Source organism: Halosimplex marinum (genome assembly GCF_051414075.1).
Lineage (GTDB): Archaea > Halobacteriota > Halobacteria > Halobacteriales > Haloarculaceae > Halosimplex > Halosimplex marinum.
In genome coordinates this window covers 109,776-163,356 of record NZ_JBLKNY010000007.1, presented here as the reverse complement: position 1 = coordinate 163,356, position 53,581 = coordinate 109,776, and the positions used below count along the sequence as shown (strand labels likewise).

At 69.6% G+C, this 53,581-nt stretch carries 62 protein-coding genes and 2 tRNA genes; 51 read left to right on the top strand and 13 right to left on the bottom strand.

Going from position 1 to position 53,581, the window contains the following annotated elements; all coding sequences use genetic code 11:
- Window positions 1-414: 414 nt before the first annotated feature.
- The 3 genes from ACMGFI_RS19375 to ACMGFI_RS19365 all read left to right on the top strand — a co-directional run bounded on the left by ACMGFI_RS19375 (window position 415) and on the right by ACMGFI_RS19365 (window position 2,375).
- Window positions 415-660 (top strand): hypothetical protein, encoded by a 246-nt coding sequence (locus ACMGFI_RS19375; RefSeq protein ID WP_436911812.1) that lies wholly within the window; start codon window positions 415-417, stop codon window positions 658-660.
- Window positions 657-1,499, top strand: coding sequence for a beta-keto acid cleavage family enzyme (locus ACMGFI_RS19370; RefSeq protein WP_436911811.1), 843 nt, complete (start codon window positions 657-659; stop codon window positions 1,497-1,499). Before ACMGFI_RS19375 ends, ACMGFI_RS19370 begins: the two co-directional genes overlap by 4 nt.
- 228 nt (window positions 1,500-1,727) lie before the next feature.
- Window positions 1,728-2,375, top strand: a complete 648-nt coding sequence (locus ACMGFI_RS19365) for an alpha/beta hydrolase (RefSeq protein ID WP_436911809.1) — start codon at window positions 1,728-1,730, stop codon at window positions 2,373-2,375.
- 30 nt (window positions 2,376-2,405) lie between these two features.
- On the opposite strand, the gene ACMGFI_RS19360 is transcribed toward ACMGFI_RS19365, so the two are convergent.
- The 4 genes from ACMGFI_RS19360 to ACMGFI_RS19345 form a co-directional block, all read right to left on the bottom strand.
- The gene (locus ACMGFI_RS19360) at window positions 2,406-3,125 is read right to left on the bottom strand and encodes a helix-turn-helix domain-containing protein (RefSeq protein ID WP_436911808.1); all 720 of its coding nucleotides are present in this window, start codon (window positions 3,123-3,125) and stop codon (window positions 2,406-2,408) included.
- Window positions 3,126-3,301: 176 nt separating this feature from the next.
- Complete coding sequence (locus tag ACMGFI_RS19355) at window positions 3,302-3,787, bottom strand: double winged helix-containing putative transcriptional regulator (protein ID WP_436911806.1); 486 nt, start codon at window positions 3,785-3,787, stop codon at window positions 3,302-3,304.
- Window position 3,788: 1 nt separating this feature from the next.
- A complete protein-coding gene (mch, locus tag ACMGFI_RS19350) occupies window positions 3,789-4,721 on the bottom strand; it encodes a methenyltetrahydromethanopterin cyclohydrolase (protein WP_436911805.1) in 933 nt (310 codons plus the stop codon).
- Window positions 4,722-4,826: 105 nt separating this feature from the next.
- Window positions 4,827-5,144 carry an MTH1187 family thiamine-binding protein gene (locus ACMGFI_RS19345; protein ID WP_436911803.1) on the bottom strand — a complete coding sequence of 106 codons (318 nt, stop codon included), beginning with the start codon at window positions 5,142-5,144 and terminating at the stop codon, window positions 4,827-4,829.
- A 170-nt stretch (window positions 5,145-5,314) separates the two neighbouring features.
- Between ACMGFI_RS19345 and ACMGFI_RS19340 the strand changes: the two genes are divergently transcribed.
- Window positions 5,315-5,488 carry a hypothetical protein gene (locus ACMGFI_RS19340; protein ID WP_436911801.1) on the top strand — a complete coding sequence of 58 codons (174 nt, stop codon included), beginning with the start codon at window positions 5,315-5,317 and terminating at the stop codon, window positions 5,486-5,488.
- A 312-nt stretch (window positions 5,489-5,800) separates the two neighbouring features.
- Here ACMGFI_RS19340 and ACMGFI_RS19335 read toward each other — a convergent pair.
- Window positions 5,801-5,871: transfer RNA gene (locus ACMGFI_RS19335), tRNA-Gly, on the bottom strand.
- 203 nt (window positions 5,872-6,074) lie between these two features.
- Here ACMGFI_RS19335 and ACMGFI_RS19330 point away from each other — a divergent pair.
- From ACMGFI_RS19330 to ACMGFI_RS19170, 33 genes are all read left to right on the top strand, one after another.
- Window positions 6,075-6,197, top strand: coding sequence for a hypothetical protein (locus ACMGFI_RS19330; RefSeq protein ID WP_436911798.1), 123 nt, complete (start codon window positions 6,075-6,077; stop codon window positions 6,195-6,197).
- A gap of 279 nt (window positions 6,198-6,476) precedes the next feature.
- On the top strand, window positions 6,477-7,388 hold the full coding sequence (locus tag ACMGFI_RS19325; protein ID WP_436911797.1) for a putative RNA uridine N3 methyltransferase: 912 nt from the start codon (window positions 6,477-6,479) through the stop codon (window positions 7,386-7,388).
- Window positions 7,389-7,393: 5 nt separating this feature from the next.
- A complete protein-coding gene (rpl3p, locus tag ACMGFI_RS19320) occupies window positions 7,394-8,443 on the top strand; it encodes a 50S ribosomal protein L3 (protein WP_436911795.1) in 1,050 nt (349 codons plus the stop codon).
- 3 nt (window positions 8,444-8,446) lie between these two features.
- Entirely contained in the window at window positions 8,447-9,190 is a 744-nt protein-coding gene (gene rpl4p / locus ACMGFI_RS19315) for a 50S ribosomal protein L4 (protein WP_436911792.1), read from the top strand.
- Between the two features lie 58 nt (window positions 9,191-9,248).
- Entirely contained in the window at window positions 9,249-9,503 is a 255-nt protein-coding gene (locus ACMGFI_RS19310) for a 50S ribosomal protein L23 (protein WP_436911791.1), read from the top strand.
- Window positions 9,504-9,505: 2 nt separating this feature from the next.
- Window positions 9,506-10,225 carry a 50S ribosomal protein L2 gene (locus ACMGFI_RS19305; RefSeq protein WP_436911789.1) on the top strand — a complete coding sequence of 240 codons (720 nt, stop codon included), beginning with the start codon at window positions 9,506-9,508 and terminating at the stop codon, window positions 10,223-10,225.
- A complete protein-coding gene (locus tag ACMGFI_RS19300; RefSeq protein WP_436911788.1) occupies window positions 10,225-10,647 on the top strand; it encodes a 30S ribosomal protein S19 in 423 nt (140 codons plus the stop codon). Before ACMGFI_RS19305 ends, ACMGFI_RS19300 begins: the two co-directional genes overlap by 1 nt.
- A gap of 1 nt (window position 10,648) precedes the next feature.
- Complete coding sequence (locus tag ACMGFI_RS19295; protein WP_436911786.1) at window positions 10,649-11,116, top strand: 50S ribosomal protein L22; 468 nt, start codon at window positions 10,649-10,651, stop codon at window positions 11,114-11,116.
- Complete coding sequence (locus ACMGFI_RS19290) at window positions 11,116-12,102, top strand: 30S ribosomal protein S3 (RefSeq protein WP_436911784.1); 987 nt, start codon at window positions 11,116-11,118, stop codon at window positions 12,100-12,102. Before ACMGFI_RS19295 ends, ACMGFI_RS19290 begins: the two co-directional genes overlap by 1 nt.
- Entirely contained in the window at window positions 12,099-12,314 is a 216-nt protein-coding gene (rpmC, locus tag ACMGFI_RS19285; RefSeq protein ID WP_436911782.1) for a 50S ribosomal protein L29, read from the top strand. The genes ACMGFI_RS19290 and rpmC overlap by 4 nt, the downstream gene beginning before the upstream one ends.
- A complete protein-coding gene (locus ACMGFI_RS19280) occupies window positions 12,314-12,664 on the top strand; it encodes a ribonuclease P protein component 1 (RefSeq protein ID WP_436911780.1) in 351 nt (116 codons plus the stop codon). The genes rpmC and ACMGFI_RS19280 overlap by 1 nt, the downstream gene beginning before the upstream one ends.
- A complete protein-coding gene (locus ACMGFI_RS19275; protein WP_436911778.1) occupies window positions 12,655-12,981 on the top strand; it encodes a 30S ribosomal protein S17 in 327 nt (108 codons plus the stop codon). The genes ACMGFI_RS19280 and ACMGFI_RS19275 overlap by 10 nt, the downstream gene beginning before the upstream one ends.
- Entirely contained in the window at window positions 12,981-13,379 is a 399-nt protein-coding gene (locus ACMGFI_RS19270) for a 50S ribosomal protein L14 (protein ID WP_436911776.1), read from the top strand. Before ACMGFI_RS19275 ends, ACMGFI_RS19270 begins: the two co-directional genes overlap by 1 nt.
- Entirely contained in the window at window positions 13,376-13,738 is a 363-nt protein-coding gene (gene rplX, locus ACMGFI_RS19265; RefSeq protein ID WP_436911774.1) for a 50S ribosomal protein L24, read from the top strand. The genes ACMGFI_RS19270 and rplX overlap by 4 nt, the downstream gene beginning before the upstream one ends.
- Complete coding sequence (locus tag ACMGFI_RS19260) at window positions 13,735-14,502, top strand: 30S ribosomal protein S4e (protein ID WP_436911772.1); 768 nt, start codon at window positions 13,735-13,737, stop codon at window positions 14,500-14,502. The genes rplX and ACMGFI_RS19260 overlap by 4 nt, the downstream gene beginning before the upstream one ends.
- The gene (locus ACMGFI_RS19255) at window positions 14,499-15,032 is read left to right on the top strand and encodes a 50S ribosomal protein L5 (RefSeq protein WP_436911770.1); all 534 of its coding nucleotides are present in this window, start codon (window positions 14,499-14,501) and stop codon (window positions 15,030-15,032) included. The genes ACMGFI_RS19260 and ACMGFI_RS19255 overlap by 4 nt, the downstream gene beginning before the upstream one ends.
- Window positions 15,029-15,217, top strand: coding sequence for a 30S ribosomal protein S14 (locus tag ACMGFI_RS19250; RefSeq protein WP_436911768.1), 189 nt, complete (start codon window positions 15,029-15,031; stop codon window positions 15,215-15,217). Before ACMGFI_RS19255 ends, ACMGFI_RS19250 begins: the two co-directional genes overlap by 4 nt.
- A complete protein-coding gene (locus ACMGFI_RS19245) occupies window positions 15,214-15,606 on the top strand; it encodes a 30S ribosomal protein S8 (protein ID WP_436911766.1) in 393 nt (130 codons plus the stop codon). Before ACMGFI_RS19250 ends, ACMGFI_RS19245 begins: the two co-directional genes overlap by 4 nt.
- A complete protein-coding gene (locus tag ACMGFI_RS19240; protein ID WP_436911765.1) occupies window positions 15,606-16,142 on the top strand; it encodes a 50S ribosomal protein L6 in 537 nt (178 codons plus the stop codon). The genes ACMGFI_RS19245 and ACMGFI_RS19240 overlap by 1 nt, the downstream gene beginning before the upstream one ends.
- Complete coding sequence (locus tag ACMGFI_RS19235; RefSeq protein WP_436911764.1) at window positions 16,142-16,990, top strand: 50S ribosomal protein L32e; 849 nt, start codon at window positions 16,142-16,144, stop codon at window positions 16,988-16,990. Before ACMGFI_RS19240 ends, ACMGFI_RS19235 begins: the two co-directional genes overlap by 1 nt.
- Window positions 16,983-17,420 (top strand): 50S ribosomal protein L19e, encoded by a 438-nt coding sequence (locus ACMGFI_RS19230; RefSeq protein ID WP_436911762.1) that lies wholly within the window; start codon window positions 16,983-16,985, stop codon window positions 17,418-17,420. The genes ACMGFI_RS19235 and ACMGFI_RS19230 overlap by 8 nt, the downstream gene beginning before the upstream one ends.
- Window positions 17,420-17,980: a 50S ribosomal protein L18 gene (locus tag ACMGFI_RS19225; RefSeq protein ID WP_436911759.1), complete on the top strand. Its 561-nt coding sequence runs from the start codon at window positions 17,420-17,422 to the stop codon at window positions 17,978-17,980. Before ACMGFI_RS19230 ends, ACMGFI_RS19225 begins: the two co-directional genes overlap by 1 nt.
- Window positions 17,977-18,609, top strand: a complete 633-nt coding sequence (locus ACMGFI_RS19220) for a 30S ribosomal protein S5 (protein WP_135363708.1) — start codon at window positions 17,977-17,979, stop codon at window positions 18,607-18,609. The genes ACMGFI_RS19225 and ACMGFI_RS19220 overlap by 4 nt, the downstream gene beginning before the upstream one ends.
- Entirely contained in the window at window positions 18,609-19,073 is a 465-nt protein-coding gene (rpmD, locus tag ACMGFI_RS19215; RefSeq protein ID WP_436911757.1) for a 50S ribosomal protein L30, read from the top strand. The genes ACMGFI_RS19220 and rpmD overlap by 1 nt, the downstream gene beginning before the upstream one ends.
- On the top strand, window positions 19,070-19,567 hold the full coding sequence (locus ACMGFI_RS19210; protein ID WP_436911755.1) for an uL15m family ribosomal protein: 498 nt from the start codon (window positions 19,070-19,072) through the stop codon (window positions 19,565-19,567). Before rpmD ends, ACMGFI_RS19210 begins: the two co-directional genes overlap by 4 nt.
- Window positions 19,568-19,569: 2 nt before the next feature.
- Window positions 19,570-21,054, top strand: coding sequence for a preprotein translocase subunit SecY (gene secY / locus ACMGFI_RS19205; RefSeq protein WP_436911754.1), 1,485 nt, complete (start codon window positions 19,570-19,572; stop codon window positions 21,052-21,054).
- Between the two features lie 182 nt (window positions 21,055-21,236).
- Window positions 21,237-22,904, top strand: coding sequence for an ABC transporter substrate-binding protein (locus ACMGFI_RS19200; RefSeq protein ID WP_436911752.1), 1,668 nt, complete (start codon window positions 21,237-21,239; stop codon window positions 22,902-22,904).
- A gap of 52 nt (window positions 22,905-22,956) precedes the next feature.
- Window positions 22,957-23,979, top strand: a complete 1,023-nt coding sequence (locus tag ACMGFI_RS19195) for an ABC transporter permease (RefSeq protein ID WP_436911749.1) — start codon at window positions 22,957-22,959, stop codon at window positions 23,977-23,979.
- Window positions 23,979-25,109, top strand: coding sequence for an ABC transporter permease (locus tag ACMGFI_RS19190; protein ID WP_436911747.1), 1,131 nt, complete (start codon window positions 23,979-23,981; stop codon window positions 25,107-25,109). The genes ACMGFI_RS19195 and ACMGFI_RS19190 overlap by 1 nt, the downstream gene beginning before the upstream one ends.
- Window positions 25,109-26,434, top strand: a complete 1,326-nt coding sequence (locus tag ACMGFI_RS19185) for an ABC transporter ATP-binding protein (RefSeq protein WP_436911746.1) — start codon at window positions 25,109-25,111, stop codon at window positions 26,432-26,434. The genes ACMGFI_RS19190 and ACMGFI_RS19185 overlap by 1 nt, the downstream gene beginning before the upstream one ends.
- Window positions 26,427-27,797 (top strand): ABC transporter ATP-binding protein, encoded by a 1,371-nt coding sequence (locus ACMGFI_RS19180; protein WP_436911744.1) that lies wholly within the window; start codon window positions 26,427-26,429, stop codon window positions 27,795-27,797. Before ACMGFI_RS19185 ends, ACMGFI_RS19180 begins: the two co-directional genes overlap by 8 nt.
- Window positions 27,798-27,871: 74 nt before the next feature.
- Window positions 27,872-28,372: a DUF7529 family protein gene (locus ACMGFI_RS19175; RefSeq protein ID WP_436911742.1), complete on the top strand. Its 501-nt coding sequence runs from the start codon at window positions 27,872-27,874 to the stop codon at window positions 28,370-28,372.
- A 110-nt stretch (window positions 28,373-28,482) separates the two neighbouring features.
- Window positions 28,483-29,418 (top strand): DNA adenine methylase, encoded by a 936-nt coding sequence (locus ACMGFI_RS19170; RefSeq protein WP_436911741.1) that lies wholly within the window; start codon window positions 28,483-28,485, stop codon window positions 29,416-29,418.
- Here the strand turns inward: ACMGFI_RS19170 and ACMGFI_RS19165 are convergent.
- The 4 genes from ACMGFI_RS19165 to ACMGFI_RS19150 all read right to left on the bottom strand — a co-directional run bounded on the left by ACMGFI_RS19165 (window position 29,412) and on the right by ACMGFI_RS19150 (window position 35,156).
- Window positions 29,412-31,661, bottom strand: coding sequence for an amino acid permease (locus ACMGFI_RS19165; protein WP_436911739.1), 2,250 nt, complete (start codon window positions 31,659-31,661; stop codon window positions 29,412-29,414). The two genes, ACMGFI_RS19170 and ACMGFI_RS19165, sit on opposite strands and share 7 nt — an antisense overlap.
- Window positions 31,658-32,176 (bottom strand): universal stress protein, encoded by a 519-nt coding sequence (locus ACMGFI_RS19160; RefSeq protein ID WP_436911737.1) that lies wholly within the window; start codon window positions 32,174-32,176, stop codon window positions 31,658-31,660. The genes ACMGFI_RS19165 and ACMGFI_RS19160 overlap by 4 nt, the downstream gene beginning before the upstream one ends.
- A 171-nt stretch (window positions 32,177-32,347) precedes the next feature.
- Entirely contained in the window at window positions 32,348-34,678 is a 2,331-nt protein-coding gene (locus tag ACMGFI_RS19155; RefSeq protein WP_436911734.1) for an amino acid permease, read from the bottom strand.
- Window positions 34,671-35,156, bottom strand: coding sequence for a universal stress protein (locus ACMGFI_RS19150; protein ID WP_436911732.1), 486 nt, complete (start codon window positions 35,154-35,156; stop codon window positions 34,671-34,673). The genes ACMGFI_RS19155 and ACMGFI_RS19150 overlap by 8 nt, the downstream gene beginning before the upstream one ends.
- 250 nt (window positions 35,157-35,406) lie before the next feature.
- Between ACMGFI_RS19150 and ACMGFI_RS19145 the strand changes: the two genes are divergently transcribed.
- From ACMGFI_RS19145 to ACMGFI_RS19130, 4 genes are all read left to right on the top strand, one after another.
- Window positions 35,407-36,954, top strand: a complete 1,548-nt coding sequence (locus ACMGFI_RS19145; protein ID WP_436911731.1) for a TrkH family potassium uptake protein — start codon at window positions 35,407-35,409, stop codon at window positions 36,952-36,954.
- A 130-nt stretch (window positions 36,955-37,084) separates the two neighbouring features.
- Window positions 37,085-38,416 carry a Trk system potassium transporter TrkA gene (trkA, locus tag ACMGFI_RS19140; protein WP_436911729.1) on the top strand — a complete coding sequence of 444 codons (1,332 nt, stop codon included), beginning with the start codon at window positions 37,085-37,087 and terminating at the stop codon, window positions 38,414-38,416.
- 7 nt (window positions 38,417-38,423) lie between these two features.
- Window positions 38,424-39,926, top strand: a complete 1,503-nt coding sequence (locus ACMGFI_RS19135) for a TrkH family potassium uptake protein (RefSeq protein WP_436911728.1) — start codon at window positions 38,424-38,426, stop codon at window positions 39,924-39,926.
- Between the two features lie 110 nt (window positions 39,927-40,036).
- The gene (locus ACMGFI_RS19130) at window positions 40,037-41,551 is read left to right on the top strand and encodes a hypothetical protein (RefSeq protein ID WP_436911726.1); all 1,515 of its coding nucleotides are present in this window, start codon (window positions 40,037-40,039) and stop codon (window positions 41,549-41,551) included.
- Between the two features lie 104 nt (window positions 41,552-41,655).
- On the opposite strand, the gene ACMGFI_RS19125 is transcribed toward ACMGFI_RS19130, so the two are convergent.
- Window positions 41,656-42,414 carry a class I SAM-dependent methyltransferase gene (locus ACMGFI_RS19125; protein ID WP_436911723.1) on the bottom strand — a complete coding sequence of 253 codons (759 nt, stop codon included), beginning with the start codon at window positions 42,412-42,414 and terminating at the stop codon, window positions 41,656-41,658.
- Between the two features lie 212 nt (window positions 42,415-42,626).
- Between ACMGFI_RS19125 and ACMGFI_RS19120 the strand changes: the two genes are divergently transcribed.
- Together ACMGFI_RS19120 and ACMGFI_RS19115 are read left to right on the top strand one after the other, a co-directional pair.
- Window positions 42,627-43,271 carry an adenylate kinase gene (locus ACMGFI_RS19120; RefSeq protein WP_436911722.1) on the top strand — a complete coding sequence of 215 codons (645 nt, stop codon included), beginning with the start codon at window positions 42,627-42,629 and terminating at the stop codon, window positions 43,269-43,271.
- A gap of 65 nt (window positions 43,272-43,336) precedes the next feature.
- Window positions 43,337-44,311 (top strand): DUF106 domain-containing protein, encoded by a 975-nt coding sequence (locus ACMGFI_RS19115; RefSeq protein WP_436911720.1) that lies wholly within the window; start codon window positions 43,337-43,339, stop codon window positions 44,309-44,311.
- 60 nt (window positions 44,312-44,371) lie between these two features.
- On the opposite strand, the gene ACMGFI_RS19110 is transcribed toward ACMGFI_RS19115, so the two are convergent.
- Window positions 44,372-45,622 carry an orc1/cdc6 family replication initiation protein gene (locus ACMGFI_RS19110; protein ID WP_436911718.1) on the bottom strand — a complete coding sequence of 417 codons (1,251 nt, stop codon included), beginning with the start codon at window positions 45,620-45,622 and terminating at the stop codon, window positions 44,372-44,374.
- Between the two features lie 892 nt (window positions 45,623-46,514).
- Here ACMGFI_RS19110 and cmk point away from each other — a divergent pair.
- The 3 genes from cmk (at window position 46,515) to ACMGFI_RS19095 (ending at window position 48,083) form a co-directional block, all read left to right on the top strand.
- Window positions 46,515-47,093, top strand: coding sequence for a (d)CMP kinase (gene cmk, locus ACMGFI_RS19105; RefSeq protein WP_436911717.1), 579 nt, complete (start codon window positions 46,515-46,517; stop codon window positions 47,091-47,093).
- Between the two features lie 2 nt (window positions 47,094-47,095).
- A complete protein-coding gene (locus tag ACMGFI_RS19100; RefSeq protein WP_436911964.1) occupies window positions 47,096-47,962 on the top strand; it encodes an RNA-guided pseudouridylation complex pseudouridine synthase subunit Cbf5 in 867 nt (288 codons plus the stop codon).
- 50 nt (window positions 47,963-48,012) lie between these two features.
- Window positions 48,013-48,083 (top strand) — tRNA-Pro (locus ACMGFI_RS19095).
- A gap of 98 nt (window positions 48,084-48,181) precedes the next feature.
- Here ACMGFI_RS19095 and ACMGFI_RS19090 read toward each other — a convergent pair.
- A complete protein-coding gene (locus tag ACMGFI_RS19090) occupies window positions 48,182-49,102 on the bottom strand; it encodes a metallophosphoesterase (RefSeq protein WP_436911715.1) in 921 nt (306 codons plus the stop codon).
- 126 nt (window positions 49,103-49,228) lie between these two features.
- On the opposite strand from ACMGFI_RS19090, the gene uppS reads away from it, so the two are divergent.
- Window positions 49,229-50,155: a polyprenyl diphosphate synthase gene (gene uppS, locus ACMGFI_RS19085; RefSeq protein WP_436911714.1), complete on the top strand. Its 927-nt coding sequence runs from the start codon at window positions 49,229-49,231 to the stop codon at window positions 50,153-50,155.
- A 115-nt stretch (window positions 50,156-50,270) separates the two neighbouring features.
- The gene (locus tag ACMGFI_RS19080; protein ID WP_436911712.1) at window positions 50,271-50,588 is read left to right on the top strand and encodes a hypothetical protein; all 318 of its coding nucleotides are present in this window, start codon (window positions 50,271-50,273) and stop codon (window positions 50,586-50,588) included.
- Window positions 50,589-50,635: 47 nt separating this feature from the next.
- Here the strand turns inward: ACMGFI_RS19080 and ACMGFI_RS19075 are convergent, their stop codons facing one another.
- Window positions 50,636-51,793, bottom strand: coding sequence for a mechanosensitive ion channel family protein (locus ACMGFI_RS19075; RefSeq protein WP_436911711.1), 1,158 nt, complete (start codon window positions 51,791-51,793; stop codon window positions 50,636-50,638).
- 246 nt (window positions 51,794-52,039) lie between these two features.
- Here ACMGFI_RS19075 and ACMGFI_RS19070 point away from each other — a divergent pair, with 246 nt between their 5' ends.
- From ACMGFI_RS19070 to ACMGFI_RS19060, 3 genes are all read left to right on the top strand, one after another.
- Complete coding sequence (locus ACMGFI_RS19070; protein WP_436911709.1) at window positions 52,040-52,582, top strand: hypothetical protein; 543 nt, start codon at window positions 52,040-52,042, stop codon at window positions 52,580-52,582.
- 117 nt (window positions 52,583-52,699) lie between these two features.
- Window positions 52,700-52,867, top strand: a complete 168-nt coding sequence (locus ACMGFI_RS19065) for a hypothetical protein (RefSeq protein WP_436911707.1) — start codon at window positions 52,700-52,702, stop codon at window positions 52,865-52,867.
- Between the two features lie 5 nt (window positions 52,868-52,872).
- Window positions 52,873-53,568, top strand: coding sequence for a metallophosphoesterase family protein (locus ACMGFI_RS19060; protein ID WP_436911706.1), 696 nt, complete (start codon window positions 52,873-52,875; stop codon window positions 53,566-53,568).
- Window positions 53,569-53,581: the final 13 nt, after the last annotated feature.

Sequence of the window (53,581 nt, the reverse complement as noted above, 5' to 3'; positions counted from 1 at the left end):
GGCGTATCAGTCGGTGTCGCCGTCGGCGTATCTGTGGGCGTCGGCGAGTCGGTCGGCCGGGCTGTCGGCTCCGGGGTTGCGGTCGGCGTTCGACTCGCCGTCGGAGTGGCGCTCTGCGTGTCGGTCTCCGTTCGAGCGGGCCCTGACTCGTCGGTACCGTCCGGCGTATCGCCGGATCCCGACGAGCTACAGCCCGCGACTATCGTCGACAGTCCCAGCGCAGCGACCGAAACGAAGTCCCTTCTGTTCACGGGGTTACGATTCAGGCTCGGTCAGATAAGAATACTGGAATAACGTCTCCGGTTGAATCCGCGGGGAACTGTGATCGCTGTGCCGGCCCGCCTGCCGACAGTTTCAGCCGTCTATCGCGGACCTGTGGTCGAGCTTTTTGAGTCTGTGAGTCTAACGTCGGCCATGGCCTGTCCGTTCCTCTCGTACCGGGAGTCGGCCGACGGCGCGAGCTTCGACGAGGCCCGTGCCTACTGCGAGGCCGCCGAGCGGTTCGTCCAGCCGATGCGCGCGGACATCTGCAACGACCGGTTCGACCTCGACCACGCCGAGGACTGCGAAATCTATCTCGACCACGCCGACGACGCCGGTAGCGGACCGACCGGCGAGAGCGGCCACGAGAGCGACGACGACGGAGGCGACGCCTCGTGAGCTACGAGCGGTTCCTCGCGGACGAGCCGGTCGTCGTCACAGCGGCGCTGACCGGGGGGATCCACGGCAAGGAGGCCAACCCGAACCTGCCCGAGACGCCCGAGGAGATCGGGGAGGCGGCGGGGGAAGTCGAGGCGTCCGGCGCGTCGGTCGTCCACGTCCACGCACGCGAGGACAACGGCGAGCGGGCGTTCTCGACCGAGCGGTTCCAGGCCATCGACGAGGCGATCCGCCGCCACACCGACGACGTGATCATCCAGCACACGACGGGTGCGACGGGGGCGCCCACGGAGAAACGCCACCTCTCGCTGCGGACCGACCCGCCGCCGGAGATGGCGTCGCTGGACATGGGGCCGCTGAACCGCTACGACCGGCTCACCAGCGAGAACACGCTGGCGACCGTCGACGCGCTGTACGACGAGATGGCCGACCGCGGGATCAAGCCCGAACTGGAGGTGTTCAACGACGGCCATCTCAACGAAGTCCACGGCCTGCTGGACCGTCGCGAGCTGGCCGACCCGGTCTACGCGACGCTCATCTTCGGCCCGGGGACGCTCACCCGGCCGCGACCCCGGAACTTCCTGAACGCCGTCGACAACCTCCCCGAGGGCGCGCTGTTCAACACGCTCGGGTTCGGCCGCCACCAGTTGCCGTTCGCCACGATGGGGGTCCTCTTCGGCGGCAACGTCCGGGTCGGGCTGGAGGACAACGTCTACTACCGGAAGGGTGAACTCGCGGAGAGCAACGCTCAGCTCGTCGAACGCGTGGTCCGGGTCGCCGGAGAACTCGGCCGCGAGGTCGCCGACACCTCGCAGGCCCGGGATATCCTGGGACTCTGACACCGAGCGACTGCACGAGGACCCGAGGTCCCGGGTGACCGCATGGGGATCAGGGAGCCCGGGGCGACCGCGGACGGGGTCGGTAACCCCGATGTCATCGGGTGGCGACGATGTCGGCGAGCGCCTTTGTAGGGCGACACCGTAGGGAAGCCCATGATCGCCCAGCGAGAGAGGTTCGACACGACACTGGCGGACGAACACACGACGCCCGCCGGGGAGGTGGCCTGAATGGACGGCCCCCACCAGGGACAGCAACTCGCCACCGGCGGGACGCCGCTGGAGGAAGCCGAGGCCGCCATGATCCTGGTTCACGGCCGCGGCGCGACCGCCGAGAGCATCCTCCAGATGGGGCGGCAACTCCACGAGGACGGCGTCGCCCTGCTCGCGCCCCAGGCCGCGCGCAACACCTGGTACCCCAACTCCTTCCTCGAACCCGTCGAGTCCAACGAGCCCGGCCGCTCGTCGGGCCTGCGGGCCGTCGAGGACGCCCTCGACGAGGCGAACGACGCGGGGATCCCCACCGAAAAGGTCATCATACTCGGATTCTCGCAGGGCGCGTGTCTCGGAACAGAGTTCGTGGCGCGCAACCCCCGGCGGTACGGCGGCCACATCGCCTTCTCCGGCGGGCTCATCGGCGAGACGATCGACCCCGACGAGTTCGAGGGATCGCTGGAGGCAACTCCCTCGTTCGTCGGCTGTAGCGACGTGGACCCCCACATCCCCGAGGAGCGCGTCCACGTGACGACCAAGGTGCTGGAGAAACTGGAAGCAGACGTGGAGGAGCGCATCTACCCCGGCATGGGCCACGGGGTCAACGACGACGAGGTCGAGTACGTGAGTGGGATGGTCGCGGACCTCGTCGCGAGCGAGGACTGAGCTCCCGGACGATACCGCGCTGAGGACCCCTCAGAGCGTCTCGGAGGCGAAGCGGCTGACGATCTTCTCCTCGGCGCGCTGGAGGCGGTACTGGACCGTCGAGTGGGGAGTGTCCAGTTCGTCGGCCAGGTCCGCGACGGTCGCGTCCCGCGGGGTGCCGTAGTAGCCGGCGCGGACGGCGGCGGCGACGGTCTCCCGCTCCTCGGGCGTCAGCAGGCCCGCGGTGCCGAACCCGCCGTTCCAGTTCTGCGGGTCGGAGACGTGGCCGAGTTCCAGCGAGATGCCGTCGCGCAGGCGCTCGTCGATCCGGTCGTACAGCTCGCCCACGGCGCAGTCGTCGGGAATGAGCAGCCGCCAGACGTACTCGTCGTCGCACCGTTCGGCCTCGATCAGCAGGCCGTCGCCGACGTGGTCGACGGCGAGGTAGGGGATCGAGTGGCAGTGCTGGATCTCCTCGCGGCGCGTGAAGTAGACGCGGTGCTCGGGTTCGGAGCTGATGACCTGGTACTCCCGCGTGGAGTCACAGCCAACCACGTCCAGACACTCGTTGCACGTCGTCTCGTCGAGGAAGTGCTCCTCTACGGCGTCGAGCGCCTCGGGCGACCCCAGCACGTGGTCGACGCGCCACATCGACCGATCGTTGGCGAAACACGCAGCCGTCTGGGCGCGCAGGCCCGGCCGCTCGCGAAACACGTCCATCAACACGTCGGCGCCCTCCCGATAGGTGAGGACGAACTCGAACTCGCGCATACGAGACAGTACGTTGTACATAGCTAAGGAGTTTCGATCCTGGTTCTGGTATCATACCCACCAGTATCAGAATATCCTCCCCCGAAACAGCGAAATGTTGGGTATGAACAATCCCCGAGGCGGCGGTATCGGCGTCACCGTCGACGAGCGGACGGCGACTGACGGGCGGCGTTCCGCTACCTGTCCATCGACCGGTATCGGTCGCCGTCGCGGGCGGCCAGGCCGAACGCGACGCTCCATTCGAGCAGCCGCTCGGTCCGCTCGAGCCACTCCGCCTCCCAGTCGGTGTGGCGGTCGCGCTCCCACCGGGGGACGTGCTCGCGCATCCCGTCGAAGGCCTCGTCGACGGTCAGCGACCCGGACTCCCGGAGCGCGTCGAGGAGTTCGCTCGCGCCGAACACGCGGCGCTCGAAGGCGTCGGCGAGGTCGGCCTCGTCGGCGTCGACGCGCCGGCGCCTGAACCCCCGCGGCGTCTCCTCGGCGAGTTCGAGCGCCTGGAGGAAGGTGAGGTACTCGCGGGCGGCGTCCCGGGAGGGCGCGGCCGTCTCGTCGACGATCCGGAGACAGCAGTCCTCGACCGTCCCCGGGACCAGCGGCAGGGCCCGCTGGGCGGCCGCGAGGAAGGCCCGATCGCGGACCGGCGGGACGACCTTGTAGCGCACGCTAGAGCCCGAAGCTCTCGGCGAGTCGCTCCTCGTTCACGTCGCCGAGGACGTGCGTGTCGCCGCCGACCACGTCGATCGTGACCTGGGCGGGCGCGAACACGGACTCGGGCACCTCGTAGAAGTCCCAGTCGGCGTCGGCGAAGATCTCGGCGAACGGCGTGTCGTACTCGTCGGTCGCGGTCGAGGGCACCTCGTCGAAGCGGTCGAACGGCTCGTCGACGACGAGGTGGGCCTGCCCGCCGTAGGCCAGCGCGTCGTTGGTCCGCGCGATGGCCGTCTCCTCGTCGTCGGCGACCGGCGCCACGGGCGCCGACCCCGTCACCGAGAGGATGTCCAGCGGGTCGTAGCCCAGCTCCGAGAGCCGGAACGTCGCGAGCTCGGCCGCGCGGGCGGCCATCGCGACGCTGCCGGTGAGGCTGGCCGTCGAGAACGCCTGGAGGAACACCCCGCTCTCGGCGACGCCCGCCCGCTCGGCGACGTGCTCGACGACGGCCTCGTCGGGGACCTCCTCGGTCTCTATCGCGAGGACGGCGAACTCGAAGTCGTCCTTGTAGCCGACGCGCTGAAACTCGTCCTCCTCGGCCACGAGCGCGCGGGCGGGGCCGCTGCCCAGCCCCTCGAAGCCGTCGACGCTCAGCTCCCAGCCGGCCTTCTGCGAGCACAGCAGCGCCAGCGCCGGGTGGTCGGTCGACAGTTCGACGTGGGTCAGCGGCGCGCCGGCGACCTCCTCCAGCGTGCTCTGGACGGTCGCCAGCCCGGCTGTCTGGATCTCCGCGAGCATCATCCCGGCCTCGACGCCGCCCGGCACGTCGACGCCGAAGTCGACGACCAGCGCCTCGCTGTCCAGCTGGTGGGCCGCGACGTTCAGCTCGTCGGCGAAGTCCAGCGCCTCGTCGACGAGGTCCGTCGCGGTCCGGTTGAGACTCTCCATACACCCGCCTCCACGCCGCTGGGCCTTCGGTCTTCGGTTCGCCCGCGCGGTCGTCCCGATCGTCCGGCCCGGTCGCCGCCGGGACCGGGCGACCGGCTGGCCCCGTCAATCCGACCGTTCGCGCTTCGCTTCCCGCCCGAGGTGGTCCTCGACGGCGTCGACCTTCTCGCTCGCCGACTGGTCGACGGTCCGCTTGTCGTCGACTTTCAGGAACGTGCTCACGCGGTCGGCGTCGACGGCCTCGTGGGCTGCCCCGGCAGCCGCGAACAGCTCCGCGGAGTCGTCGGCCTCGATGATAGTCCCCATCGGCGTCGTCTCGTAGCCCACGTCGTAGTCGTCGAGCGCCGCCACCGCCTTCGCGACCTCCGCGGACATGCTCCCCTCGATGACCGGTGCCACGCTCAGAAAGCCGATGACCGTCATGGTAGGGGGTACGACCGGCCGGACCTAAGATGCTCCGGCCGGGGTGGCCTCGCCCCCGCCGGCACGCTACTGGCTCGGTTCCGGCGGGGTAACTGCCCGCTAGTTGCGGCGTTCTCAGCGCAGAGATCCGGACCGAAACCTTAAGTACGGATCTCGGGAGTCGGTTGGGTATGGCCGGCTTACCGGACACGCCCTCCTACGAGGAGGACGAGACGCTCGCGAAACTGCAACAGGCGCTCGACGACGCGACGGGCGTCGACATGCGCGCCGCGCTCGAAGGCGCGATCGAGGACCGGAAGGCGGAGATCCGGCGGAACGCGCGCGACGCCCGCCACGCGGACTGACCCCCGCCGTCCGCTCGCGGCGCGGGACGGATCCGGTATTCTCACCGTATCAGCCGTAGGCACCGCTTTACTGCGAGTGCGTCATCCTCAGATCTCGGAGCGCAGTTACCGAGATTCAGTGAGGCGCGGAGATGGAACTCCGCGCCGTTGAATTGTGGAAAAGTGTGACGGGCGGGATTTGAACCGGAGGCAGACGGTCGCTCGCTCCGCTCGCCCTGCGTCTGCCCGGGTGCAAATCTCGACGGCCATTCACACTCGTGCGATGCGAGCGACACGCACAGCGGCCGCTCGCGAAGCAGCGTGAGAGAGAAGTGCGACGGGCGAGATTTGAACTCGCGTTAGGACCGTGGCAGGGTCCTGTGATACCACTACACCACCGTCGCACACACGTTCGGCGTCCGCCGGTCGCCCGGCGCGCCTCACATCGTAAACGACTGGCGGAGAGGGATAAAAGGCTTCCGAATCGGTCGGAGCGGCGACGGCGACGACCGCGCGGGCTGTCGATTCGCGGCGGGGAGTCGGCTCCGGTTCCCCGGCCGTCACTGCCACCACGCTTTTCCGGCCAGCGACGCGTGTCCCAGGCGTTATGCCAGGCGACCCCGTCCAGTGTCCAGTCTGCGGGTGGACAGGCCAGCCGAACGACCTCGACGCCGGACAGGGCCGCGGGAGCTGCCCGGTCTGCGACGAGACGATACCGAGCCACGACTGATCGGCGCGCCGGCGGGACGCTCGCGCGCGAGCCCGCGAACGACGTACCGGCGGGCCTCGCTCGCGGGAACCCCACCGCGGGCGGACTGCCGAACCCGGCGAATACTACCTCGATACGAAGCCGCGACCGCTCGGTACGTATCGCGCCCGTCGCGCGGCGCTCCGTGTGAACGGTGGCCATGTGAACGCGTCCCTCCGCGCGCGTGAAGCGCGCTTTTTTTAAGGGTGGGCTGGGGATGTATCGCTACAGTCTAGTGGCGCGGCGCGGAAGCGTCACGGCATGACCACCAGCGTGCTCGTGCCGGCATCCCTCACCCGGGAGGCCGAAGACAAACGCGAGGCGACTCGCAAGGTCGGATACGTGGCCCGCGCGGCCACGGTCTTCCGGGTGGACCGGTTGACGGTCTATCCCGACTCCGACGGGGTCGAGAAGCGAGGTGCCGGGTTCGTCGAAACGGTGCTGCGGTACGCCGCCACACCCCCCTACCTCCGAAAGGAGGTATGGGACAGGCGGGGCGAACTGGAGTACGCTGGGGTCCTGCCGGCGCTCCGCCAGCGTTCACGGACCGGCTCCGGTTCGGACGAATCGGGGTCGTTAAGACAGGGAATCGTGACCGAGGTCGGTGCTGATGGACGCGTACGGGTCAATTGCGGCCTGCAACACCCAGTCTCGCTCCCCGTGCCCTCCGAGATGGAGGTCGGGGAGGGGGAGCGCGTCTCCGTCAGGGTCTCTTCGCGACGACCGGTTCGGGCGAAGCTCGTCGACGAGCCCGCGGCAGGGTTCGTCGTCGACTCGGCCGAGATCGACGACGCGCTCGCACGGCCCGACGCCGGGCTGACCATCGCGGCCTCTCGCTACGGCGAGGAGCTGACCGTCACGAAGCTCGACCAGCTGGTCGCACGGCTTCGTGGCGGTGACGATGGCGGCACGTCCGGTGACGGGTCGGGCGGATCCGACGACACTGACGCATCCGACGACGAGGCGGCGCCCGGCGACCTGACGGTCGCCTTCGGCGCGCCGGAACGGGGGTTGCCCCCCATCCTCGGCGAGGACCCGGAGGCCGTCGCGGCGGAGACAGGCGACGACAGGTTCGACCTCTGGCTCAATACGGTTCCAGATCAGGGAAGCGAGGTCGTGCGGACGGAAGAAGCGGTGTTCGCCACGCTCGCTCCCCTCAGGCTGACGAGGTAAGACAAATGCCAGGAAAGCACAGACCACGCAAAGGCTCGCTGGGCTTCGGCCCGCGTACGCGAGCGGCGAGTGAGACCCCGCGGTTCAACAGCTGGCCCGACGACGACGGCCAGCCGGGTCTCCAGGGCTTCGCCGGCTACAAGGCCGGCATGACGCACGTCGTGCTGATCAACGACGAGCCCGACTCCCCCCGCGAGGGGATGGAGGAGACCGTCCCGGTGACGGTCGTCGAGACGCCGCCGATGCGCGCGGTCGCGCTGCGAGCCTACGAATCGACGCCGTACGGCCAGCGTCCGCTCACGGAGGTGTGGGCCGACGAGTTCCACGGGGAACTCGACCGTGCTCTCGACGTCCCGGAGGACCACGACGCTGACGCCGCAGAGGAAGAGATCCGACAAGCACACGAGTCCGGCGACCTCGGGGACGTGCGCGTCATCACGCACACGGTCCCGACCGAGGTCGACGGCGTCCCGCGCAAGAAACCCGAGGTCATGGAGACCCGAGTCGGCGGCGGCTCCCTGTCCGACCGCCTCGACTTCGGGCTCGATCTCGTCGCCGACGGCGGCGAGCACGCGATGACCGACGTGTTCCGCGCCGGCGAGTACGCCGACGTGGCCGCGGTCACCAAGGGCAAGGGGACCCAGGGTCCCGTCAAGCGCTGGGGCGTCCAGAAGCGGAAGGGCAAACACGCCCGCCAGGGCTGGCGCCGACGCATCGGCAACCTCGGCCCGTGGAACCCCTCGCGCGTGCGCTCGACGGTCCCCCAGCAGGGGCAGACCGGCTACCACCAGCGCACCGAACTGAACAAGCGACTCATCGACATCGGCGAGGGCGACGAGGCCACCGTCGAGGGCGGCTTCGTCAACTACGGCGAGGTCGACGGGCCGTACACGCTCGTCAAGGGCTCGGTCCCCGGACCGGACCAGCGCGTCGTGCGCTTCCGGCCGGCGGTCCGCCCGAACGACCAGCCGCGCCTCGACCCCGAGGTCCGGTACGTCTCGACCCAGTCCAACCAGGGCGGGCGCGGGACCGCCGCGACCACACAGGAGGACTAACGCATGGAAGCAACAGTACGTAACCTGGACGGCGACGACGACGGGAGCCTCGAGCTCCCCGAGGCGTTCGAGACGGCCTACCGCCCGGACCTGATCCGGCGGGCCGTCAACGCCGCACAGGCCAACCGGAAGCAGGACTACGGCAGCGACGACTACGCCGGGATGCGCACGCCCGCCGAGTCCCAGGGGAGCGGCCGCGGCATGGCCCACGTCCCCCGGGAGAACGGGCAGGGGCGACGCGTGCCCCAGACCGTCGGCGGCCGCCGCGCGCACCCGCCGAAAGAGGAGAAGGACCGCGGGCTCGACATCAACACGAAGGAGAGGAAACTCGCCGTCCGCTCGGCCGTCGCGGCCACGGCGGACGCCGACACGGTGGCCGACCGCGGCCACGACTTCGACGACGACGTCGAACTTCCCCTCGTGGTCTCCGACGACTTCGAGGACCTCGTGAAGACCCAGGCGGTCGTCGACACGCTCGAGTCGCTCGGCGTCGACGCCGACATCGAGCGAGCCGACGAGGCGACCGTGCGGGCCGGCCGCGGGACGACCCGCGGGCGCAAGTACGACCGCGCGAAGTCGATCCTCTTCGTGACGAGCGAGGAGCCCTCGAAGGCCGCCCGCAACCTCGCGGGCGCGGACGTGACGACCGCACGTGAGGTCAACGCGGAGGACCTGGCACCCGGCGGCGACGCCGGCCGCCTGACCGTCTGGACCGAGTCCGCCGTCGAGGAGGTGGCCGAGCGATGAACACCGTCGCACGCGGAGCGCGCGACGAGCTCATCGTTCTCACCGGAGGTGAGAGCCGATGAACTCGGTCATCAAGTACCCGAACATGACGGAGAAGGCGATGGACGACCTGGACTTCCAGAACAAGCTCCAGTTCGTCGTCGCCGGGGACGCCGCCAAGCCGGAGATCGCAACGGCGGTCTCCGAGCAGTTCGACGTGACGGTCGTGGACGTGCAGACGCAGGTCCAGCCGGACGGCGAGAAGAAGGCGTACGTCAAGCTCTCCGAGGACGACGAGGCCGAGGACGTGGCCTCGAGGATCGGGGTGTTCTGACCATGGGACGACGAATCCAGGGACAACGACGCGGTCGCGGCACCTCGACGTTCAGGGCGCCGTCGCACCGCTACAAGGCGGAACTGTCGCACCGGACGGTCGAAGACGGCGACGTGGTCGAGGGGCGGATCGTGGACATCGAACACGACCCGGCCCGCTCGGCGCCCGTCGCGGCCATCGAGTTCGAGGACGGCGACCAGCGGCTCGTCCTCGCGCCCGAGGGCGTCGGCGTCGGCGACCGCATCCAGGTGGGCGTCAGCGCCGAGATCGCGCCCGGGAACACGCTCCCGCTGGCGGAGATCCCCGAGGGCGTCCCCGTCTGCAACGTCGAGGCCAACCCCGGCGACGGCGGGAAGTTCGCCCGCGCGTCGGGCGTCAACGCCCAGCTGCTGACCCACGACCGCAACGTGGCGGTCGTGACGCTCCCCTCCGGGGAGACCAAGCGGCTGGACCCCGAGTGCCGCGCGACGATCGGCGTCGTGGCCGGCGGCGGCCGGACGGAGAAGCCGTTCGTCAAGGCCGGCAACAAGCACCACAAGATGAAATCGCGAGGGTCCAAGTACCCGACCGTCCGCGGTGTCGCGATGAACGCGGTCGACCACCCCTTCGGCGGGGGCGGTCGCCAGCACCCCGGCAAGCCCAAGTCCGTCTCGCGGGATGCCCCGCCGGGCCGCAAGGTCGGGGACATCTCCTCGCGCCGTACCGGCCGAGGTGGTAACTAATGAGTTCAGAGTATCAGATCGGCCACGAGGGTGAGTTCACCTACCGTGGTCACACGCTCGACGAGCTGCAGGACATGGAGCTCGAGGAAGTCGCGGAACTGCTGCCCGCTCGACAGCGGCGAAGTATCACGCGTGGCCTCTCCGTGGAGAAGGAGAAGCTGCTCGAGGAGGCCCGCGAGGCCGGCGAGGAGGAGACGGCCAACGACCCCATCCGCACGCATCTGCGCGACATGCCGATCGTGCCGGAGATGGTCGGGCTGACCTTCGCCGTCTACACCGGGCAGAGCTTCGAGCGAGTGAAGGTCGAGCCGGAGATGCTCGGTCACTACCTCGGCGAGTTCCAGCTGACACGGACCTCCGTCGAGCACGGCCAGGCCGGCATCGGGGCCACGCGCTCCTCGAAGTTCGTACCGCTCAAATAACATGGGAATCAGCTACTCAGTCGACGCCGACCCGGAGACCACGGCGAAAGCGATGCTTCGGGAGCGTCAGATGAGCCACAAGCACAGCAAGGCCATCGCCCGCGAGATCAAGGGGAAGACGGCCGCCGAGGCCGTCGAGTACCTGCAGGCGGTCATCGCCGAAGAGCAGTCGGTGCCCTTCCGCGAGCACAACTCGGGCGTCGGCCACCGCAACGACATCGACGGCTGGGACGCCGGCCGCTACCCGGAGAAGGCCAGCGAGGGCTTCCTCGACCTGCTCGAGAACGCCGTCGGCAACGCCGACGAGCAGGGCTTCGACGGCGAGTCGATGGAGATCATGCACGTCGCCGCCCACAAGGTCGGCGAACAGCAGGGTCGCAAGCCCCGCGCGATGGGGCGGGCTTCCCCCTGGAACACCCCGCAGGTCGACGTGGAACTGATCCTCGAAGAGCCGGAGGAGGAGCAGTAATGGCCGACGAACAGCAGTTCATCGAGGACGGACTCCAGCGGACCCAGATCGACGAGTTCTTCGCCGACGAACTGGGCCGCGCGGGCTACGGCGGCATGGAGGTCGCCAAGACCCCGATGGGCACCCAGATCGTCCTCAAGGCCGAGAAGCCCGGCATGGTCATCGGCAAGGGCGGGAAGAACATCCGCAAGATCACGACGGAGCTCGAGGAGCGGTTCGACCTCGAGGACCCGCAGGTCGACGTCCAGGAGGTCGACGAGCCGGATCTGAACGCCCGGATCGTCGCAGACCGCCTGGCCAACGCGCTCGAACGCGGCTGGTACTTCCGGAAGGCCGGTCACACCACGATCGACCGGATCATGGAGTCCGGCGCGAAGGGCGCCGAGATCGTCCTCTCGGGGAAGGTCACGGGCGCCCGCTCGCGCGTGGAGAAGTTCAACCGCGGGTACATCAAGCACAACGGCGAGCCCGCCGAGGACATCGTCGACCACGGGATCGGCACCGCGGTCATGAAGCTCGGCACCATCGGCGTGCAGGTGAAGATCATCCCGCCGGACGCCGAACTCCCCGACGACTTCGAGGTCTACGAGGACATGGAAGTCGAGGACTACGTCGAGGACGTCGACGACGAGTCCGTCGAACAGCTCCTCGAGGGCGAGCCCGACGAGGCGGAGGCCGAACAGGTCACCGAGCCGGAGACCGACGAGGAGCCGGCCGAGCCCGAGGTCGACGAGGAGGTCATCGAAGAGGCCGCCGAGGAGACCGAGGAGTTCGACGACGTGGACGTGCCCGACGACGAGGAGATCGACGAGGAACTCGAGGGCCTCGACGAGGCCGTCGACGAGGAGCTCGACGAGGAGACCGAGGCCCAGGCCGAGGAAGTCCTCGACGAGATGGAAGACCCCGAAGACGCGGACGAGGACTCCGAGGCCGACGCGGCCGACGGGGACTCCGACGGGGACGACTCCGAGGAGGGTGAGCAATGACCGTCCTCCACACCGAGGAGATCCGCGACATGACGCCCGCCGAGCGGGAGGCGGAGCTCGAGGAGCTGGAGACGGAGCTGCTGAACGACCGGGCCGTCAAGGCCGCGGGCGGCGCCCCGGAGAACCCGGGCCGCATCAAGGAGCTCCGGAAGGCCATCGCGCGGATCAAGACGATCCAGCGGGAAGAAGGCGACCTCGAGGAGTCCGAATAATGCCGCTGACACCCGAGACGCTGGCGAGACACGAACTGGTCGGGCTGGCCGCCCGCGTCCGCGCGGGCGACAACCCCGACCTGCTCGGTATCGAGGGGCGGGTCGTCGCGGAGACGACCAACACCCTCGGGATCGAGCGCGAGGGCGGCGAGTCCTCGGATCGGGCGGACAGCGGGTCCGCCGAGCGAGCGGATCGGGTGGCGACGGTCCCCAAGGCGGGGACCACCTTCGAGTTCGCGCTTCCCGCGGGCGACACCGCCGGCGGGGAGCGCGTGACGGTCGAAGGGCGCAGGCTGGTCGCACGGCCTGCACGACGAACGGAGCAATCTGGTGATAGCAAATGGCGCTAGGACTGAACGTACAAGAACCGGACGCGGCCTGTGACGACGAGAACTGCCCGTTCCACGGCACCCTTTCGGTGCGCGGGCAGACGCTGGTCGGCACGGTCGCGTCGACAGACATGGACAAGTCCGTCGTCGTCGAGCGAGAGTACGACGTGCAGGTGCCGAAATACGACCGCCTGATGAAACGGCGGAGCCGTATTCCGGCCCACGCACCGGAGTGTCTCGGCCTCGACGAGGGCGACACAGTGACGATTGCGGAGTGTCGACCGCTCTCGAAGACGAAGAGCCACGTGGTCGTTTCCCGCGAGGGAGGTGACGACTGATGGAGGCGATGAAGGCAGACGTGACCCAGGGCCTGGAGAAGGGCTCGCTGATCAACTGCGCCGACAACACGGGCGCACGCGAGCTGAAGGTCATCTCCATCGCCGGCTACTCGGGAGTGAAGAACCGCCACCCGAAGGCGGGTATCGGTGACAAGATCACCGTTTCGGTCACGAAGGGGACCCCGGAGATGCGGCGGCAGGTGCTGGAGGCGGTCGTCGTCCGCCAGCGCAAGCCGATCCGCCGCCCGGACGGCACCCGCGTGAAGTTCGAGGACAACGCGGCGGTCGTCGTCGACGACAACGAGGACCCCCGCGGGACCGAACTGAAAGGACCGATCGCCCGCGAGGTCGCGGAGCGATTCGGGTCGGTCGCCTCGACGGCGACGATGATAGTATGAGCGAGCAACCACGCAAACAGCGGACGGACGACGCTACGGCGCCGCTGCACGAGCGCCACGAGAAGGTCCGGGCGACGCTCGCCGGGGATCTCCGTGACGAGTACGGGCAGCGCAACGTGCGCGTCAACGAGGGCGACACGGTCGAGGTGCTGCGCGGCGACTTCGCCGGGGAGACCGGTGAGGTCATCGACGTGGACCTCTCAGAGACCGCGGTCAGGGTCGAGGACGTGACGGTCGAGGCCGCCGACGGGGAGGAGGTTCCCCGCCCGGTCGACGCCTCGAACCTGCGCGTCACGGACCTGAACCTCGACGACGACCTGCGCCAGGAGCGTCTCGAATCGGAGGAGGACAGCGCATGACGAAACATCAGAAGCGACTCTCGGTGCCGAACAGCTGGCCGATCGAGCGCAAGACCGAGACGTTCACCGTCAAGGCCGACGCCGGCCCGCACGGCGAGGCGGGGGTTCCCCTGCTCATCGTCCTGCGGGACGTGCTCGGCTACGCGGACACCCGCAAGGAGGCCCGCTACGCCCTCGAACAGGACAGCGTCCTGATCAACGGCAAGGCGGTCTCCGACGAGGAGCGTCCGGTCGGGATGTTCGACATCCTGGCGTTCGTCGAGCGCGAGGAGTACTACCGCGTGTTCCCCGGCGAGGGCGGTCGGCTCGCGCTGACCCCCATCGACGAGGACGCGGCCGACTCCACCCTCGGCAAGATCGTGAACAAGCAGACGGTGCCCGGCGGCGACGTGCAGCTGACCCTGCACGACGGGCAGACGCTGGTCGTCGACGAGGGCGCCCCCTACGACGGCGGCGACTCCGTGGTCGTCTCGAACGACGACGGCGAGATCGTCGCCCACTTCGAGTACGAGGAGGGCGCGCTGGTGACGGCCGTCGACGGCGCCCACGCGGGCGAGGTCGGCGAGATCGACGAGATCCAGGTCACGCCCGGCAGCGCCTCGAACAACGTGCTCGTCGAGCAGGAGACGGGTGACGGCTTCGAGACGGTCGAGGAGTACGTCGTCGTCATCGACGAGAACTTCACCGACGACGAGGGCGAGGGCCCCGAGGACGCGACCGCCGAGGCCGCGGCCGACGTCGAGGAGGGAGGTGACGACGAATGAGTTCGGAGAGCGAATCCGGCGGCGACTTCCACGAGATGCGCGAGCCGCGCGTCGAGAAGGTCGTCGTCCACATGGGCGTCGGCGAGGGCGGCCGCGAGCTCGCGGACGCAGAGGAGATCCTGGCCGACGTGGCCGGGCAACAGCCCGTCCGCACGCAGGCCCAGGCGACCGTCGGCGAGTTCGGCGTCCGCCAGGGCGACCCCATCGGCGCGAAGGTCACCCTGCGCGACGACGAGGCCCACGAGTTCCTCGAGACGGCGCTGGAGCTGGTCGACCTGTCGGCGTCGCAGTTCGACGACACGGGCAACTTCAGCTTCGGCGTCGAGGAACACACCGACTTCCCGAGCCAGGAGTACGACCCGACGACCGGCATCTACGGGCTGGACGTGACGGTCAACCTGGTCCGGCCGGGCTACCGCGTATCGAAGCGAGACAAGGCGTCCCGGCAGATCCCGTCGAGCCACCGGCTGGACGTGGCGGACGCGGTCGCGTTCGTCGAGGGGGCGTTCGACGTGGAGGTGAGCGAATGAGCGAGAGCGAATCAGAGCCCGACGAAGAGCGGACCGGCGAGCAGGTTGCAAAGCGGACCGGCCAGCTGGAGTCCTGTCAGCGCTGCGGGCGCGAGCAGGGACTGGTCGGCAAGTACGACATCTGGCTGTGTCGCCAGTGCTTCCGAGAGATCTCGCGAAGCATGGGCTTCAGGAAGTACTCATGACAGGAAACGACCCACTCGCCAACGCGCTCTCGGGCATCGACAACGCCGAGAGCGTCGGGCATCTCGACCACGAGGTAGAACCCGCCTCGAACGAGATCGGCAGCGTGCTCGAGGTCTTCTACGACCGCGGGTACATCGACGGCTTCGAGTTCGTCGACGACGGCAAGGCCGGCAAGTTCGAGGTCGAACTGAAAGGAGCGATAAACGAGTGTGGCCCGGTCACCCCCCGCTACTCGGCGGGGGCCGACGAGTTCGAGAAGTGGGAGAAGCGGTTCCTCCCCGCCCGCGACTACGGGACGCTCGTCGTCACGACCAGCCACGGGATCATGAGCCACTACGAGGCCCGCGAGGCGGGCGTCGGTGGCCAGGTCATCGCGTACGTATACTAATGCCACGCACAGAACTACAGATTCCAGACGAGGCGAGCGCCGAGATGGACCATCTCGAACTCACAGTCGAGGGTCCCAACGGGAGCGTGACCCGACGGCTCTGGTACCCCGACGTGTCCGTCTCCGTCGACGGTGACCAGGTGGTCATCGAGAGCGACGAGGACGACGCCAAGACGATGTCGACGCTGGGGACCTTCGAGAGCCACGTCCGCAACATGTTCCACGGCGTGACCGAGGGCTGGGAGTACGAGATGGAGGTCTTCTACTCCCACTTCCCGATGCAGGTCGACGTCGAGGGCGACGAGGTCGTCATCGAGAACTTCCTCGGCGAGCGCGCGCCGCGCCGCACCGAGATCCACGGGGACACCGACGTGTCCGTCTCCGAGGAACAGATCACGCTGTCCGGCCCCGACGTGGAAGCCGTCGGTCAGACGGCGGCGGACATCGAACAGCTGACCCGCGTCACGGACAAGGACGTTCGCGTCTTCCAGGACGGGGTCTACATCACGCAGAAACCGACACGAGGTGACGCCTGATGGCAGACGAGACACCAGACAACGACCCCGGCGACGAAGCCAACGCCGACGAGGAGGGCCTCCCGCAGCAGGAGGCCGCCGACGAGGAGCTCGACGAGCCGGAGCCGGCCGAAGACGAGGACGACCTCGTCGAAGAGGCCGAGGACGGCGAGGAGTTCGAGACGCTCGAAGACATCAGCGGCGTCGGCCCCTCGCGGGCCTCCGACCTCGAGGACGCCGGCTACGAGACGGTCGACGACGTGCGCGGCGCCAGCCAGGAGGAGCTCGCCGACGTGGTGGGCAACGCCCTGGCGGCCCGCATCAAGGCCGACGTCGGCGGCCTCGAGGTCGCCGAGGAGACCGAGGCCGAGGTCGAGGAGGAAGAGACCGAGGAAGCCGAGGATGAAGAGCCGGCCGAGGACGTCGAGACGGAGATGCGACCGCGCATCGAGGTCGACTTCGAGCCGGACATCGACGAGAACACCGAGCGGCTACTCGACGAGCGACGGTCGAAGAGTATGCCGAAGTTCAACCGTCAGGACCACCACAAGAAAAAGCGCGTCTCGAAGTCGTGGCGCAAGCCGCGCGGGACGCTCTCGAAGCAGCGGATCGGCATCAAGGGCAAGGGCGACACCGTCGAGGCGGGCTTCCGCACGCCGACGGCGGTGCGCGGCCTGCACCCCTCGGGCTTCGAGGAGGTCCGCGTGCACAACGTCGACGACCTCGAGGACGTGGACGGCGACACGCAGGCCGTCCGCATCGCCTCGAAGGTCGGCGGCCGCAAGCGCGAGCGCATCGAAGACGAGGCCGAGGACCGGCAGATCAAGGTCCTCAACCCCACCTACGAGGAGGTCGAAGTCGATGACTGACCTGAGCGCACAGAAGCGAATGGCATCCGACGTGCTGGACGTCGGCGAGAACAAGATCTGGCTCGACCCCGAACGCCAGGGCGAACTCGCGGACGCCATCACGCGCGAGGACATCCGCGAGCTCGTCGACGAGGGGGCGATCCGCGCGGAGGCGCCGAAGGGCAACTCCCGCGGTCGCGCCCGCGAGCGGCAGGAGAAACGCGCCTACGGTCACCAGAAGGGACAGGGGTCCCGGAAGGGGACCGCGGGCGGCCGAGAGAACGAGAAGGAGAAGTGGGAATCGCAGATCCGCGCACAGCGCGAGAAGCTCCGCGAGCTGCGCGATTCCGGCGAGATCTCGAAGTCTCGCTACCGCGAACTCTACGACCGCGCGAGCGGCGGGGAGTTCGACAGCGTCGCGGACATCGAACGAACACTGGAGGACAACTAATGGCGACAGGACCACGCTACACGGTGCCGATGCGGCGTCGCCGCGAGGCCCGAACGGACTACCATCAGAGGTTGCGCCTGCTGAAATCCGGCAAACCGCGCCTGGTGGCTCGAAAGAGCAACCGGCACGTCACGGCGCAGCTGGTCACGACCGGGCCCGACGGCGACGAGACGGTCGCGAGCGCGCACTCGAGCGACCTCGAGGAGTACGGCTGGGAGGCGCCGACGGGCAACCTGCCCGCCGCCTACCTGACCGGCGTCCTCGCGGGACTGCGCGCGACCGAGGCCGGCCTCGACGAGGCCGTCCTCGACATCGGCCTCAACTCCCCGACGCCGGGTAGCAAAGTATTCGCGGTACAGGAAGGTGCAATCGACGCGGGACTCGAGGTCCCCCACAACGACAGCGTGCTGGCCGACTGGTCGCGCACGCGCGGCGAGCACATCGCCGAGTACGCCGAGCAGCTCGACGACGGGCTGTACGGCGGGGACTTCGACGCAGCGGACCTACCGGAACACTTCGACGACATGCGAGAACAACTGCTGGAGGCGGATGAACTATGAGTAACGGCTGGGAGCCGCGGACACGGCTCGGCCACGCGGTCGCGGAGGGCGAGATCGACTCGATGCAGGACGCCCTCAACTCCGGCCTGCCGCTCAAGGAACCGGAGATCGTCGACCAGCTCGTCCCCGGGCTGGAGGACGAGGTGCTGGACATCAACATGGTCCAGCGCATGACCGACTCGGGACGGCGCGTGAAGTTCCGCTGCGTGGTCGTCGTGGGCAACCGCGACGGCCTCGTCGGCTACGCGGAGGGCCGCGACGACCAGGTCGGCGGCGCCATCCAGAAGGCCATCGAGGTGGCGAAGCTGAACCTCATCGACGTCTCGCGGGGCTGCGGGTCCTGGGAGTGTGGCTGTGGGCGCCCCCACACCGTCGCGCTCCGGACGACCGGCAAGGCCGGCAGCGTCGAGGTCGAACTGCAGCCCGCGCCGCGCGGGCTCGGGCTCGCCGGCGGGGAGACGGTCCGCCACGTGCTCGAACTCGCGGGCATCGAGGACATCTGGACGCGCTCGTCGGGCAACACCCGGACGACGGTCAACTTCGCGAAGGCCACGTTCAACGCGCTCCAGAACACCGCCGAGGCTCGCGTCCCCCAGGAGACCTGGGAGAAGCGCGAGGTGATCGAGTGATGCAAGCGCTCGTCCAGCTCCGCGGCGAAGTGAACATGAACCAGGACGTACGGGACACGCTGGAGATGCTGAACATCCACAACGTGAACCACGCCGCCTTCGTCCCGGAGACGGACACCTACGAGGGCATGGTCACGAAGGTCAACGACTACGTGGCCTACGGCGAACCCAGCGTCGAGACGGTCGCGCTACTCATCGAGCGGCGCGGCGAGCCGCTGGAGGGCGACGCCGACATCGACGACTCGTGGGTCGTCGCCAACACCGACTACATGAGCGTCGAGGAACTGGCCGAGGCGCTGGTCGACGAGGAGACGACGCTCGACGAGCAGGGGCTGGCGCCGACGCTGCGCCTGCACCCGCCCCGCGGCGGCCACGACGGCATCAAACACCCGACGAAGGAGGGCGGCGAGCTCGGCAAGCACGACACCGAGGCCATCGACGACCTCCTGGAGGCGATGCGATGACATCCAAGAAGAAACGACAGCGCGGCTCGCGCACGCACGGCGGCGGCTCCCACAAGAACCGCCGCGGCGCCGGCCACCGCGGCGGCCGGGGCAACGCGGGCAGCCGCAAACACGAGATGCACAACCACGGCCCGTGGGCCAAACACGGGTTCGAACGACCCGACGCCGTCCAGGACGAGGTCGCGGAGGTCGACGTCCGCGAACTCGACGAGGACGCGGCCCTGCTGGCGGCCGAAGGCGTCGCCGATGAAGAGGGCGACGGCTACGCCATCGACGCGCGCGACGTGGTCGAGGACGGCCACGAGGTCGACGTGGTGAAGGTGCTCGGCGCCGGCCAGGTGCGCAACGAGCTGCACCTGGTCGCCGACGCCTTCTCCGACGGCGCGGCCGAGAAGGTCGAGGCCGCCGGCGGCTCGGTCGAACTGACCGAGGCCGGGCAGGCCCGCGCCGAGGAAACCGACAAGGATACACCCGACGAGCAAGACGACTCATAACCATGGGCTGGAAGGACACCGCCGAACCGGTACTCACCCGCATGCCGACGGTCCAGCGCCCGGAGGGGCACGTCCCCTTCAAGCGGAAGCTGGGCTGGACGGCCGGCGTGCTGGTGCTGTACTTCTTCCTGACGAACGTCTTCCTGTTCGGCCTCGGGAGCGGCCAGGGCCAGGACGTCTTCGGCCAGTTCCGGTCGATCCTGGCGGGCGGACAGGGCACGATCATGCAGCTGGGCATCGGGCCCATCGTCACTGCGAGCATCGTGTTGCAGCTGCTCGGCGGTGCCGACCTGCTCGGCCTCGACACGCAGAACAACCCCCGGGACCAGGTGCTCTACCAGGGGCTCCAGAAGTTCCTGGTGCTCGTGATGATCTGCCTGACCGGCCTCCCGATGGTGTTCGCCGGGTCGTTCCTGCCGGCCAGCGACGCGCTGGCCCGGTCGTTCCCGGGCGGAACCTTCGGCGTGAAGTGGCTGATGTTCGCCCAGATCTTCGTCGGCGGTGTCCTCATCCTCTACATGGACGAGGTCATCTCCAAGTGGGGCGTCGGCTCCGGGATCGGCCTGTTCATCATCGCCGGCGTCAGCCAGCGACTGATCGGCGGGCTCGTCTCGACGAGCTTCATCGGCAACGAGGGGAACATCGGGGTCATCCCCACCTGGATCGGCATCCTCACCGGTTCGGTCGACGTGGGTCCGATCCTCGGGAGCGGGTTCCAGACGCTCATCTTCGGCCAGGGGCAGATCCTGGCGATGATCACGACGGTCATGATCTTCGTGGTCGTCGTCTACGCCGAGAGCGTCCGCGTCGAGATCCCGCTGTCGAACACCCGCGTCAAGGGCGCCCGCGGTCGCTTCCCCGTGAAGCTCATCTACGCGAGCGTCCTGCCGATGATCCTCGTCCGCGCGCTGCAGGCCAACATCCAGTTCCTGGGCCGCATCCTCTACGCCCAACTGGGGAGCCTGCCCGCGTGGCTCGGCACCTACCAGGAGGGCGCCGGCGGCGTCGCCAACCCGGTCGGCGGCCTGTTCTACTACATGGCCCCCGTCCGGAACCCCGAACAGTGGATGTGGTGGCTCGGGCAGACGACCAACGCCCCCTGGCAGATCGCCCTGCGCGTCGGCGTCGACCTGACGTTCATGGTCGTCGGCGGCGCCATCTTCGCCATCTTCTGGGTCGAGACCACCGACATGGGCCCGGAGGCGACCGCCCAGCAGATCCACAACTCCGGGATGGAGATCCCCGGCTTCCGCCGCAACACCAGCGTCATCGAGAAGGTGCTGGAGCGGTACATCCCGCAGGTGACCGTCATCGGCGGCGCACTGGTCGGCCTGCTGGCCGTCCTCGCCAACATGATGGGTACCATCGGTGACGTCTCCGGGACCGGGCTGCTGCTGACGGTGTCTATCACCTACAAGATCTACGAGGAGATCGCCGAGGAGCAGCTCATGGAGATGCACCCCATGATGCGCCAGATGTTCGGCTGACGTCACCGAACATCCGACCGCGTTCGACCACATTTTTTCGACGCTCGATACCGGACAGCGGTGGCGCCGGTCGGCGCAGACCGAGAAACACGACGGGAGAGGTCGACGGCGCTCGTCTGGGCGCCCGTGAACCCACGATATCGTCACAGCTTATTAGTGTGTCCCAAGCCACGGGGGGAAATATGGCACGTGATATCGACAGACGGAATTTCCTGAAGCTAGCCGGGACCGCCGCGGGGGCGGCCGCGGTGGCGGGCTGTTCGGGCGGCGACGGGACGCCGACGGACGGCGACGGCGGAGATGACGGCGGCGACGGTGGAGACGGCGGCGACGGCGGCGACACCGCGACCGAGACGGGGACGCCGCTGCCGGAGCCGGAGACGCGGGTCGGCTACCTCGAACGGGCCAACCGCGTGCTCCACGAGGAGGCGCCGTGGATCTTCCTGAACCGCCAGTACTCCGTCTACGGCAAGTCGGCGGACGTGGACTGGGAGGCGCGCCGCGACGAGCGCATCGACGGGTACGCCATCGAGCCGACCGGCGATACGGACTCCGTGCAGATCACCCAGTCGGCGATGGACTCGGGGCTGGACCCCCACGACCACCGCGAGACGCCGACGGACAACATCGTCCTGCAGGCCTACGAGGGGCTGCTCTCGCGGGACCGCGAGGGCCGAGTCATCGAGGAGCTGGCGACGGGCTACGAGCGGCTCGAACCCGGGCGCGTGCGGTTCGAACTCCGGTCGGGCGTCTCCTTCCACAGCGGCGACTCGCTGACCAAGGAGGACGTGGCCTTCTCGATCAACCGGATCGTCGACCCGGACGTCGGCGGGCTGGACAGCCCCCAGTCCGACCAGCTCGCGGGCGTGACCGGCGCGGAGCCGGCCAGCGGCGACAGCGCGGTCATCGTCGAGTCCGACGGGATCAACCCGATCGTGTTCGCGCTGTTCGCGACCTACTGCGACGTGATGAACAGGTCGTGGGTCGAGGACAACGACACCGCGTACATCAACAGCCACATGAACGGGACGGGCCCGTTCCAGCTGGCCAACTACGAGCAGGACGTGTCGGTCACCTTCGAGGCGTACGGCGACTACTGGAAGGACGGCGCGCCGGCCGACGAACTGGTGATCACCGCCGCGAGCGAGGCGAGCACCCGGGTCAACCAGCTTGTCAGCGGCGAGACTGACGTGATCGTCAACGTCCCGCCCCAGAACATCAGCCAGGTCGACCAGGCGGACAACGCGGAGATCAGCCCGGTGCCGAGCACCCGCATCATCTACAACGCGATGATCTACGACCGGGAACCGTTCGACTCCGTGGAGTTCCGGCGGGCGATGAACTACGCCGTCGACCTGGAGAGCATCGTCGAGAGCGTCCTCTCGGAGTTCGGCGACCAGACCGGGCAGCCGACCCTGGAGGGCTTTACCGGGTACAACTCGGAGCTCGACCCGTACCCGTACGACCCCGAGGAGGCCGAGCGGCTGGTCGAGGAGAGCGGCTACGCGGGCGCCGAGATCGAGTTGCACACGCCCAACGGCCGGTACCTGAAGGACCTGGAGATCGCCCAGGCGGTCGTCGGCTACATCGACGAGCTGGAGAACGTCTCGGCGTCGGTCAACCAGCGCGACTTCGGGAACCTGACCGACGTGTTGCTCGACGGCGACATCACGACGGGGCCGGCCTTCTACCTCATCGGCTGGGGCAACGCCACCTTCGACGCGAGTCAGACGATCATCCCGCTTTTGACCTCCGACGGGGCGCTGACCTCCTACAAGAACGAGCGGGTCGACGAGCTGATCAGCGAGGCCCAGAGCATGGGCGGCGGGGAGACCGGGACCGACAGCTAGATGTCGCCGACGCGGGCGCACGCGCCGGAGCGGGGGCGATAGCGTGGCGTCGATGGGTCGGTTCCTGGCGCGACGGGCGCTGCAGGGGCTGGCGGTCGTGCTGGGCGTCGTGACCGTCGTCTTCCTGCTGCGGTACGTGACGCCGGGGAGCCCGGTCGACTTCATCGCGCCGCTGGACGCCAGCCAGGCCACCCGCCGCCGGATCGCCGAGGACCTGGGGCTGAACAGGCCGCTGTACGTCCAGTACGTCGACTACGTCGCAGATCTGCTGACCGGCGACATGGGCTACTCCTACCGGTCACGGACGCCCGTTCGGCCGCGCGTGCTGGCGAAGGTCCCGGCCACGCTGGAGCTGGCGCTCGCGGCGACGTTCGTGGCCGTCGTGCTCTCGATCCCGCTGGGCGTGATCAGCGCGACCCACCGCCACGGCCCGGCCGACTACGGCGCGACGCTGTTCTCGCTGGTCGGCATCTCGACGCCGAACTTCTGGTTGGGCGTGATGCTCGTCATCGTCTTCGCCGTGCAGTTCAACGTGTTCCCGACGAGCACGCGCCCGGTCGGGCTGCTCGACGCCCTCGGGAACCTCGTGGTGATCGCCGGACCCGAGCAGGGGTACGCCGCGCCGCTGGACGTGTCCGGGTTCCTCGCGGACCTGCGGTCGTGGCTGGCCTACATCACGCTCCCGGCGATCACCCTGGGGACGTACTTCACGGCGCTGATCACCCGGCTGACCCGCTCGGGGATGCTCGACGAGCTCGGGCAGGGCTACGTCCGCGCGGCGCGGGCGAAGGGCCTGCCGGAGACGCTGGTGCGGTACCGCCACGCGCTGCGGAACACCCTCATCCCCGTGATCACCGTCGTCGGCCTCCAGCTCGGGACGCTGGTCGGCGGCGCGGTGATCACCGAGGCGGTCTTCGACTGGCCGGGGCTGGGGACGCTGGTCATCGACGCCATCGGCAACCGCGACTGGCCGCTCATCCAGGGCTGCCTGGTGGTCATCGGCATCGGCTTCGTGGTCGTGAACATCGTCGTCGACGCGCTGTACGCGACGCTCAACCCGCAGGTGATGGACTGATGGGACGACTCGACACGCTGCTCCGGTATCTGAACCCCCTCCGACTCGCATCGGCACTGCGCTCGTCGGTGTCGCCGCGGACGAAGCGCAACCTCCGCCGGGAGTTCGGCCGCAGTTTCCTGGCGAAACTCGGGATCGCCCTGGTCACGCTGATGGTCGCGCTGGCGGTGTTCGCGCCGCTGGTCGCGCCGTGGAACCCGACGAACCAGGACCTCGAGAACGAGCAACAGCCGCCGCTGGGGTTCAGCCGCACCGAGACACAGACCGGCCAGGAGATGGTCAACGGCTCCCTGCGGATCACCAACGAGACGGTCAGGGTGAACGCGACGACCGCTCACCCGCTGGGGACCGACGGGCTCGGCCGCGATATGCTCTCGCGGGTGATCTACGGGGCGCGCACGTCGCTGCTGGTCGGCCTGCTCGGGACGACCCTGGCGATGCTGCTCGGGGTGCCGACCGGGCTGGTCTCGGGGTACTACAGCGGCCGGGTCGACGACCTGCTGATGCGGGTCGCCGACGTGAGCCTCGCGTTCCCGTCGCTGGTGCTGGCGATCGCACTCGTGGGACTGTGGGGCGAGGCGAGCGTCGCCGTCCCCGACCCGTTCGTGATGGCCGGGGTCGCACCGCTGATACGCGGAGCGATATCGCTGCCCGGCGGGCTCTCGTATCCCACCGGGATGCCGGAGACGTTCACGCTGCCGGGGACGGTGATCGTCGTGGTCGGGCTGGTCAACTGGGTGTGGTTCGCCCGCGTCGCCCGCGGCGAGGCGCTCGCGGTCCGCGAGGAGGAGTACGTCACCGCCGCGGAGTCGCTGGGCGCCTCCGACCTGTTCGTCATCCGCAAGCACGTCCTGCCCAACAGCCTCACGCCGATCCTCGTGCTGGCGACGATCCAGGTGGCGGCGATCATCCTGCTGGAGAGCGCCCTCTCCTTCCTCGGGTTCTCCGGGACGACCCTCTCGTGGGGCTTCGACATCTCCCAGGGCCGGGAGTACCAGACGACCGCGTGGTGGATCGCCGCGATGCCGGGGCTGGCCATCGTCCTCACGGTCATCGGCATCAACCTCATCGGTGACTGGTTCCGCGACGCCCTCGACCCCGGCATCGAGGGTGAAGGGGGTGGCGTCTGATGAGCGACGCCGACGCTGACGTCGATGTCGACGCCGGTGCCGACGCCCGCGACCTCCTCCAGGTCAGGGACCTGTCGACCCGCTTCTTCACGGAGCGGGGACAGGTCAACGCCGTCGAGTCGGTCGACTTCGACGTGCGCGAGGGCGAGGTGCTTGGCATCGTCGGCGAGTCGGGGTCGGGCAAGTCGGTCACGGCCCTCTCGCTGGTCGACCTCGTCGAGTCGCCGGGCCAAGTGACCGAGGGGGAGATCCGCTACCGTGACCCCGAGCTGGCCGAGGAGTTCCCGGACGCCGCCGACGGCGAGATGGTCGACCTGCGGGAGTTGCCCGAGCGGGTGCGGCGGTCGCTGCGGGGGCCGTCGTTCAGCATGATCTTCCAGGACCCGATGAGCAGTTTCAACCCGTCGCTGACGGTCGGCGAGCAGATCGCCGAGGCCGTCGAGGTCCAGCGCCGCGCGAGCGCACGGCCGCGCTCGACCCGGTCGCGCACGCAGGGCTACGGACTCGGGTCGTACCTGCTGGACGGGGTCGTCCCCGGTCGCGACTACACGGACCCGGAGAGCCACGACCGGGCGGTCGAACTGCTGGAGCAGGTCGGGATCCCCGACCCCGCCGAGCGGGCCGAGGAGCACCCCCACGAGTTCTCCGGCGGGATGCTCCAGCGGGCGATGATCGCCCAGGCGCTGGCCGGCGAGCCCGACCTGCTGATCGCAGACGAGCCGACGACCGCACTGGACGTGACCATCCAGGCGCAGATCCTCGAACTCCTCCGGGAGATCCAGGCCGAGCGGGACATGAGCGTCCTGCTCATCACCCACGACCTGGGCGTCATCGCGCGGATGAGCGACCGGGTCTGCGTCATGTACGCCGGCGAGGTCGTCGAGCGCGGGACGCTCGAAGACATCTTCGAGGAGTCGGTCCACCCCTACACCGAGGGGCTCGTCGGCTCGATCCCCGACCTCGCGGACCCGGCCGCACGGTTGCAACCCATCGAGGGGTCGGTCCCGAGCCTGCGCGACGAGGAGATGGACGACCGCTGTTACTTCGCCGACCGCTGCCCGAAGGCGATGGAGCAGTGCCTGGAGAAGCCGCCGGAGTTCGACCTCGGCGGCGAGCACGGCGCCAAGTGCGTCCTCGCCGAGCGCGAGTACAGCGAGACGGCCGCGCTCCCCGACGGCTTTTTCGACGGGAGCGGGGACCCCGCCGACGGGACGGACCGGCGGGAGGCCGCCGACGGCGGCCAGCCGGCCGACGGCCGGCGGAGCGACGACCGGGACGGCAGTGTCGACGCCGACGGGTCGAACGGAGGTGGTCGCCGTGAGTGACGAGCGCCCGCTGGTCGAGGTCGAGGGGCTGAAGAAGTACTTCGCGGCCGACGACTCGCTGGTCGACCGGCTGCTCGGCGCCGAGAGCCGGAGCGTGAAAGCGGTCGACGGCGTGAGCTTCGAGGTCGCGGAGGGCGAGACGCTCGGGCTGGTCGGCGAGTCGGGGTGTGGCAAGTCGACGACCGGCGAGACGCTGCTCGCGCTGCAGGACCCGACCGCCGGGGACGTGCGCTTCGACGGCGAGTCGGTGTTCGACCGCGACGACATGACGGCGTTCCGCCGGCGCGCGGGCGTGGTGTTCCAGGACCCCTTTTCCAGCCTCGACCCGCGTCAGACCGCCGGGGCCATCGTCACCGAACCGCTCGTGATCCACGGGCTGCCCGCGACTGACCCCGACGTGCGGACCGAGGCCGAGGTGACCGTCGACGGCGTCGACGCCGACCGCGTCGAGGTCCGCGTGGCCGACGACGTCGACCGCGTGGTCCCCGCCGAGGACGGGGTCGCCACCGTCCACGTGACGGTCCGGCGCCGCGGCGGGGAGCTGTCGGCGACCGTCGCCGAGGACCTGACCGCCGAAATCGTCCAGGGCGGCGGATCGGCGGAGGCAGATGGTGGTAGTGGCGGTAATGGCGGCGGGAGCGTCGACGACCGGGTGGTCGTGGAGGTACGCGTCGACCGGTCGATCGACGAGATCCGCCGCGACCGGGCGAAGGAACTGCTGGAGCGGGTCGGGCTCTCGGCCGACCAGGTCGACCGCTACCCCCACGAGTTCTCCGGCGGCCAGCGCCAGCGGCTCGGCATCGCCCGGGCGCTGGCGCTCGAACCGGACTTCCTCGTGCTCGACGAGCCCGTGAGCGCGCTGGACGTGAGCGTCCAGGCGCAGATCCTCAACCTGCTCGACGACCTGCAGGCGGAACTCGGGCTGACCTACCTGTTCATCGCCCACGACCTCAGCGTGGTTCGACACATCTCCGACCGCGTCGCGGTGATGTACCTCGGCGAGATCGTCGAGCGCGGCCCGGTCGACGCCATCTTCGAGGACCCACAGCACCCCTACACGAAGGCGCTGCTGGAGAGCGTGCCCCGGGCCGACACGAGCGAGCAGGGCCGTCGCGTCGACCCGCTGAAGGGCGACGTGCCGTCGCCGCGGGACCCGCCGGCGGGCTGTCGGTTCCACACCCGCTGTCCGCACGCCCGGGAGGCCTGCCGCGAGGAGGCGCCCGACGACTACGACGGCGACGCGCCGGGCCAGCGGGCGGCGTGTTTCCGGCTGGTCGACGACCACCCCTACTGGGACTCCCCACAGATCGACGCGGCCGCGGAGCGCTCCGGGGGCGAAGCGGCGGCGGGAGACGACGACTGACCGCCCCGCGACGGGACCCGATCCTGGTCCGCCGGAACGACACCTTTTCCGCGGGGCCGCCCGGAATCCCGTGCATGACCGACGAGGAGGACGCCGCGGGCGGGCCGGCGTTCGCGGGGATGGGCGCGGCGAGCGCGGTCCGCGAGCACTGGGAGGACCTGATCGGCGACATGGAGGCCACCGCCGCGGAGTTCGAGGACGCGGGCTGGGAGACGCTCCAGTTGCACCCGGGCGACGTGACCGCCGTCACCGGCGATCGCTGGGGGTTCGACGTGCTCGTCCCCGACGACGAGTTCGAGCGACTGCGCGAGTGGGTCGACGCCGGCGACTTCGACGAACACGACGTCTACCGAGTCGAGAGCGGGATCCACTTCGCGCTCGTCGTGCTGAAAGACGAAGGCGACGAGCGGGCGGTCTGCTGTCCGCTCTACTACGACGACGCCGCGGTCGAGGGGCTCGGCGAGATCGCCGCCCGCGAGGGGCACGTCTACACGCACGTCCGCAACCTCGCAGAGGAGTACGTCACGTTCAGCCACGAGGAACCGGCGCTGTTTTTCCCCGCCGACGAGGACTGAGCGGCGGGGCGGTCGACCGACAGAACGGCGGGGCGGGCTGGCCGGACCGACGGTCTGCCCGTCCCCCGCGATGGCTGGGTTTAAGACGGAAACCGCCCACCGTCCGGTGAATGGCGAAGCCGGTACTGAAGTGGGCCGGGGGCAAGCGGCAACTGCTCGACGAGCTGTACGCCCGCTTCCCGGAGTCGTTCGGCCGCTACCACGAACCCTTCTTCGGCGGCGGCGCGGTGTTCTTCGACCTCGAACCGGCCGCGGCGACGGTCAACGACACGAACCCCCGGCTGGTGAACTTCTACGAGCAGGTCCGGGACCGCCCGGAGGCGCTGATCGACCGCCTGCGCGGGTTCCGCGACCCCGAGGCCGACCCCGACCCGGATCTGCCGTTCGCCGAGGAGACGCGCCGCGGGAGCGAGGTCGAGGGGTACTACTACCAGCAACGGGCGCGGTTCAACGAGCGCGCCTACGGCGACGGCTGGCCCGAGAGCGACGCCGACCGGCTGGAGGAGGCCGCCCTGCTCCTCTATCTCAACCGGACCTGTTACAACGGCCTCTACCGCGAGAACGCCGACGGCGGGTTCAACGTCCCCATCGGCCGCTACGCCGACCCCGACTGGGTGCAGGCCGACCGGGTCCGCGCGGCCTCGCGGGCGCTCGCCGGGACCGAGTTGCGCAACGGCGACTTCTCGTACGTCCTGAAGGCGGCCGAACCGGGCGATCTGGTGTACTTCGACCCGCCCTACGAGCCGATGAGCCCGACGGCGGACTTCGCGGAGTACAGCGCTGCGGGCTTCGACCGCGACGACCAGGAGCGCCTGCTGGACGCGGCGGTCGAACTGGACGAGCGGGGCGCGTGGGTCGTCCTCTCGAACAGCGGCGTCACGTACGACCGCTACGCCGAGGCGGGCTTCTCGGTCGAGCGGGAGGGCGCCACGCGGGCGATAAACAGCGACGCGAGTTCCCGCGGCGAAGTCGACGAGATCGTGGCGACCAACGTCCCGGAGGGCGAGCGGCGCGGGCCCGACCAGCGGGCGCTGGACGACTACTGACTGCCGAACAGCCGCTCGCGCAGCGACCGCTCGGTGCGCTTCTCCGCGAGGACGACCGAGCAGTCCACGTCGTCGACGATGTCCTCGACGACCGACCCGCCGAGGAGCCGCCGGAACAGGCCGCGCTCGCTGGCGCCGAGGACGACCAGCGTGGCGTCTTCGGCGGCGGTTTCGATGGCCGCTTCCACGTCGCCGGTCTCGACGCGCAGGTCCGCGTCGCCCAGGTCGTGGTCGGTCGCCCACCGCCCGAGGAAGTCGGCGCCCTCGGCGCTCTCGCCCTCGTCGGCGACGTACAGCAGGGTCACCGCGGCGCCGAACTCCGCCCGGAGGACCGTCGCCAGTTCGGCGCCCAGCTCCGAGTCGGGGCCGCCGGCGGTGGGGACGAGCACGCGCTCGGTGTCGAGCCCGCGGTCCCGCAGGACGAGGAAGTCACAGGGGAGGTCGCTCGTCATCTCGCCGACCGCCGATTCGGCGCGGCCGGGCGAACCGTGCGAGTCCGGACCCCAGCCCATCACCACGAGGTCGGCGTCGTGACTGCGGGCGGCGTCGAAGACGGCCTCGTAGCCCTGGTGGGAGAGGATCGTGTGAGTCTCGACGGGGACGCCGAAGGTCTCGGCGTCCTCGCGGGCGCGGTCGAGCAGGTTCTGAGAGGTGGCGTCGATGTCGTCGGCGCGCTCGCGGGCGCGATCCAGGGGCGTCTGGTCGGGAACCGTCACGACGTGGGTCGCCACGACGGACCCGCCGCGCTGTTTCGCGACGGCGCTGGCGAGCGTGATGAGTTCGTTCTCGTGTTCGGGGTTGGCCAGCGGGACCATCACGCGGTAGTCGCCGCCGTCGGGCGCGACCGTCTCGGCCGCCGAGACCGCGATGTCGGGCATCTCCTCGGACCGCTCGGTCACGAACTCGCCGAGCGCGCCCTCGTAGGTGGTGTGTCGCCGGGCGTAGACGAGATACCAGACGACCGCCGTCCCGACGAACGCCCCCGACAGCGCGATCTCGATGGGGTCCATGAACGTCACGAGCGCCAGCGACGCGACGGCGCCGACGATCGGCGTCAGCGGGTACAGCGGCACCGTGAAGTCGGGGTCGTACTCCTCGACGTCGGCCTCGCGGAAGACGATCAGGCCGACGTTGATCAGCGCGTAGACGACGAGGTGGAGAACGCTCGCGGCCTTCGCGAGCACTTCGAGGTTGCGGCCAAGCGCCGCGATGAACACCACGATCACGGCGCCGGTGACGAGGATCGACCGATAGGGCGTGGCGAAGGAGGGGTGGATGTCGTTGAGCCAGTCGGTGACGATGCCGTCCCGGCCCATCGCGAAGTTGATCCGCGCGGAGGCGAGGATCGAGGCGTTGGCCGATGAGGCGGTCGCCAGCAGCGCGGCGAGCGTGACGACCGGCACAGCCACACCGACCAGCCCGCCGGGGAAGGCGATCTCGGTCACCTGGGCGACGGGCGCGTTCGGGCTCAGGTTCGACCACGGGACGACCCCGAGCATGATCGTCACGATGATCCCGTAGACGACGGTCACGAGCGCGACGCTCCCGATGACGGCGATCGGCAGGTTCCGTCCCGGGTTCTTCAGTTCCTCGGCGACCGTGGCGATCTTCGCGTAGCCGAGGAAGGAGACGAAGACGACCGCGGTCCCCGGCAGGATCGCGCCGTAGCCCATCGGGGTGAGGCCCCCGTCGCCGACGAGCGTCGCGTAGTCGAAGGCGAGCCAGCCGAAGACGGCGAAGACGCTCAGGATCGACAGCAGGATCAGGACGATCACCGTCTGGATGCCGCCGGTCTCCTTGGCGCCGACGTAGTTCACGCCGACGAAGACGACGCCCGCGATCAGGGCGCCCACCTGGATGTCCGAGAGAATGAGCAGTCCGGGGACCGGCGCCAGCGTCGTGAGGTACTGGCCGAACCCGATGCAGTAGAAGGCGGAGGCGAAGGCGAGCCCCATCCAGTCACCCATGCCGGCGATCGAGCCGAACAGGGGACCGAGCGAGCGGTTGATGTAGTAGTAGCCGCCGCCGGCCTTGGGCATCGCCGTCCCGAGTTCGGACACCGAGAAGGCGTTCACCATCGCGACGACCCCGCCGACGATGAACGAGGCGACGACGACCGGCCCGGCCTCCTGAGCGGCGACGCCGGGGAGGACGAAGATACCCGCGCCGATCATCGTCCCGATCCCGATGGTCATCGCCGAGAGCAGGCCCAGGTCCTTCGCGAGTTCCTCGTCGTCGCTCATTCCGTCCCGTCCCCGGCGTCCGCCGATCCCGGCTCGGTTTCGACCGATTCCCGTTCGCTCTCCGCTCCGGTCGACGCCCGTTCGTCCGGTTCTGACCCGGTCACGGCCACGACCGGCCGGTCGGACTCGGTGACGAGTCGAAGCGTCTTGTCCCCGGAGAGGAACTGGACGAGGCGGCTCCCGCCCCGCGGGCGGAAGGCGACGGCCGACGCGTCGACCTCGTCGGCGAGGTCGAGAATCGCCCCGACCACGTCGCGGCCGTAGACGACGCGGTGGTCGGCCGACGGGAACCGCTCCCGGAACGCCTCGACCGCCGCCGTCGCGACCCGTTCGCTCTGTTCGACCGGCGTCTTGTCGGGGGCGCCGCCGGCCTTCTCGACGACGTTCGCGACCGTCACCCGGTCGGGGGCGTAGGGCTCCAGCCCGCGAGCCGTCGCCCTCGCGTCCGCCTCGTCGGCGACGGGGACGAGCGGGTGCGACATGAGATCCCGCCCGCCGTCGTTGGACTCGATCATATCCCCTAGCGGTGTCGAACCGGTGAAATATGTTCCGACTATTGGGCCGTCGAGCGTCTCACCCCACTCGAATCGACGGATCGTCACTTCGGGAGGAGGGTCGGCTGCCCGAAGTCACTCGAAGAGATCGGCGCTTCGATTCCCGCGGGACCGAGCGGCCACCGACCGCCCTCAGCCGAACAGGCGTTCGAACAGCGACCGCTCGTGGCGCTTCTCGGCGAGCAGGACCGAACACTCCACGTCGTCGACCACGTCCATGACGAGCGAGCCGCCGACGAGCCGCTGGAGCAGGCCCTCCTCGCTGGCGCCGATGACGACCATCGTCGCGTCTTCGGCGGCCGACTCGATGGCCGCTTCCACGTCGCCGGTCTCGACGCGCAGGTCGGCGTCGGCCAGCCCGTGTCCGTCGGCCCACTCCGCGAGGAAGTCCGTGCCCGCGGCGCTCTCGCCCTCGTCGGCGACGTACAGCAGGGTCACCGCGGCGCCGAACTCCTCGCGGAGGACCCTCGCGATCTCCGCCGAGAGGTCCGAGTCGGGGCCGCCGGCGGTGGGGACGAGCACGCGCTCGGTGTCGAACCCGCGGTCCCGCAGGACGAGGAAGTCACAGGGGAGGTCGCTCGTCATCTCGTCGATGGCCGACTCGGCGCGACCGGGCGAGCCGTGGGCGTCCTCGCCCCAGCCCATGACGACCTGGTCGGCGTCGTGACTGCGGGCGGCGTCGAAGATCTCCGCGAATCCGCGGTGGGAAATGATCGTGTGAGTCTCGACGTCGACGCCGAAGGTCTCGGCGTCCTCGCGGGCGCGGTCGAGCAGTTCCCGCGAGGTGGCGTCGATGTCGTCGGCGCGCTCGCGGGCGCCCGCGAGCGCGGTCTGGTCGGGAACCGTCACGATGTGCGTCGCGACGAGCGTGCCGTCGTTGGCCTCTGCCATCGCGCTGGCGAGCGTGATGAGGTCTTTCTCGTGTTCGGGGTTGGCCAGCGGGACCATCACGCGGTAGTCGCCGCCGTCCGGCGCGACGCCCTCGGCGGCCGACACGGCGGGTTCGGGCATCTCCTCGGAGCGTTCGAGGACGTACTCCGAGAGGATCCCCTGTTTCTCGGCCTTGTCGCGGGCGTAGGCGAGGTACCAGACGATCCCGCCAGCGACGAACACCAGCGAGAGGCCGATCTCGACGGGGTCCATGAACACGATCAGCCCGAACGAGGAGACCGCCCCCAGGATCGGCACGGCCGGGTACAGCGGGACGGTGAACTCGGGCTGGTACTCCTCGACGTCGGCGGTCCGCATCACGATGAGCGCGAGGTTGAGGAAGCCGTAGACGATGAGGTGGAGGACGCTCCCGGCCTTCGCGAGCGTCTTCACGTCGCCGACGACGATGAAAAGCAGGATGAGTCCGCCGGTGACGGCGATGCTGCGGTAGGGCGTGGCGAACCGGGGGTGGATCGAGTTGAGCTTCTCGCTGATGAGCTTGTCCCGGCCCATCGCGAAGTTGATCCGCGAGGACGCGAGGATCGACGCGTTCGCGCTGGAGGCTGTCGCGAGCAGGCCGGCGAACGTCAGCAGCGAGACGCCCACCGCCGCGAATCCGATGGAGATGTCGAGCCCGGCGAGATCGACCGAGAACGACCCCAGGGTCCCGAACGCGATTTCGGCCACGTCGAGCACGGGCGTGTCGGTGAAGTCGGGGCCGAGCTGTCGCCAGTTGACCACGCCCATCAGGACGACCATGATGATCGCGTACATGACGGTCACGATGAGGACGCTCCCGACGACGGCCAGCGGGAGGTTCCGTCCGGGATTTTTCAGCTCCTCGGCGACGGTCGTGATCTTGGCGAACCCCAGAAAGGACACGAACACGAGGCCGGTCGCGGGGAGGACCGCACTGGCGCCCCCGGTCTCGGCGGGGAAGAACGGCCGCAGGGTCGCCACGTCGGCCTGCATGACGCCCAGCACGGAGAACAGCGTGAGGATGCCGACCAGCAGCGTGACGATGACGATCTGGATGCCGCCGGTCTCCTTGGCGCCGACGTAGTTGACGGCGATGAAGGCCGCGCCGGCCAGCAGCGCGCCGACCTGGAACTCGCCCAGTCCGAACGGCCCGAGCGTGTAGGCCGCGACCCGGACAGTCCCGAGCGAGAACGGGGGGAGCGGGACGAACGTGGCGAGGTACTCGCCGAACCCGAGCGTGTAGAACGCGCTGGCGAAGGCCAGCCCCATCCAGTTGCCCCAGCCGGCGATCGAGCCGAACAGGGGGCCCAGGGCGTGGTTGACGTAGTAGTAGCTACCGCCGGCCTTGGGCATCGCCGTCCCGAGTTCCGACGCGGACAGCGCGGTGAACAGCGAGATGACGCCGCCGGCGACGAACGACAGCGCGACCGCCGGCCCGGCGGCCGCCGCGGCCTGCCCGGGGAGGACGAAGATCCCGGCGCCGATCATCGTCCCGACGCCGATGGTCAGCGCCGACAGCAGGCCCAGGTCCTTGGCGAGGTCCTCGTCACTCACTCCCGGATCCCCCCGCGTTCGTCCCGCTGTCGGGGTCCGCGGCGTCCGCTTCGCCGGCCGTCCCGCCCACGTCCGGCAACGCGACGACGGGGCGGTCGGTCTCGGTCACCAGCGACAGCGCCACGTCGCCGGTCAACAGCTGGATCCACCGGCTGCCGCCGCGGGGCGTGATGACGATCGCGGAGGCGCCGTAATCGTCGGCGGCCGCGAAGACCGCGTCGGCCACGTCCGTGTCGTAGCGGATCTCCGTCTCCAGGTCGGCGTCGTCGCCCAAGTGGGCTTCGAGGACCGCGAACGCCGCTTCGGCGACCTCCTCGCGCTGTTCGACGCCGGCCTTGTCGGGGGCGCCGCCGGCCTTCTCGACGACGTGGACGGCCAGTATCGACCCGAACTCGTGGCCGTCGAGCGCACGGGCGGTGGCCTCGGCGTCGTCGTCGCTGGCGACCGGGACCACGACCCGGCCTAGCAGGTCGCTCATCGGCCCCGCCGGGGTCGTCGGCAGTTCGGTTCCGCTCCGGCGGTCGAAGCGTGGCTCGTACCGGGGGAGACGAACCGTTCCATGGGTGTGCTCTGCGAGCGATCCAACTTAACCACTGTGTCCGACGGGCGCGAGCGGGGCCGACTGGAACGGCGTCGGCCCGTGGCCGGTTTCCGACGGGGCGGCCCGCGGTCCGCGCACCGCTTCCGAAACACACATCTTCCACCGCCGGGACGGTGACAGTTGTCCAATGGCGGTCGCCAACGAAGGGTACGTCGACTATCGGCTGAGCCTCTCGCTGGTCGGGACGGTCGTCAAGTACCTGGCGGCCGCTCCCCTGTTCCCGGTGTTCGTCGCCATCTACTACGGCGAGAGCGTGCTCCCGTTCCTGGCGACCAGCGCCGTCATGGTCGCGGTCGGGGTCGGGCTCGAACAGCTCTCCGACGAGAGCGACCTGGGCCACCGGGAGGCGTTCCTGCTGGTGAGCCTCTCGTGGCTCGTCGTCCCGGTCCTCGGGACGATCCCCTATCTCGTGGCCGGCAACGGCAGCGTCGCCGGCCCGGTCAACGCCCTCTTCGAGAGCATGAGCGGGTTCACGACCACCGGGTCGACGGTCATGCGGGACATCTCCTTCGAGACTCACTCCCACGCGCTGCTGATGTGGCGCCAGCTCTCACAGTGGCTCGGCGGGATGGGGATCCTCGTGCTGATGGTCGCGATCCTCCCGGAGCTGTCGGTCGGGGGCGCCCAGATCATGAACGAGGAGGCGCCCGGCCTCTCCATCGAGAAGCTCACGCCGCGCATCCAGGAGACCGCCCGGGCGCTGTGGAAGATCTACGCCGGGTTCACCCTCCTGGCGGCGCTGGTCTACTACGGCCTCAACGTCGTCGGGCTGGCGCCGAACATGGGCGTGTACAACGCCGTCGCCCACGCGCTGACGACGATGCCGACCGGCGGCTTCTCGCCGGAGGGGCGCAGCATCGAGGCGTTCACGCCGGCGGTCCAGTGGGCGTTCGTCCCGTTCATGGTCGTCGCGGGGACCAACTTCGCGCTGTTCTGGTACGCCCTCGACGGGCGGGTCGACCGGCTAACGGGGAACGCCGAGTTCCGGTCGTACCTCGGGCTGATGGCCGGTGTCACCGTCGCGCTCACCGCCCTCCTGTTCACCGGGCTGGGGGTCGCCTCGGCCGCACCGAACATCGACCCCATCCCGGGCAACCTGGAGAACGCGCTGCGGCAGGCGACCTTCCAGGTCGCCGCCATCGTGACGACGACGGGGTACGCGAGCATGGACTTCAACTACTGGCACCCCGCCGCACAGACGGTCCTCCTCTTCGCCTTCTTCCTGGGCGGGTCGGCCGGGTCCGCCGCTGGCTCGATCAAGATCGTCCGCTGGGTGCTCGTCCGGAAGGCCATGGCGCGGTCGCTGTTCACGTCGGTCCACCCGGAGGCGGTCAAGCCGGTCCGGGTCGGCGACGAGGCCGTCGACGAGGGGACGCTCCGGGACGTGTTCGTCTTCATTATGATCTTCCTCACGCTGTTCGTGGTCTCGACGGTCCTACTGTACGTCGACAGCCTGTTCGTCGAGCGGATGGACCTGACCGGCCTGGAGGCGATGAGCGTCGCCATCGCGACGCTGGGCAACATCGGCCCGGGCTTCGGCGCGGTCGGCCCGATGAACAGCTTCAGGCTGTTCTCCGCCCCGGCGAAGCTGTACATGGTCTTCCTGATGTGGATCGGCCGCCTGGAGATCCTCTCGGTGCTCGTGATCCTCACGCCGGCCTACTGGCGGTCGTAGCGGTCCGGACTCGCGGACCGGGGGATCGCTGGGACCGGGCGGCGGCTCGCTGTCGTCGGGACGCCGCGCCGAGGGAAATCCACTTACGCGCGCCGCGAAAAGCCGGGGGTATGCACGCGGAGGGCAGGAGATGCGCGTAGTCATCGTCGGCGCCGGCGAGGTCGGGTCGACCATCGCAGAGAGCCTCGCCGGGTCCCACGACGTGGTCGTCGTCGACATCGACAGCGACCGCGTCGAGTCGCTCACCTACTCGCTGGACGTGCTCCCCATCGAGGGCGACGGCAGCGACGTCGAGACGCTGGAGGAGGCCGGCGTCCCCGACGCGGACATGGTGATCGCCAGCACCGACGACGACGAGACGAACATCGTCACCTGCGGCGCGGCCAACGTCGTCAGCGACGCGTTCACCATCGCCCGCGTCAAGAGCCCGAAGTACCTCACCGCCTGGCAGCGCGCCCGCGGCGCCTTCGGGGTCGACTTCATGGTCTGTTCGGACCTGCTGACCGCCGAGGCCATCGTCGGGCTGGCGGGCCTGCCGACCGCCCAGGACGTGGACACGTTCGCCGACGGGCTCGTCCAGATGACCGAGTTCGAGATCCCCGCCGAGAGCCCGGTCGCCGACCAGACCGTCGCCGAGGCCGACCGCTTCGACTCGCTGACCTTCGCCGCGATCATCCGCGACGACGACGTGGTGATCCCCCGCGGAGACACCCGCCTGCTCGCCGGCGACGAGGTCGTCGCCATCGGCAGCCCCGAGAGCATCCGCGATTTCAGCTCCGAGATCGCCCCCAGGGAGCGGGGGCCGGAGGACATCGTCATCGTCGGCGGCGGGGAGATCGGCTACCAGACCGCGCGACTGCTCGAGGAGCGCGGGTTCTCGCCGCGGCTCGTCGAGAAGGACGAGGAGCGGGCCCGCTGGCTGGCGGAGAAGCTGCCCAACACCACCGTGCTCAACAGCGACGCGACCGACCAGGAGCTGCTCGAACGGGAGAACGTGGGGATGGCCGACGTGATCGTCGCCGCGCTGGAGAACGACCAGCAGAACCTCCTGGCGACGCTGCTCGCCAAGCGCAAGGGGACAGACCGGGCGATCACCGTGGTGAACACGGGCGATTTCGCGGAGCTGTTCGAGGCGGTCGGCGTCGACGTGGCCGTCAGCCCGCGGAAGGCGACCGCCGAGGAGATCACCCGGTTCACCCGCGCACGCCGCGCGGAGAACGTCTCGATCATCGAGGGCGACAAGGCCGAGGTGCTCGAACTCGAGGTCGGCGCCGACAGCGTCCTCGTCGACCGGTCGATCCGCGAGTCGGCCGCCGACATCCCCGAGGGCGTCGTCATCGGCGCGATCACCCGCGGCGACGAGCACATCACGCCGCGCGGGGACACGGTCGTCCGCGAGGGCGACCACGTGGTCGTCTTCGTCGACACAGAGGTGCTCGACGAAGTGACCGAGAAGCTGTGACCGCGCGATGAGGGTCGTCGGCGAACTCAGGGTCGACTGGGCCACCAGCCTGAGCCTCGTCGGGACCGTCCTGAAGGCGCTGACGGCGCCGCTGGTCGCGACGGCGCTGGTCGCGCTGTGGTACCGCGAGCCGCTCGTCCCCTTTCTGGTCACCGCCGTCCTGACGCTGGGGGCCGGGATCGCGCTCGAACGGCTCGGCCGGGACGATCTCGGCATCCGCGAGGGGTTCCTGATGGTCGCGCTGACGTGGCTGGCGATCGCCGTCGTCGGCGCGGTCCCGTTCCTGATCGCCGGCGAGGGGAACCTCGCGACCCCCGTCAACGCGCTGTTCGAGTCGACCAGCGGCGTCACGACCACGGGCGCGACCGTCGTCTCCGACTTCGACGCCCACGGTCGGTCGATCCACCTCTGGCGGGCGCTGTTGCAGTGGATGGGCGGGCTCGGCATCCTCGTCATCGCCGTGGCCGTCCTCTCGCAGCTGTCGATCGGTGGCGCCCAGCTCATGGAGACCGAGTCCCAGACCCAGGACGTGAACAAGCTCACGCCCTCGATCGAGGAGACCGCCCGCCTGCTCGGGTGGCTCTACGCGGGACTGACCGGGCTGATGGTCGCGACGTGGCTGGCCCTCGGCGCCGTCGGCCTCGGCCCAGAGGTCACGCTCTACGACGCGGTGGCCCACGCGTTCACCGCCGTCTCGACGGCCGGGTTCTCGCCGCGGGCCGAGAGCCTGGGCGCGTTCTCGCCGGCGGTCCAGTGGGCGACGATCCCCTTCATGTTCCTCGGGGCGACGAACTTCGTGTTGCTGTACCACCTGACCCGGGGGAACCCCTCGCGGCTGGTCGACAGCGACGAGTTCCGCTTCTACCTCGCGGTGGTGCTCGGGCTGACCGGGCTGACCGCGGCCTTTCTGGTCGCCTCCGGGGAGTTCACCCGGGTCGAGCGGGTGGCCCGCCACTCGCTCTTTCAGGTCGTGTCGATCCTGACGACGACGGGCTACGCGACGGTCGACTTCAACGGCTGGTCGCCGGCTGCCAAGCACATGCTCTTCCTCGCGATGTTCTCCGGCGGGATGGCCGGGAGCACGACGTGTTCGATCAAGACGCTGCGGTGGCTGGTCGTCGTCAAGTCGTTCCGCGGGGACCTGTTCCGGGAGATCCACCCCGACGCGATCCGGCCGGTGCGGCTGTCCGGGCAGGTCGTCGACGAGGCGGTCGTCCGCGACGTGTACGCCTACGTCCTGCTGAGCGGCATCGTCTTCGTGCTCCTGACGGTGTTCGTCGTCACCGACGCCGCGAGAGCCGGGGAGCAGATCGGGGAGTTCGAGGCGATGGGGGCGTCGGCGGCGACGTTCCTCAACATCGGTCCGGCCTTCGGCGACGCCGGACCGTACGGGGACTACGCGTGGTTCCCCGCGACGACGAAGGTCGCCTTCATCGTGCTGATGTGGGTCGGGCGCATCGAGATAATTCCAGTTCTCGTCCTGCTGACGCCGGCGTTCTGGCGGTCGTGACGGCGAAGGGATCCGCGGTTTCGCGGGCGGCCGTCCGTAGCCGCCGTCGGGCGGGCGACCGTCAGCACGACCCCCGGAACGCGTATTAGCGTCGACCGCATACGGCGCGCGTGGAGCAGCCGTGGCCACCGTCGACCTCGGTCGCGCTCGGCCTGCTCGTCGCCGTGGTACTCGTCGCGGGCGCGGGGTCGCTCGCCCTCTCGGTGACGGGACCGGACGACCCCGGGGTCGGGACGACGCCGGCGAAACTGGTCGAGCCCCGGCCGGGCGAGAACGTCTTCTGGCCGTACACGAGTACCCGCCGGTCGGCCGGCGGGCGGACCCTCGCAATCAACCTCGTCGTCTACGCGGACGCCGAGACCGTCCGGTACTTCCTGACCGAGCGGGGCGACGCGACCTGGAACGAGACGGCGGCCGAGTGGCAGGACGTGGGGCCCACGACGGCGGGGGAGGCCGCCGCTACGGCGAACGGCACTGTCGTCGAGTGGGCCGCCGCGCAGGGCGCGACGCGCTATCTCTACGTCCACAACTACGCGCTGACCGGGCCGGGACCCAACGAGACGCGCCGGCCCTACCGCGCGGCGCCGTACACCGGCCACGGCGACCGCAACCCGGGCGGGCGGTGGATCGACGAGACCTACCAGCTGCACGACGGCACCTACTTCGGCGCCCGCGACCACCTCCGGCTGTACGAGTCGCCCTTCGAGTCCGACGAGTGGGTCGCCGTCCAGGCCCACAGCGACCACTGGGACTGGTTCCGCCTGCGCCACACCGTCCACGCGACCGACGCGACGCGCGACCGTCTGGAGCGGGAGTTCATGGGCGAGCCCTCCGTCGAGACCGTCTGGCGGATGTACCTCGGGAACCGCCGGGCGATGGGCTCGGACGGCTGGGCGACGGTCGTCGACTTCGTCGGCCTGCTCGGCGTCGGGAACGCCGCGTCGGGCCTCGCCGCGGTGGGACTGGTCGCCGGTCGCGACGCGGCAGCGCTCGCCCGGCGACGGCGACGCGGCGGAGACGGAAGCGGCGACGGGTTCGCGGTCGCCGTCGGACGCTGGCCCGACCGGCTCCCCAGCGGCGGTCGGGCGAGCCTGTCGACGGGGCCCGTCGGGACCGCGAAGCGGGCGCTGGTCTCCGGACTGCTCGCGCGCGGGTGGCTCGACCGCGAGGGCGCGCTGCTGGCCGTCCGCGCGCTCTCGTACGCGCTGCTGTTCGCGGCGCTGTTCGGGTGTTACCTGTTCGTCCGGTTCGGCGGGATCGCGCTCGAAACCCGCTTCGCCGATATCTCGCCGAAGGTCATCGCCGCCACGCTGTACCCGGTCCTCGCGCTCGGGCTCCCCGCGCTCGCTCACGTGTTCGGCCGGGACCTGGACCCGGTCAGGAGTTTCTCGGTCGCGGCTCTCGCGGTGGGGGCGGCCGTCGTCGTCGACTACCGGACGCTCGGCGTCACGGTGCTGTCGCTCGACGTGGTGCTCCACCGGGTCGGCGTCGTCGTCGCCGTCGGGCTCCTCGCGGCGGGAGCGGTCAGCCGGCGGTCGTCGACCGAGACGGTCAACCCCGTCGTCGCCGCCGGGGTCCTGCTGTGGGTGACGCTGCTGGTCGCGCCGCTGGTCGGCTGGCTGTAAGCGCCGGCCGGCTGGCCCCGCTCGTACGGATCATTGCAAGTCATTCCGGGATCGACCGCACGCAGTCGTGCGGTCGACCCGGGAAACGCTCGCAATAATCCGTATCAGTCGCCCGCACGCGCGGTCACGGCCACCCACGCGTCCTCGGGGCCGCTGCCGTCCCCGTCGTCCGTCTCGACCGAGACTACGTCGAAGCCCGCGTTCGCGAACAGGTCGCGGGCGCGGTCGGGGTCGTAGCGCTCGAAGTGACGGCGGTCCTCGTCGTAGGGGCTCCCGTCGACGCCAGCCCGGTCATCACCACTGTCCGCACCGCCGGCCGCCCCGCCGTCCTCGCCGCCGGCCGCCTCCGCCCCCTCGCCGGCGGCCTTGAGCGAGACGAGCGCGACGCCCCCGTCGGCGAGCACTCGCTCGAACTCGGCGAGGGTCGCGGGGACCTCGCGCTCGGGGACGTGCAACAGCGACGCGCAGGCCCACAGGCCGTCGAACCCCCCGTCGACGAACGGGAGCGCGCGCATGTCCCCGCGGACGGGCGTCGCGTCAGGGACGCGCTCGCGAGCCCGGTCGAGAAACGACCGCGTGAGGTCGAACGGGACGGCGTCGAAGCCGGCCTCGGCGAAGGCCGCCGACTCCCAGCCGGGACCACACCCCACGTCGAGGACGCGGGCCGGCTCGTCGGGGTCGGTCGCGTCGCCGCCGGCCTCGGGGTCGGCGGCCGTCGTTCCCGGGCCGCTGCTCGCCCCGTCGACCGCGGTCACGAACCGCTCGACGATGTCCGCGACGACCGAGCGGTCGCCGTGGGTCTCCTCGTAGGTGTCGGCGACGCGCTCGTAGGTCTCGACCGTCCGTCGGACGCGTTCGTCCATGCGAACGGGCGTCCGCACGGCGGGATAGTAATTCTACCGACAGGTGCCGCCGGACGGGCCGGAACGGCCGCCGTGTCGGGTCGGCGACTCGCGGCCGTCGTGTCGGGCCGGAAACTCGCGGTCGGCGACGCACGGTCGGCGCCGACCGGGGACGGCCGGGGGGAGGCGAGGAGAACGACACTATAAAGCGGCGGTGCGTCGAAGCGGGCGACATGAACCCGAAGATCCTGATTCTCGGTCCGCCGGGCGCCGGCAAGGGCACCCAGAGCGAGCGCCTCGCCGAGGAGTTCGGCGTCGAGCACGTCACGACGGGCGACGCGCTGCGGGCCAACAAGGAGATGGACATCAGCGACATGGACACCGAGTACGACACGCCCGGCGAGTACATGGACCGCGGGGACCTGGTGCCGGACGTGGTCGTCGACGCGATGGTCGGCGAGGCGCTGTCGGACACCGACGGGTTCGTCCTCGACGGCTACCCGCGCAACGGCGACCAGGCCGAGGCGCTGCAGGACATGACCGACCTCGACGTGGTGCTCGTCCTCGACGTGCCCGAGGAGGAGCTGGTCGACCGACTCACGGGCCGCCGCGTCTGCGAGGACTGCGGCGCCAACTACCACGTCGAGTTCAACCAGCCCGAGGAGGCGGGGGTCTGCGACAAGTGCGGCGGCGACCTCTACCAGCGCGAGGACGACAACGAGGAGTCGGTGCGCAACCGGCTGTCGGTCTACCACGAGAACACCGAGCCCGTGCTGGAGCTGTACGAGGACCACGACGGCTACGTCGAGATCGACGGCGACCAGACCCCCGACGAGGTCTGGGAAGACGTGAAGGCGGCCGTCGAGGCCGAGGCGTGACCCCGTTCGGCGAGCGACCGGGAGAATTAAAGGTTGATAACGACCGAGGACGGAGATAGATAGCAATGGCACGGACGGCAGAAAAGGCGGAGTCGCTGGCCGAGGAGAGCCAGTCGATGGTCGACGCCATGGCGCGCGTGCTCCGGGTGGCCGACGAGCAGGGCACCGTGGAGTGGAGCGACGTCAGCGACGACATCACCAGCGGCGAGTGGGGCCGGCTCATCGAGCAGGGCATCCTCGTCGACGTCGACGGCGAGGGGTTCGTCGTCGACGACCCCGAGGGCGTCCGCGACGCGCTCGGCGCCGACGCGCCCGCCGAGGCCGGCTCGACCGGCGGGTCGGCGGGCGGTTCCGGGTCGTCGGCGTCCGGCGGAAGCAGTTCGACCGCATCGAGCGGGTCCACCGCCGACGACGACGAGGAGGGGTGGTCCCGCTGGGACAAGGGCGCGGCCGTCGCGACCGTCGCCCTCTTTCTCGGCTACTCGCAGGCGCCGATCCGCAACGGCGTCGGCGGCGTGATCGACATCGCGCTCGGCCCGCTGGCCGACGTGTTGCCCTTCTACATCATGATCCTCGTGCTCGCCACGTTCACCGGCTTCAGCTCGACGGTGTTGCAGGGCAAGCTGATGAACATGGAGAAGATGGGCGAGTACCAGGAGCGGATGCAGGAGATCCAGGAACGGCGCAAGGACGCGAAGGAGCGCGGCGACGACGAGGCCTTAGAGGAGATCCAGGAGGAGCAGATGGAGGCGATGGGCGACCAGCTCGGGATGTTCAAAGAGCAGTTCCGCCCGATGGTGTGGATCATGCTCGTCAACATCCCCGTGTTCCTCTGGATCTACTTCATGGTCCAGACGCCGGAGATGGTCGGCGGCGCCGGCCCGGTGATGATCCTCCCGCTCATCGGCGAGATCGCCACGTGGAGCGAGCGCATCGGCCCGATGTGGGCGTGGATCGTCTGGTACTTCGTCTGCTCGATGAGCTTCACCCAGATCGTCCGCAAGGCGCTGGACGTCCAGACGACGCCCTCGACGTCCTGAAACGGCCGCACTCTCTCTTTCGCCGTCCGGTCGTAGTTGTCGCCTTTGCCGCCCCCGCTCTCAGCGTTCGACGTCGACCTGTGCGGGGTCGGGGTCCATCTTGAAGACGACGCTCGGTTCCCACAGCAGGCGGTGTTCCTTGTAGGTGCCCTTGCCCATGCCGCCGTGTTCCTGGTTGGACTCGGTGACCTCCAGGAAGGCGAGTTCGCTGAGCAGTCCGCGGATCGAGTCGGTCGTCAGGTCGTCGGCGCCCTCGGCCGCGCAGACCTTCTGGTAGACGTCGTAGATGACGGTCGTCCGGAACCAGTCCTCCTCGGGGCCGGTGTTGGCGGTGAGGTTCGCCAGCGCGTAGAGGACGTACTTGCTGTGGGGCGGCAGGCCGGCGATGAGCTCCTTCAGCCGCTCGACCTCGGCCTGCTCCTGGGCGCGTTCGAGGTGGTCCTCGGTCACCTCGTCTAACCCGTTGTTCTTCGCGTAGTCGCCGGCGTGACGGAGTAGCCGGATGGCCTTGCGGGCGTCGCCGTGGCGCTGGGCGGCCAGCGCCGCGGTCTTCGGGACGACCCCGGCCTCGAGCACGCCGTCGCAGAAGGCGTCGCGCCGGTTCTCGAGGATCTGTCGGAGCTGTTCGCCGTCGTAGGGGTCGAAGATGAACTCGTTGTGGCCGAGGGAGCTCTTGACCCGCTCGGTCATCTGCTCGCGGAAGTTCACCTTGTTCGAGATGGAGATGATGCCGATCGGCACGTCGACTTTCCCGGCCTCGCGGGCCCGCGAGAGGAGCATGAGGACGTTGTCGTCGTCGAGCCGGTCGACCTCGTCGAGGGTGATGAGCGCCGCGTCGTACTCGCGGTCGAGGATCTCCCACAGGCGATTGTAATACTCGTTGGTCGAGATGCCGCGAGTCGGGATGTCGACGCCCGACCCGGGCGAGTTGATGCCGGTGGCGATCGTCTGGACGGCGTCTGCCTCGCCTTTCGCCTGGGCGCAGTCGACGGTGACGGTCGCCAGCCGGTTCGAGCGCCGCCGGGCCTCGCTGCGGGCCCGCTCCATGACGTGGTTGGCGACGAGCGACTTGCCCGAGCCGGTCTTCCCGTAGAGGATCACGGAGTTCGGGGGCGACCCCGTCACCGCGGGACCGACCTCGTTGGCCAGGTCGCGGATGTGCTCGTCCCGACCGACGATCCGGGCCTCGTCGGGGACGTGGTCGATGTTGAGCAGTTCGCGGTTCGCGAAGATGGTGTCGCCGCCGCCCGCCTCGACGGCCTGGAACAGCTCGTCGCCCGCCTCCGCCGACCCCTCGCCGTGCTCCTGCATGGCTTGTCCGTTCGCCGCCCCGTGGAAAAGCGTTTCCACTGCACTCCGAGTTAGTTGCCGCCCGCCAGCGGCCGGAGACCGACCCTGTGCCCGATCCGCCGTAACTCCGAACTGGGTCGACCCCACTCGATTCCGAGTTACTCGCCGCTCGCACTGTCGCTATCCGTCTCGAAGCCGTGCGGATTCACCGTCCGCGTGCAGGACCACCCCGGCCGCGACGGGAACGCCCCGGTCTCGACCGGCGCCGGTGCAGTGTGACACACCTGATTCCGAGTTAGTTCTCGGGAGTTCGGCCGACATTCGGTCGAATATGCGCGTTTCGGTTCGGAACGGCGGTCGGGTCTCGGTCCGATCCCCGGGTGATCGGTCGTTCCAGCCCGGTTCGGACTCGGAACTCGGACGGCGCGCCGGGACACCGAATTCCGAGTTAGTTCCCGCGGACGTGAGCCGGCCGAAGGACGGTACGCCGTGACACCGGATTCCGAGTTAGTCGTCGCTCGGGCGCCACAGTGGCACACACACCTGATTCCGAGTTAGTTGGCGAACTTGGGAAGCCGGAGACCCGGTGGGGTCGGAGGCGATGGACCGTTCGGTCCGGTCGACCGCTTTCGCACGAGATCGCTCTCGCTGTCGGTCTTCTTTCGCTTCCTTCTCTTCTCTTTCTCGAATCTAGTTTCTAGAATCTAGTTACTAGTGTAGACACACCTCGTTCCGAGTTAGTTCCCCGTCCGCAGCCAGGCTCTCGCCTCGCTCTCGGCCGACTAACTCGGAATCCGGTGTGTGTCCCCGCCGGAAAGTGATCTGTCGGCGAGATCTGCGGACCGCGCCAAGTCGCTGGCGGCGAAACGGGCCGTTCCGCAACCTCTATTTACGGACCGGACGGAAACCGAGTATGTTGATAACCGTTTCCGGCCCGGCCGGGAGTGGCAAGAGCACGTTCGCCGCCGCGCTGGCGAACGCGCTGGAGGTGGACCACGTCAGCGGGGGCGACATCTTCCGCGAGATGGCCGACGAGCGGGATATGTCGGTGGTCGCGTTCAACGAACTCGCCGAGGAAGACGACCAGGTCGACCGCGACCTGGACCGGCGCCTCCGGGAGATCGCCGCCGAGAACGACGACCTCGTGCTGGAGTCGCGACTCGCCGGCTGGATGGCCGGCGACCACGCCGACCTGCGGGTCTGGCTCGACGCCCCGCTGGACGTGCGCGCCGAGCGGATCGCCGACCGCGAGGACAAGTCCGTGGAGACGGCCCGTGCGGAGACCACCGCCCGCGCCGAGAGCGAGGCCAAGCGCTACGCCGAGTACTACGGCATCGACATCCAGGACCGTTCCATCTACGACCTGGTCCTTAACACCTCGCGGTGGACCCCCGCCGCGGAACTGGAGATCGTCCTCGCGGCCGTCGAGTCCTACGACCCCGTCGAGGACGAGGGCAAACCGCCGGTCACCGGCGTCGACTACGACTTCTGATGGTGCTCCGCGGCCCGCCCGACGAACGGTCCGTCGACGACCTGCTCGAGTTCGGCGTCGTCAACCTCGACAAACCCCCGGGTCCGTCGGCCCACCAGGTCGCCGCGTGGGTCCGGGACATGGCCGGCGTCGAGCGCGCCGCCCACGCCGGGACCCTCGACCCGAAGGTCACCGGCTGTCTGCCGATGCTGCTCGGCGACGCGACGCGGATGGCCCAGGTGTTCGACGACAGCGTCAAGGAGTACGTCGCCGTCCTCGAACTCCACGGCCCCGCGCCCGCCGACTTCGAGTCCGTCCTCGACGAGTTCGAGGGCGAGATCTACCAGAAACCGCCCAAGAAGAGCGCCGTCGTTCGCCGACTCCGCTCGCGGGAGATCCACGCCCTCGATGCCCTCGAAGTCGAGGACCGGCGGGCGCTGCTCCGGATCCGCTGCGAGAGCGGGACCTACGTCCGGAAGCTGTGTCACGACCTCGGACTCGCGCTCGGGACCGGCGCGCACATGGGTCACCTCCGCCGGACGACCACCGGCACGTTCGACGACCGCGAGCTGGCGTCGCTACACGACCTCGTCGACGCGCTCGCGTGGGCCGAGGAGGGCGACACCGACCCGCTCCGCGAAGTCGTCCAGCCCGCCGAACGGGCGCTGGTCGACCTCCCGAGCGCGACCATCGCCGAGTCGGCTGCTTGGGAGGTGGCCGAGGGCGCGCCCGTCTACGCGCCCGGCTTGCTCGACATCGACGATGTGTTCCGCGGCGATCTGGTCGCCTGCTACACCCCCGACGGTGCGGCGGTCTGTCTCGCCACCCTCGCGGGCGACCCCGACGCCGACGAGGGCGTGGTACTCGATCTCGAACGCGTGCTGGTCTGACCGACCGAAAGCGAAGGGCTTAATCCGGGAAGGCTCGTCTCCCGATACGCGGGACCGTGGGGTAGCGGTATCCTCGGCGCATGGGGTGCGTCGGACCTGAGTTCGAATCTCGGCGGTCCCACTTCAAATTCTACTGTCGCGTTGTTGGTAGTGAGCGACGAGCGTATCGAAACGGAAACCTGAGAGGCATTTTTCCGGGGGATATCCGGGTCCGCCCATTCAGTTTCCGCCGGGAATCTCGAACTCCCGCTTGCGCACGCTCCCGTTGCCCCGCCGTACCAGTGCAACCAGCCCCTCCTCGGTCTCGACCAGAACAGCCTCACCGCCCGCCTCCTCCAGGTTAGCCCGGATCACGTTCTCGCAGACGACGTTGCCCTTCTGCACGGCCTGGTCCTGGCGGGTGTGTCCCACGATCTGGGGCGGCGCGTCGGCGCTCAGGAACTGGAAATCGAGCCAGGCGATGCCGGCGCCGAAGGCGCGGCCGCCGCCGCGGCCGATGCCGAGGGTCTCCCGATACTCGTCGACCAGCCGCTTTTGCGTCGCTTCGTCGTCGTCGGTCCCGATCGCGTCCCGAAGTACCTCGACGGCTTCGACGAACCGATCGTTGAGCCGTGCGGCGTCGTAGTCGCTGACGCGGCCCGCGTGGGCGTAGGTGAACGCGTGGCCGTCGTAGGCGGCGACGACGTGGCCGTCGGCGATCATCTCGCAGAGCTGACGGCGGGCGTCGTCGGACTGCCGGCCGGAGAACCAGGTGTCCCAGCTCACGAGATCCTGAAAGAGGACTCCCCACTCGTGGTTGCCCAGCGTGACGCGGACGTGGCCGGGCGGGGCCTCGCGGGCGAGGCGTTCGACGAGTTCCACCACTGCGGCGTTGTCGGGGCCGCGGTCGACGAGGTCGCCGTTGAACACGAGTACCGATTCGTCGCCGGCCCAGTGGAGTCGCCCGTCCGCGTCCGCTTCGACCAGCGGTTCGAAATCGGGGTGGTCGCCGACGGCGGTCAGCGCCGAGCGGGCGGCGTCGAGGTAGCCGTGGATGTCGCTGATGCTGACGATACGGGGAGAATCGGCGTCGAGACCGCCGACGCCGTCTCGGGCGGCAGGGGGCATCGAGTCGTCGTGGTCGGGAGTGAGATCTATCATGGCGAACCGTGGGGACGGTCTGTCAGCCGGAGGCTACACCGCAGGACGTCAAAACGGCTTCGGAGGGATCGTCCCGCTCGCTCTAAACACAAAACTCATATCGCCGGGCTGAAAGAACCTAACCAGATGGACAGAGTGCGCCAGTGGGCGCGCGGAGCCTACGAGCGGGTGCTCGAACTGGAGCTGTCGGGCACGCCCAGTCACGTCGCCGTCATCCAGGACGGGAACCGCCGGTACGCGCGACAGCAGGGCGACGACGCCACCGACGGCCACCGGGCGGGCGCCGAGACGACCGAGCAGGTGCTGGAGTGGTGTCGCGAGACGGGCGTCGACGAGCTGACGCTGTACACGTTTTCGACGGAGAACTTCGAGCGCCCCGAGGAGGAGAACGAGGCGCTGTTCGACCTGCTGTGTGAGAAGCTGCGGGAGTTCGCGGACGCCGACCGAGTCCACGATTCGGGGGTCCGGATCCGGGCGATCGGCGAGACGGGGAAGCTACCCGAGCGGGTGCGCGAGGCCGTCGACTACGCCGAGCGCCGCACCGCGGGGTACGACAACCTCCAGCTGAACATCGCGCTGGCCTACGGCGGCCGGGCGGAGCTGCTCTCGGCGGCTCGGGACGTGACACGCGAGGTCGACGGCGGCGACCTCGACCCCGACGATATCGACGTGAGGACGGTCGAACGGCGGCTCTACGAGGGGCCGACGCGGGACGTGGATCTCATCGTCCGGACCGGCGGCGACGAACGCACGTCGAACTTCCTGCCGTGGCACGCCAACGGCAACGAGGCGGCCGTCTACTTCTGTACGCCCTACTGGCCGGAGTTCCGGAAGGTCGACTTCCTGCGGGCGATCCGGACCTACGAACACCGCGAGGAGTCCTGGCGGAAGACCCGCGCGCGGCGGGCGCTCGCGCTGGTCCGCGCGCTGGGCGGCGCGGAAGTCGGCGACGCCCGCCGCGTCCTCCGGCGGTTCAAGGACGCGCTCCCGAGCGCCGAACGCGAGGCGCTCGAAGCCGAGGGCGACACCGAGTTCGAACGCCCCGCCGACTGAGCGGTCCCTTCCGGCCACGTCCGAACTCGATCGTTCCCTTCTGTTCCCGACCGCGTGCCACTTGCACCCGCGTGACGGTACGTTTAAGTAGGGGTGGCGTGTGACATCATCTATCATGGCACATTCGGGGTCGGACGCCGACGCGTTCGTGACCCGGGGAACGCGACCCAGGAGCGTCGCGCGGGCGAGTCGGCGGCTGGGGCTCGCGTTGCTCGGTGCTGCGGGGCCGGCGGTCCTGACGGCGTTCCTGGTGGCGGTGACTCGCGAGGGAACGGCCGGGCCGCTGGCCTGGGTGGGCGAGGCGATGGCGACGCCGCTCGTCGGCGGGAGCGGGCTCACGTGGGCGTTCCACGTCGCCGCGGTCACCGGACTCGCAGGCGTGTGGATCGTCGGGTTCGCGCTCGTCGTCGAGGGCTACTTCGGCGTCGAGTAGGTCGCAGCGGCCAAGGCGCCAGAGGGGACTCCACGTCGAGCCGCCAGTCAGTCGTTCCCACGCGCTTCCGCTTCACCGGCGTTGGCGGCCGGCCCTTCCCGGTCGTGGACATGGAAGCCGCCGGCCTCGGCTCGCCCGGTCAGTTCCCGCTGGGGGAAGGGGATCTTGATCCCCTCGTCCTCGAAGGCGGACTTCACGGAAGTGACGACGGCGGAGACGGCCTTCCACTTGCGCGGCGGCGTGGGGTGGTCGATCCAGAAGCGGGTCTCGAGGACGACCGCCGAGTCGCCGAACGCCTTGGGGAACACCTGCGGCGGCGGGGCGTCGACGACCTCGCTACACTCCGAGATGGCCTCGACGGCGACGGTCCGGGCGTGGTCGGGGTCGGCCTCGTAGTCGATGCCCACGTCGACGCGGATGCGCAACAGTCCCTTCTGACTGCGGTTGGTCACCGGGCGATCCGAGACGCGGTCGTTGGGGATGATGACGAACTCGCCGTCGAAGTTCTCCAGTCTGGTGTGGAAGATGGTGATGTCTGTGACGATGCCCTCCTGGTCGCCGATCTCGACCCAGTCGCCGATGGTGAACGGTCGCGAGAACATGAGGACGAACCCGGCGATGAGCGACCCGAGCGTCTGCCGGGCAGCGAAGCCGACGACGATGCCGAGGAAGCCGGCCCCGACGAGGAGGCCGCCGAGGTTGGTGTCCCAGATCCCGAGGATGACGACGCCGGCGAACCCGAACAGGACCAGCTGGGCGGTCCGCAGGAGGATCTCCTCCTGGTGGTCGGTCAGCCACTCGGCGTGTTTGCCGAGGTTGGTGACGGCGTTCGAGAGGTACCGCGCGACCGCGTAGGCGGCGAAGAACACCGCGACGGAACCGATCGCCCGCCCGAGGACGCGTAGCTCCTGGTCGTTCGTCGCCTCGTCGGCCAGCGACGAGAGCGCCGGACCGAACCCCCAGAGGTACACCAGCGAGAGGCCGCCGCCGACGAGCAGGGACAGCTGTGCGGCGCGCAACACCGCCCCGCTGACGGCCCACTGGAGCGCGGAGTCCTGCGCACCCTCGACGAGTCGCGGGAGGAACAGCCAGCCGAAGCCCGCCACGGCGACGAGTAGCAACGCGGTGACGCCGAGCCGGGTGCCCAGCGACTCGAACCCAGTGAGAAACGACCGGGCGGCGTCGACCGGCGTCGCCTGTAGCATACCACGGGATTGGTGAGTCGACGGTCTTGGGCGTTGCGTTTGTCGGCCCCGGGAGTCCTCGAACCTTCTTCGTCCGCTTCAACGCACTCGAGGCCCGAGATCTCGCGCTTCGTCGTCCGCCGACCCCCGCCGCTCAGCCCTCCCCGCGGTCCGGCGCATGCGTCGAGATCCGGCACGGACGGGAGTACGTCGAGCCGCGAAGTCGGGACAGCGAACCTACAAATGGCCGGCCCCCGTCCGGGCGGTATGAGCCATCGGGCGGAGCCGAAACCGCGATGGGACAGGCCGCTCGTGGTCGGGGCCGTGTACGGACTGACGGCGACGGCGTACACGGCCGCGTACGTCACGTTCGTGAGCCCCTACGGGCTGTTTCTCGTCTCGGCCGGGATGCTGGTCGCCTCGGCGACCGTCGCGGCGTTCCTCTCGGGCGTCGCGGTCCGCCGACTGGAGGCCGCCGTCGACCCCGTGTCGAGGGTTCGAACCGACGCGTTCTCGGGGATGTTCGTCGGCTGGCTGACGCTGGTGGTCGCGCCGCCGCTGGCGCTCCTGGGGATGACGATCCCGATGTACGCCGGTTCGGCCACGAACGTCTCGCTGATCACGCCCCTGCTGATCGCCGGCTATCTCCTCACCATCGTCGGATACGGACTCTTCGGGACGCTGATCGCGCTGGTAGCGACGCTCGGGACGCCGATACTCGTCACGGGCGCGGTCGGCGTCGCGCTCGGCCACCTCCGCAGGCGCGACGGTCCCGACGCCGCCGACGGCCGCGACCGGCCGACCGGCTGAAGACGCTCGGGGGACCGTCCTCCGTGCGCCCCCGCGGCGACCGGGTCCGACTCGTCGACCGTCCCGGCGGCCCGTCCCCGCCGCGCGACTTTTCCACGCGGGACCCCAACGGCGCGTATGCCACTCGACGCCCGACGGCGGACGCGCCGCGAGCGCCCCGGATCGCTCACTCCCGACGCCCTGCTGGTCGCACCCAGCGACGAGCGGGCGTCCCCGGTGGACCGCGTGGACGCCCGGACCGACGGCACCGACGCCCGGATCGACGACCCGCCGGCGTCGGGGTGACCGCGATGCTCGTCCTCGGTGACGCTCACGCCGCAGACCCGGAGAACCGCCGGCGCCTGCTGGCGGCCTACGCCGCCGCCGGTGCCGAGCGCGCGCTCCACGTCGGCGACCTGGAGCACTACGACCTGCCGGTCCCGACGTGGTTCGTCGCCGGCAACAACGAGGACTTCGACGTGATCGACCGACTGCGCGCGGCGGCGCGCTCGGACGCGGATGGCTCGCTCGTCGGGGAGTCAGCCGACGGCGAACCGGCAGCGGGGACGCGGAACGTCCGCCTGCTGGCGAGCACGACCGCCGAGGTCGCCGGGCTGACGGTACTCGGCCTCTCGGGAAACTACGCGCCGACGAAGTACGACAGCGACCGCTCCGAACTCGCGGGCGAGCGGCGACGCCACTTCACCCGCGCGGAGGTCGAACAGGCCACCGAGCGCGGTCGCGACGCCGACGTCGACGTGCTCCTCACCCACGAGGCGCCCCACGGCCTGATCTCGTTCGGCTACGACCCCGGGAGCGACCCGATCGACGAGCTGATCGAGGCGGTCGATCCGACGCTCTGTCTGGTCGGCCACTACCACCGCCACGCGGAGGCGACCGTCGCGGAGAGCCGGGTCGTCTCGCTGGCGCCGGCGTGGGAGTCGTACTACGACCTCGATCCGGCGACCCTGGCGCTCGAACGGTTCGAGACGCCGCGCGGGGACTGAGACGAGATGTCGA

Coding starts and splice junctions, on each gene's coding strand:
- ACMGFI_RS19375 (WP_436911812.1), top strand. CDS start 415: ATGGCCTGTCCGTTCCTCTCGTACCGGGAGTCGGCCGACGGCGCGAGC.
- ACMGFI_RS19365 (WP_436911809.1), top strand. CDS start 1,728: ATGGACGGCCCCCACCAGGGACAGCAACTCGCCACCGGCGGGACGCCG.
- ACMGFI_RS19360 (WP_436911808.1), bottom strand. CDS start 3,125: ATGCGCGAGTTCGAGTTCGTCCTCACCTATCGGGAGGGCGCCGACGTG.
- mch (WP_436911805.1), bottom strand. CDS start 4,721: ATGGAGAGTCTCAACCGGACCGCGACGGACCTCGTCGACGAGGCGCTG.
- ACMGFI_RS19345 (WP_436911803.1), bottom strand. CDS start 5,144: ATGACGGTCATCGGCTTTCTGAGCGTGGCACCGGTCATCGAGGGGAGC.
- ACMGFI_RS19340 (WP_436911801.1), top strand. CDS start 5,315: ATGGCCGGCTTACCGGACACGCCCTCCTACGAGGAGGACGAGACGCTC.
- ACMGFI_RS19330 (WP_436911798.1), top strand. CDS start 6,075: ATGCCAGGCGACCCCGTCCAGTGTCCAGTCTGCGGGTGGACAGGCCAG.
- ACMGFI_RS19325 (WP_436911797.1), top strand. CDS start 6,477: ATGACCACCAGCGTGCTCGTGCCGGCATCCCTCACCCGGGAGGCCGAA.
- rpl3p (WP_436911795.1), top strand. CDS start 7,394: ATGCCAGGAAAGCACAGACCACGCAAAGGCTCGCTGGGCTTCGGCCCG.
- rpl4p (WP_436911792.1), top strand. CDS start 8,447: ATGGAAGCAACAGTACGTAACCTGGACGGCGACGACGACGGGAGCCTC.
- ACMGFI_RS19310 (WP_436911791.1), top strand. CDS start 9,249: ATGAACTCGGTCATCAAGTACCCGAACATGACGGAGAAGGCGATGGAC.
- ACMGFI_RS19305 (WP_436911789.1), top strand. CDS start 9,506: ATGGGACGACGAATCCAGGGACAACGACGCGGTCGCGGCACCTCGACG.
- ACMGFI_RS19300 (WP_436911788.1), top strand. CDS start 10,225: ATGAGTTCAGAGTATCAGATCGGCCACGAGGGTGAGTTCACCTACCGT.
- ACMGFI_RS19295 (WP_436911786.1), top strand. CDS start 10,649: ATGGGAATCAGCTACTCAGTCGACGCCGACCCGGAGACCACGGCGAAA.
- ACMGFI_RS19290 (WP_436911784.1), top strand. CDS start 11,116: ATGGCCGACGAACAGCAGTTCATCGAGGACGGACTCCAGCGGACCCAG.
- rpmC (WP_436911782.1), top strand. CDS start 12,099: ATGACCGTCCTCCACACCGAGGAGATCCGCGACATGACGCCCGCCGAG.
- ACMGFI_RS19280 (WP_436911780.1), top strand. CDS start 12,314: ATGCCGCTGACACCCGAGACGCTGGCGAGACACGAACTGGTCGGGCTG.
- ACMGFI_RS19275 (WP_436911778.1), top strand. CDS start 12,655: ATGGCGCTAGGACTGAACGTACAAGAACCGGACGCGGCCTGTGACGAC.
- ACMGFI_RS19270 (WP_436911776.1), top strand. CDS start 12,981: ATGGAGGCGATGAAGGCAGACGTGACCCAGGGCCTGGAGAAGGGCTCG.
- rplX (WP_436911774.1), top strand. CDS start 13,376: ATGAGCGAGCAACCACGCAAACAGCGGACGGACGACGCTACGGCGCCG.
- ACMGFI_RS19260 (WP_436911772.1), top strand. CDS start 13,735: ATGACGAAACATCAGAAGCGACTCTCGGTGCCGAACAGCTGGCCGATC.
- ACMGFI_RS19255 (WP_436911770.1), top strand. CDS start 14,499: ATGAGTTCGGAGAGCGAATCCGGCGGCGACTTCCACGAGATGCGCGAG.
- ACMGFI_RS19250 (WP_436911768.1), top strand. CDS start 15,029: ATGAGCGAGAGCGAATCAGAGCCCGACGAAGAGCGGACCGGCGAGCAG.
- ACMGFI_RS19245 (WP_436911766.1), top strand. CDS start 15,214: ATGACAGGAAACGACCCACTCGCCAACGCGCTCTCGGGCATCGACAAC.
- ACMGFI_RS19240 (WP_436911765.1), top strand. CDS start 15,606: ATGCCACGCACAGAACTACAGATTCCAGACGAGGCGAGCGCCGAGATG.
- ACMGFI_RS19235 (WP_436911764.1), top strand. CDS start 16,142: ATGGCAGACGAGACACCAGACAACGACCCCGGCGACGAAGCCAACGCC.
- ACMGFI_RS19230 (WP_436911762.1), top strand. CDS start 16,983: ATGACTGACCTGAGCGCACAGAAGCGAATGGCATCCGACGTGCTGGAC.
- ACMGFI_RS19225 (WP_436911759.1), top strand. CDS start 17,420: ATGGCGACAGGACCACGCTACACGGTGCCGATGCGGCGTCGCCGCGAG.
- ACMGFI_RS19220 (WP_135363708.1), top strand. CDS start 17,977: ATGAGTAACGGCTGGGAGCCGCGGACACGGCTCGGCCACGCGGTCGCG.
- rpmD (WP_436911757.1), top strand. CDS start 18,609: ATGCAAGCGCTCGTCCAGCTCCGCGGCGAAGTGAACATGAACCAGGAC.
- ACMGFI_RS19210 (WP_436911755.1), top strand. CDS start 19,070: ATGACATCCAAGAAGAAACGACAGCGCGGCTCGCGCACGCACGGCGGC.
- secY (WP_436911754.1), top strand. CDS start 19,570: ATGGGCTGGAAGGACACCGCCGAACCGGTACTCACCCGCATGCCGACG.
- ACMGFI_RS19200 (WP_436911752.1), top strand. CDS start 21,237: ATGGCACGTGATATCGACAGACGGAATTTCCTGAAGCTAGCCGGGACC.
- ACMGFI_RS19195 (WP_436911749.1), top strand. CDS start 22,957: ATGGGTCGGTTCCTGGCGCGACGGGCGCTGCAGGGGCTGGCGGTCGTG.
- ACMGFI_RS19190 (WP_436911747.1), top strand. CDS start 23,979: ATGGGACGACTCGACACGCTGCTCCGGTATCTGAACCCCCTCCGACTC.
- ACMGFI_RS19185 (WP_436911746.1), top strand. CDS start 25,109: ATGAGCGACGCCGACGCTGACGTCGATGTCGACGCCGGTGCCGACGCC.
- ACMGFI_RS19175 (WP_436911742.1), top strand. CDS start 27,872: ATGACCGACGAGGAGGACGCCGCGGGCGGGCCGGCGTTCGCGGGGATG.
- ACMGFI_RS19170 (WP_436911741.1), top strand. CDS start 28,483: ATGGCGAAGCCGGTACTGAAGTGGGCCGGGGGCAAGCGGCAACTGCTC.
- ACMGFI_RS19165 (WP_436911739.1), bottom strand. CDS start 31,661: ATGAGCGACGACGAGGAACTCGCGAAGGACCTGGGCCTGCTCTCGGCG.
- ACMGFI_RS19160 (WP_436911737.1), bottom strand. CDS start 32,176: ATGATCGAGTCCAACGACGGCGGGCGGGATCTCATGTCGCACCCGCTC.
- ACMGFI_RS19150 (WP_436911732.1), bottom strand. CDS start 35,156: ATGAGCGACCTGCTAGGCCGGGTCGTGGTCCCGGTCGCCAGCGACGAC.
- ACMGFI_RS19145 (WP_436911731.1), top strand. CDS start 35,407: ATGGCGGTCGCCAACGAAGGGTACGTCGACTATCGGCTGAGCCTCTCG.
- trkA (WP_436911729.1), top strand. CDS start 37,085: ATGCGCGTAGTCATCGTCGGCGCCGGCGAGGTCGGGTCGACCATCGCA.
- ACMGFI_RS19135 (WP_436911728.1), top strand. CDS start 38,424: ATGAGGGTCGTCGGCGAACTCAGGGTCGACTGGGCCACCAGCCTGAGC.
- ACMGFI_RS19125 (WP_436911723.1), bottom strand. CDS start 42,414: ATGGACGAACGCGTCCGACGGACGGTCGAGACCTACGAGCGCGTCGCC.
- ACMGFI_RS19120 (WP_436911722.1), top strand. CDS start 42,627: ATGAACCCGAAGATCCTGATTCTCGGTCCGCCGGGCGCCGGCAAGGGC.
- ACMGFI_RS19115 (WP_436911720.1), top strand. CDS start 43,337: ATGGCACGGACGGCAGAAAAGGCGGAGTCGCTGGCCGAGGAGAGCCAG.
- ACMGFI_RS19110 (WP_436911718.1), bottom strand. CDS start 45,622: ATGCAGGAGCACGGCGAGGGGTCGGCGGAGGCGGGCGACGAGCTGTTC.
- cmk (WP_436911717.1), top strand. CDS start 46,515: ATGTTGATAACCGTTTCCGGCCCGGCCGGGAGTGGCAAGAGCACGTTC.
- ACMGFI_RS19090 (WP_436911715.1), bottom strand. CDS start 49,102: ATGATAGATCTCACTCCCGACCACGACGACTCGATGCCCCCTGCCGCC.
- uppS (WP_436911714.1), top strand. CDS start 49,229: ATGGACAGAGTGCGCCAGTGGGCGCGCGGAGCCTACGAGCGGGTGCTC.
- ACMGFI_RS19080 (WP_436911712.1), top strand. CDS start 50,271: ATGGCACATTCGGGGTCGGACGCCGACGCGTTCGTGACCCGGGGAACG.
- ACMGFI_RS19075 (WP_436911711.1), bottom strand. CDS start 51,793: ATGCTACAGGCGACGCCGGTCGACGCCGCCCGGTCGTTTCTCACTGGG.
- ACMGFI_RS19070 (WP_436911709.1), top strand. CDS start 52,040: ATGAGCCATCGGGCGGAGCCGAAACCGCGATGGGACAGGCCGCTCGTG.
- ACMGFI_RS19065 (WP_436911707.1), top strand. CDS start 52,700: ATGCCACTCGACGCCCGACGGCGGACGCGCCGCGAGCGCCCCGGATCG.
- ACMGFI_RS19060 (WP_436911706.1), top strand. CDS start 52,873: ATGCTCGTCCTCGGTGACGCTCACGCCGCAGACCCGGAGAACCGCCGG.